Raw genomic sequence first — 46,275 nt, 5'->3', positions numbered from 1 at the left:
GCGTCCTTCAGCGCCGAGCGGTCGATCCTGCCCTGCTTGGCGAGCTCGGTGAGCACCGCCAGGACGACCGACTGCGCGTCGATGTGGAAGAAGCGGTAGCCCGCCCGCCGTTCCGACGGCACCAGGGCCGGCAGCGCGGCCGTCCAGAGCCGGCTCACGTCCTCCGGCCCGGGCCGGCCGGCCTCCTCGCCCGCGAGCAGCACCTGGCCCGCCGCCACCGCGGTGAGCAGTTCCGCGGCGGTCCGCCGGTCCACCCCAGGGCACAGCTCCCCGGCGTCCGCGGCGCGGTCCAGCAGCCGGTGGACGACGGCGGCGAGGCCGCGCCAGGCGACCTCGGGGGCCACCGGAGCAGACCCGCCCGCCCCCTCCCGGAGGCCGCCCCGGCTCGCGCCCGAGCGGCCCAGCCGGACGCCGGCCCGCACCACCACGTCCTCGCGCAGCAGCCGGGCCAGCTCGTGCGAGAAGTCGATCAGGCCCTGGAGCGCCGGGCCGTCGGCCCGCAGCGCGCGCAGCGCGGCCGAGCCGACCTCCCGCCCGGAGGCGCGCCGCACCCCGTCGGCGAGCGCCTGCTTGGAGACGAAGTGGAAGTACAGGGCGCCCTTGCTCACCCCGGCCCGGCGGCTGATGTCGACCAGGCTGGCGGCCTCGAAGCCCACCCGCGCGAAGGTCTCGGCGGCGGCGAGCAGTACGGCCTGCCGGGTCCGCCCAGCCCGTTCCTGCTTGACCACTGGCCCCCTCCGGACTCGACCGGGCGCGATCCCCGCCCCGCCCGGCAGCTGTCGGCGCGGCCCCTTCGGGAGCGGCGCTCGCATGCGGACGGCATCTTCCGAAACCGCATGGTTGGTATCTAATCTAGCGCCTGCAACGCGCTCGCCGTCCCCGCCGTCCAGCGGGTACGGGCCCCCACCGATGGTCCGAGACCCTCCGAACGGGCATTCCCCCAGTCCACGGGGCGGGTAGCGTGATCAGGCCGGCGAGTGCGGCCCGGGCACCCCCAGTCGCCGAACACAAACCGGGTGGTATGTATGTTTTGCTCGGACGGCCGTAGCGGCCGCTCCGACCGACACCCTGAAGCGGGGGCCCGTCATGCCATCGATCGTAGAGCCGGACCCGCTCGGCCCGTGCGCCCACCCCGGCCCGGGCAGCGGCGGCGGCTTCGACCTCTTCCACGACGGCCCCGCGACCGGCTACGACTTCCACGACCGGACCGTCTCCCGGCACCTGGTGCACCGCGCCTCGGTGTCCGAGGTCTTCCTCACCGGCTGGCAGGCCACCGGCCCGTACGACTTCCTGCTCGGCGCCCAGTGGCCCCGGCTGCACGGCTTCTACCGGCTGCCCGGGGACCGCTACCACGACCCGGTGCTGCTGGCCGAAACGATCCGCCAGGCGGGGCTGCTGGTCGGCCACGCCGGGTTCGGGGTGCCGCGCGGCCACCACTTCGTGCTGGAGGACCTCTCCTACGCGCTCGACGGGCCCGGGCTGCCGGGCCTGGCCGTCGGCGCCGGCCCCGCCTCGCTGATGCTGGCCGTCGGCTGCGAGGACGTCCGGATCCGGCACGGCGAACTGGCCTCGCTGCGGGTGTGCGTCGACGCCACCCGGGACGGCCGGCCGGTCGGCCACGGCAGCGGTCGGCTGCGGGTGCTCTCCCCCGCCTCGTACGCCCGGCTGCGCGGCCCTGAGCGGCGCGCCGCCCCGCCGCGGCCGCCGGCGCCGGCCGCACCCCAGCTGGTCGGCCGCGCGCAGCCCGCGGACGTGGTGCTCAGCCCGACCCTCGCCCCGGACACCTGGCTGCTGCGGGCCGACGCCACCCACCCGGTGCTGTTCGACCAGGAGCTGGACCACGTGCCCGGGATGCTGGTGCTGGAGGCCGCCCGGCAGGCCGCCCAGCGGCTGCGCCACCCCGAGCCGGTGGTGCCGGTCGAGCTGGTGACCTCCTTCGAGCACCACATCGAACTGGACCGGCCCTGCTTCGTCCGGGCGGTCCCCGAGCCGGCCTCCGGGGCGGGCGGACGGCTGCCGGTTCGGGTCCTGCTGGTCCAGGACGGCCGGACGGCGGCCGAGTGCGTGCTGCTCACCGCGCCGTTGGACGGGCCGGTCGAGAGCCCGACGGCGCCGGCCCGGCGGGACGCCTGCGAGGGCCGCCCCGCCGCTCCGGACCTCGACGGCACCCGGCTGCCGCTCGCGAGCTGACCCCCGTCAGGCGGCCATCAGGGCGGCCGGCCGGCCCGCGTGCATCACGCTGAGGTTGGTCGCCAGCCGGGCCGGGTCCTGGGCCAGCCAGAGCCGCAGCGCCGCGCCCAGGGCGGCACTCGCGGACTCGATCCGGACGTCGGTGATCTGGGCGATCCGGGCCGCGCCGGGCACCAGCAGGTCGGCCAGCGGGGCCGGCAGCCAGACCGTCAGGGCGCACGGCGCGGGCACCACCAGCGCCCCCAGCAGCCGGTAGGCGTCCCCCGGCGCGCTGAGCGCGGGGATGATGTCCAGCAGCGCGTCGGACACCACCTCGGACACGTCGCTCCGGTGTCCCTGGGCGAGCCTGCGGAGCAGCATGCGCTCGGCGGCGGTGATTCGGACGGTCAGCATGACCTCGTCGCACTCCATTGCGCGATTTCCTCCTCAATTCCCTCTCGCGCCGGCCGGCGGCCGGCACGCACTACCCCTGTCGCACCTCGGCCCGGCTACCTGTGGGAGAGCCGGGCCGGTGGGTGATCGTGTGCCCCGGTCAGATCCCCGCGTAGGAGTGCTTTCCGGTGACGAAGATGTTCACGCCGTAGTAGTTGAAGAGCCAGCAGGCGAACGCCGCCAGCGCCAGGTAGGCGGCCTTGCGGCCCTTCCAGCCGGCCGTCGCACGGGCGTGCAGGTAGCAGGCGTAGGCGACCCAGGTGATGAACGACCAGGTCTCCTTCGGGTCCCACTCCCAGTACTTGCCCCAGGCCGCCTCGGCCCAGATCGCGCCCGCGATGATGGTGAAGGTCCACAGCGGGAAGACCAGGGCGTTGATCCGGTAGGACAGCTTGTCGAAGGTGGACGCGGCGGGCAGCCGGCGCCAGATCGAGGCCGAGGTGCCCAGCGGACCGGTGGTGAGGCCGGCCGCCATGCGCTTGTCGAAGGAGTCCTTGCCGAGGTACAGCAGCGTCGCGATGAACGCCGCGTAGAAGGCGCCGCCGCAGAAGATCGCGGTGGAGACGTGGATCGCCAGCCACGGCGAGTGCAGTGCAGGGACGAGCTGCTCGGAGTCCGTGTACAGCACCGTGGTGGCGATGCCGAGGGTCAGCAGCCCAGCGAGGACGACCGGCAGGCCGAGCCAGCGGACGTTCTTCTTCGCGGCCAGCAGCACCAGGTACGCCGCCGTCATGGCGAAGGCGAACGCGCACGAGAACTCGTACATGTTGCCCCACGGCCAGCGGGAGACCGACAGGCCGCGGGTGACGATCCCACCCACGTGCAGCAGGGCCGCGAGCACGGTGAGCGAGATGGCGATCCGGCCGGCCAGGTCGGCCTTCTCGTTGGTGCCGGCCGCGCCCGGGCCGTCCACCTCGTCGGCGCCGCGCCCGCTGGTGACCACCGTCGCGCCCTCGCCCGCGACCGCGGTGCGGGTGAGCGTGGTGGTGCCGCCGCCGGCTCCCGCCACGGTGACCGTGACCTTCTTCGCGGCCTTGTCCGCGGCCTGCTGCCCGGCCGCGGCGACGGTCTCGGCGAGGCTGCCCGCCTGTTCCTTCGAGCGGACGGCGACGCCGCCCCTGCTGCCGAAGGTCCACTCGATCATGTGGGCGAACATGGCGAGGGTGTACACCACCATCGCCGAATAGATCAGCTTGTTGGAGAGGTCGGCCAACTGTGGGTCGACCGCCGAGGCGAGTTGCACCGTCTACTCCTTGGAGTTCTGGTCGGCAGGGGCTGCGGGGGCCGGGGACGCCTTCGGGGCGGTGGGGTCCCCGGGCTCCTCGGGTACGTCCGTTTCGGTGGCGTCGTCCTCGTCCTCGTCCTCGGAGGCCGGGGCGTCGTCCTGGAGGTCGACCGCGAGCTCCGCCAGCTCCTCGGCGATCTTCGCCGACTCGCTGCGGGCCAGGCCGGCCAGCTCCACCTGGGTGCCGCCGCCGGGCAGGGCGACCGCCCGCACCCAGATCCGGCGGCGCTGGATGAACAGCGAGCCGATCAGGCCGAGGATCGCGAGCACTCCGCCGGCCAGGGCGATCTCGTTGCCCGGGCGGTGCGTGATGTTGAAGCTGGCCCACTGCTTGTAGCCCTCGAAGGTCACCGAGCCGTAGCCGTCCGGCAGGGTCCAGCCCTGGCCGGGCTTGAGCCTGGCCTTGGCCGGCTGGCCGTCCTGGGTCAGCTGGGTGAGCTTGCGGGTGTTGAGCTGGTAGACGTTCTGCGGCAGGCCGGAGTCGGTGCCGAGGTCGCCCGCGAAGGCGTTCAGCACCAGCTCGGGGGCGGCGTCGCCGGGGAACAGCGAGACCGGGCCGGTGCCCTCGAAGCTCAGCGGGGCGGTCGGCAGGAAGAAGCCGGAGAAGCCCATCTGGGTCTTGTTGCCGTCGGGGCCCGCGCCGTAGTCGGAGACCTTCACGACGCCGGTGGAGGTCAGGTTGCCGTCCTGCGGCAGGAACGGGACGGCGCCCTGGTAGACGACCTCGCCCTTGCCGTTCCTGACGGTGACGAACGGGGCGTAGCCGTGGCCGATCAGGTAGACCTTGCTGCCGCCGACCTCCAGCGGGTGGTTGACCTCGATGGTCGACTTCTTCAGCTTCGACTCGTCGCTGCCCTCGTAGTACTCGACGTTCGCGGTGAACTGCCGGGCGGCGCCGATCTGGTCGCCCTTCTCCTGGAAGCGCGAGGTGAAGCCGTTCAGCTTCAGGTAGAAGGGGTCGAGGTCCTGGCTGCCGTAGAAGCGGGTGCCGGTGAAGTCGTCGAGCTGGGTGATGGTGTTCGAGTAGCCCTCGCCCTCGATCATCAGCTTGCCGCCGGTACCGGCGGCCAGGCTGGACCAGGCGAAGCCGCCGAGCAGCGCGAACAGCGACAGGTGGAACAGCAGGTTGCCGACCTCGCGCAGGTACCCCTTCTCGGCGGACACCGCGCCGCCGGACAGGTGGGCGCGGAAGCCGCGCTTGCGCAGCAGCCGGTGCGCGGCGGCGTTCACCTTCTCGGCGTCCGCCGAGGTGCGCCAGGCCGCGTGCACCGGCATCCGGGTCAGGTTGCGCGGGGCGGCCGGCGGCTGGGCGCGCAGCACGCCGACGAACTGCCAGGTGCGCGGGACGATGCAGCCGGCCAGCGAGACGAACAGCAGGATGTAGATCGCGGAGAACCAGACCGAGCTGTAGACGTCGAACAGCTGGAGCTTCTCGTAGATCGGCGCGACCGTGGTGTGCTGCGCCTTCCAGGTCTGCACCTTGAACTGGTTCTGCCCGTTCTGCGGGATCAGCGAGCCGGGGATGGCGGCCAGCGACAGCAGGAAGAGCAGGATCAGGGCGACCCGCATCGAGGTCAGCTGGCGCCACATCCAGCGCGCCCAGCCGAACGCCCCTATGCCGGTCGGGCCCTCGGACTCGACCGGTGCGGTGCTGAGCCGCTCGGCGGCGCTGTCGTCCGGCGCCGGGGGCTGCTCGGTCTCGGTCGTGGTGTTGCTCACGGTCAGATTCCGATCTGGAAGTCGGCGGTCCAGGACTGCAGCTGGCTCATCATCGAGTCCCAGATCCCGGTGACGAGCAGCAGACCGACCGCGACGAGCATGCCGCCGCCGATCCTCATGACGAGCGGGTAGTGCCGCTTGACCCAGCCGAAGGCGCCCAGCGCCCGGCGGAACGCCACGGCGGCCAGGATGAACGGTACGCCGAGGCCCAGGCAGTAGAAGGTGGTCAGCAGCGCGCCACGCTGGGCGTCGGCCTGGTTGAGGGCCAGGTTCTGGACGGCGGTCAGGGTCGGGCCCATGCACGGGGTCCAGCCGACGCCGAAGACCACCCCGAGCATCGGGGCGCCCAGCAGGCCGACGGCCGGACGGCGGTGCGAGCGGACCTCGCGCATGCTCAGCCCGGGCACCAGGCCCATGAACGCCAGGCCCATCACCACGGTGAGCGAGCCCAACACGATGCTGATGATCCGCTTGTAGTCCTGGAGCTCCTGGCCGAAGTAGCCGAACAGGGCGCCGGTGGAGACGAACACCGCGGTGAAGCCGAGGATGAACAGCACGACGCCGAGCAGCATCCGGCCGCGACGCGAGCCGCGGGCGTCCGCGAGGTCGGCGGCGGAGAAACCGGTCACGTACGACAGGTAGCCCGGGACCAGCGGCAGCACGCACGGCGAGAAGAACGACGCCAGCCCCGCCACCAGCGCGACCGGGGCGGCGGCCAGCAGCGCGCCGCTCTGGACGGTCGAGGTGGCGTCGGCGAGGTGCAGCGGCGGCAGGCTCACTGCTTCTGCTCCGCGACCACCGGCTGGAGGATCGACTCCAGCGCGTCCTCGGTGGTGCCGCCGACGGCGCGGGCGGCCAGCTTGCCGTCCCGGTCGACGACCAGGGTGGTCGGGATGGACTGGGGGTTGAGGCTGCCCTTGGGGAACTTGAGCAGCTGGGTGCCGGCCGGGTCGAACAGGCTCGGGTAGGTGACGCCCTGCTCCTGCTCGAAGCGGAGGGCGTTCTGCTTCTCGGTGTCCCGGGTGTTGATGCCGAGGAACTGGACGCCCTGGTCCTTGTACTTCTCCGAGACGGCCTGGAGGCTCTTGGCCTCGGCCCGGCACGGGCCGCACCAGGAGCCCCAGACGTTCAGCACGACGACCTTGCCCCGGTAGTCGGAGAGCTTGGCCGCGGTGCCCTCCAGGGTCTCCCCCGTGATGTCCGGCGCGTCCCCGCGCTTGCCCGCCTCCGCCTTCGACAGGTTGGTGCCCTTGACCGTGACGAAGCCGACCTGGCCCTCGCCGCTGCCCGACGAGCCCGAGGAGGCACAGCCGGTGAGGGCGAGCGCAGCGGCGGCGACGGTGGCGGCGGCTGCTGCGGCGACACGGGGACGGGGGCGCGTCATGGCAGACATGTGAAAAGTTTCGCATGGAGTTCCGGGCGGGTTCGCCGGGGTCCTGCCTTGCGCGTCGCACCCCCTCTGACCTGCGACGAAATCGGGTCACCCGGCGTTCGCCAGGTGACCCGAAGTCATACTTACACGCCGCTTACGGAGGCTAGGCGCCGAAGCTCTTGCCCACCGGCTTGTCGCCCTTGCGGCCCTTGCCCACCAGGTGCGCGGGCAGCAGGTCGCGGGCCGGCTCGCGGTAGCCGACCGAGACGATCCTGTCGCCCTCGAAGGTGAAGCTGGTCAGCGAGGCCAGCGAGCACTGCCGGTTGCGCGGGTCGTGCCACAGCCGGCGGCGCTCGACGAAGGAGCGCAGGATCCAGATCGGCAGCTGGTGGCTGACGCAGACCGCCTCGTGCCCGCGGGCGGCGTCCCGGGCGGCGCCGAGCGCACCCATCATCCGCACCACCTGGTCGAGGTACGGCTCGCCCCAGGAGGGCTTGAACGGGTTGGTGAGGTACTTCCAGTAGCCCGGGTTCCGCAGCGAACCGTCGCCGACCCCGAAGGTCTTGCCCTCGAAGACGTTCTCCGCCTCGATCAGCCGCTCGTCCACCGCGACGGCCAGGCCGTGCGCCTCGGCGATCGGCGCGGCGGTCTCCTGGGCCCGCTCCAGCGGGGAGGCCACCACGTGGGTGACGTCCCGGTCGGCCAGGTCCTCGGCGACCCGCTCGGCCATCTTCCGGCCCAGCTCGGACAGGTGGTAGTCCGGCAGGCGCCCGTACAGGACGCCCTCCGGGTTGTGCACCTCGCCGTGCCGCATCACGTGGACGACGGTGATCTCTTTGGCGCTCACTTCTCGACTACTCCTGGGAATCGGGTTAGGGCCGCGGCGGTCAGGCCGTGGCGGCGGCAGCGGCGCGCGCGGCGGCCGGCAGGGCGGCGGCGATCCGCTCGATCGCCCGCTCGTCGTGGGACGCCGAGACGAACCAGGACTCGAAGGCGGACGGCGGCAGGTAGACGCCCTCGGCCAGCATGGCGTGGAAGAAGGCGGTGAAACGGTACGCCTCCTGGGTCTTCGCCTCGTCGTAGTCGGTGACGGCGGCCTCGGTGAAGAACACCGAGAACATGTTCCCGGCGGTCTGCAGCCGGTGCGCCACGCCCTCCTTGGTGAGCGCGTCGGCGACCAGGCCGGAGACCTCGGCGGCGACCTTGTCCACCGTCGCGTACACCTCGTCGGTGCAGCCGCGCAGCTGGGCCAGGCCGGCCGCGGTGGCGATCGGGTTCCCGGACAGGGTGCCCGCCTGGTAGACCGGGCCGGCCGGGGCCAGGTGCGCCATCACGTCCGCGCGGCCGCCGAAGGCCGCGGCCGGGAAGCCGCCGCCCATGACCTTGCCGAAGGTCAGCAGGTCCGGCGCCCAGCCCTCGTTCGCCGCCTCCAGGCCGTACCAGCCGGCCCTGGAGACGCGGAAGCCGGTCATCACCTCGTCGGAGATGAACAGCGCGCCGTTCTCCCGGCAGAGCCGGGCCAGGCCGCCGTTGAAGCCGGGCAGCGGCGGGACGACGCCCATGTTGCCGGGCGAGGCCTCGGTGATCACACAGGCGATCTCGCCCGGGTGGGCGGCGAAGGCCCGCTCGACGGCGGCGAGGTCGTTGTAGGGCAGCACGATGGTGTCGCCGGCCTGGGCGCCGGTGACGCCCGGGGTGTCCGGCAGGCCGAAGGTGGCGACGCCGGAACCGGCGGCGGCCAGCAGCGCGTCCACGTGGCCGTGGTAGCAGCCGGCGAACTTGACCACCTTCGCCCGGCCGGTGAAGCCGCGGGCCAGCCGGATCGCGGACATGGTGGCCTCGGTGCCGGAGGAGACCAGCCGGACCTGCTCGACCGGGGCGACCCGGGCGACGATCTCCTCGGCCAGCTCGACCTCGCCCTGGCCGGGGGTGCCGAAGGAGGTGCCCTTGGAGACGGCCCGCTGGACGGCGTCGACCACCGCGGGGTGCGCGTGGCCGAGGATCATCGGACCCCACGAGCACACCAGGTCGACGTACTCGCGGCCGTCGGCGTCGGTGAGGTAGGGGCCGGTACCGGACACCATGAAGCGCGGCGTGCCGCCGACCGCGCGGAAGGCGCGCACCGGGGAGTTGACGCCGCCGGGCGTCACGACGGAGGCGCGGTCGAACAGCGACTGGGACTGGGGGGCTTCGTAGGGGTAGCTCACAAAAGACATGGTCTCAAATCGTGTCCTCGCGCTCTGCATGTCCGACCCGATCATCTGGAACGATGATCCGGGCACCGTTGTCTGTACGGTTGTCCGTACAGCAGGGGCCGCTGACTGCACCGGACCGGGGACCAGTCAGACTGTGTACACAGAGTGCGCAGGGGCTCCGGTTTGTGTGCAGGGGTGTGGAGAGGACTGCCGCGTACCGCGAATGGGTACGGCGGCGCATGACGGGTAAGGAGCACGTCCGGTGGGCGCCGGATGTGCGGGGGTCTGTCGATTCCGGCGAATTCCGGTGAGGATGGTCCGAGTGTCCGAGGCGCAGGACGGCTACGACGAGGCCGCGGGGGGCTCCCGACGGCCCGCCGAGGCCGCACGCGGGGGTACGGGAGCGGGTACGGGTCGCGGTCGGCGCGGGGGTGAGAGGCGGAGCGAGGGACGCGTGGGGGTGACCTACAAGTACTTCGGAGCCCCGGACCGCGCGACCGCCGCCAGGGTTCCCACCGCCCTCGGCCCGGGCGGGCTCGGCCTGGACGCCGGCGAACTCGGCGCGCTGGGGCGGCTCGGCGACCTGATGGAGACCAGCGGCTCCCCCACCGGCCACCTCTCCACCAAGATCAAGCCGGAGACGATGAGCGCCATGGTGCTCACCGGTATCCAGGGCGTCCCGCTGCACCAGGTGCCGCCGCTGGAGCTGGTCGTGCTGCACCCCGACTACGCCGTCGTCCAGCTCCCCCACAACGTCGTCGAACCGCTGCGCAAGGCCGACGAGACCGAACTCGGCGCCGCCGCCTTCATCTGGTCCACCGTGCCGGACCGGCGCGGGCCGCGGGACGCCTTCGTGATCTACAGCATGCTGCACGAGTGGCAGGACTTCGCCAACCGGCTGCACGAGGCCGGGCACCAGCTGTACTGCCTGGTCTGGCCGTGACGCCCCGTCTCGATCCGCCGCTCGAACACGGGTCGCGGCCGGGCGAGTTGACCGATCGCCAGTTCTGACGCCCGGAAGGCGCCGCCCGGGGGCCTACCCCCGGGCGCGGCGGGCGCGGCGGACGGTGCGCTCGACCTCGACCGGCTCCGCGAGGTGGCCGTCCACCAGGTGGGCCAGGGCCGAGACGAACACCTCGCGCTCGGACTCCGGCAGCGACTCCAGCAGCTCGCGGTGCACCCGGTCGGCGATCGCGGTGCCCCGCGCCACGGCCCGCTCGCCCGCCTCGGTGACGGACACGATCCGGGCCCGCCGGTCGGTCGCGGACGGGCGGCGCTCGGCCAGGCCCGCCTTCTCCAGCTCGTCGACGGTGACCACCATGGTCGTCTTGTCCAGGTCCGCCAGCTCGGCCAGCTGGATCTGGGTGCGCTCGGCCTCCCGCGCGTGGAACAGCACGCAGTAGGCGCGCGGGGTGATCCCGAGCTCGGTGAAGGCGGCCGCCATCCGGGTGGCCAGCACGTGGCTCGCGTGGTCCATCAGCCCGGAGATGTCGCGGATCTGGCGCACGGGCGGCGGGGTCGTCGTCATGCGTCCGAGGTTAGCAACGGCCCGTCTGCTGCCGGATGATCCCGTTGCCAACCAACGCCGGGTCTACGGGATGCCCAACTCGAACAGCGCATACCCGGCGTACCAGCCCGCCGCGAGGACCGGCATCGCGAGCAGCCCGGCCAGCGAGGAGGTCCGCACCCGGCGCAGCGCCACCGCCAGGCCGATGCAGAGCGGGAAGGCGGGCAGCAGGTAGCGGGAGATGTTGCCGAAGATCTGGTTGCTGCTCAGCGCGGTGGCGATGGTGAGCGCGGTGTAGACCCACAGCACCAGCGGCGGCCGGGTGCGCCAGAGCAGCACCAGCAGTCCGGGCAGGGCCATCAGCAGGGCGATCGCGATCAGGTCCGGGACGGGGTTGGACTGCCAGAAGGTCCAGTGGCCGGTGATCACGTCCATGATCGTGCGCAGGGTGGAGGCACCGCCGTCGAAGTAGCGGTTCCAGGCGCCCTGCTGGAGCTTGAAGTAGCCGCCCCAGTCGCCCATCCGCCAGCCGACCCAGGCGATGTAGCCGATCAGGCCCCAGGGGGTGATCAGCATCGCGGTCAGCGGGCGGGCCACCCCGTCGGTGCGGCGGACCAGCGCGACCAGCGCGGCGATCGAGACGGCGGCGATCAGCGCGGCGGCGGTCGGCCGGTTGAGGCCCGCCGCCAGCGCCAGCAGGCCGGCCGCGAGCCAGCGGCGGGTCATCACGCAGTAGCAGGCCCAGGCGGACAGCGCCACGAACAGCGAGTCCGAGTAGACCGCCCACTCCACGCCGGAGCCCGGGAACAGGCCCCAGAGCACCGCGGCGATCACGCCCGCCCGGCGGCCGCCGAGCCGCTCGGCGACCGCGAAGATCCCGGCCGCGGCCACCAGTGAGGCGAGCACCGAGACCACGATCCCGGAGCCGTACGGGCCGAGCCCGGTGACGGCTCCGACCAGCCGCATCAGCCAGGGGTAGAGCGGGAAGAAGGCGGCGGAGTTCTCGTAGTAGGTGGCCAGCGGGAAGCCGTGCAGCGGGATCAGCTGCGGGTCGTACCCGTTCTCGGCGATCCGCTGGTACCAGACGCCGTCCCAGGTGCCCAGGACGTCCCAGGCGTTGGCGCCGCCGCCGCGGCCCGGCTGCTTCTTCAGGTAGTCGCCGGTGTGCGAGAGCAGCAGCATGAAGACGGTCAGGCCGATGGCCTTGACCACCGCGTACGCGCCCAGCGCGGGCGCGAAGCGGTCCACCAGTGCCCCGAACCGCCCGGGCGCCCGGCCCGCGCGCTCCTCGGAGGCCTCCGCGCGCGCCGTCTCGGACGCCGTCTCGGGCACGTCGGGCTGGGTGCTGGACGACTCGGTGCTCGATGCCGTGCTCATCTGGTCTGGGTACTCCCCGCCCCGCTCGTGGTCCGCGCGGCTCCGGCGCAACGATTTTCCCGTGAGCCTACGGCACGCCTCCGAACCGGGAACCCCCTGGCGCCCCGGACCCGGGCGGGAACGAGGCCGCCGCCGCCCCGGGCGGGGACGGCGGCGGCCCGAAGGATCCCCGGTTGGATCAGCCGTGGACGTAGACGATGCCGAGCTTGGTGAGCTGCCAGAGCTGGCCGGCGGCGCCGGTGTCGGTGGCGAGCTCGACGTAGGGGTTGCCCTTGGCGTCGAGGGTGCTGCCGACGGCCAGGACCTTGCTCTGGTCCTGGGAGTCGGCGATCTTGTAGCGGCCGTCGCCGGCCGGCTTGAACACCCAGCGCTGGTTGCCGCCACCGTTGCAGCTCCACTGCTGGATCCGGGTGCCGGGGGCGGTGGAGGCGGCGTTGGCGTCCAGGCACATGTCGCGGTTGCCGCTGAAGTCGACCTCGTAGCTGCCGCCGGCCTTGGCCTCCAGGACGAAGGACTGGTTGAGCCCGCCGGTGGCCGGGTAGCTGATCGCGGCCCGCCCGTTGGTGGAGTCGCCGTAGCTGCCGCCGCCGGTGAGGTCGAGCGCGTTGCCGGTGGCCGCGTTGGTCAGCTGGTACCAGGAGCCGTCCTCGGGAACGTCGCCGAACGGCCGGCCCGGACTGAGCGGCTGGATCGAGGTGGCGTTCTGCTGGTTGAGCGTGCAGTACGCCTGCGCCAGCTCGGGCCGGGAGTAGAACTGGCCGAGGCAGACGCCCTCACCGCGGTAGCCGGCCACCCGCAGGTGGTACGACTGGCGGACCATGTTCATGCACAGCCCGGGGATGCCGATCTGCGAGTCGCAGCCGTTGCGCACCCACTCGGAGAGGTTGATGACGTCCCCGTTGGTGTACTCGTACGGGGAGCTCGTCCACTCCGCGCAGACCTCGTGCCCGAAGGCGACCCGCCGCTGGTCCAGGTAGCGGACGCCGGGCACCTGCTCGGCCGCGCCACGCAGCGCGTCGCTGAGGGTCGGCACCACCCAGTTGTGGCCCCAGGCGAGGTCCTCGGGGAAGGCCGGGCAGCCGTCGGCGACTTTGCCGACGTAGTCGTTGCGCCGGATGTCCGGGGTGATCGGGTTGAAGTACGACTGGTAGACCAGCTGGTACGAGGAGTCGGCGTAGCCGGCCCTGCGCATGGTCTGACGGATGTTCTGGAGCGCCGCGACCACCTTGGGCTGGACGCCCTTGGCGCGACGGCGGATCTCGTCACTGCCGATGGTGTCCCGGCAGCCCTGGTCCTTGGGGATCGGGAAGTACCGCGCCAGGCAGTGCATCATGATGCCGCTGAAGTCGAAGTCGTCGTTGGCGCCGATGGTGACGACGACCATCTTGACGTCGTACTTCGCCGCCGTGTCGGCCAGCTTGACGTCCTGCTTGGGCTCGCCGAAGTCGCCGCTGCCGGGGCCGGTGATCTTCGCCAGCTCCGGGTCGCTCACCAGGTCGCCGGTCTGGGCGCCGGAGCAGGCGAGGTCGATCGGGGTGACCCCGGGGATGTCGGTGACGAAGATCTCCGACTTGGGGTGGCGGTGGCAGTAGTTGGTGGGGCTGTCCGTCTCCGGGAAGTAGCCGTCGTTGGTGTCGGTGCCGGCGCCCTCTCCGGAGATGGCGCTGTCGCCGAGGGCGACGATCGCGGCCGGACGGGTGGCCGCGGGCGCGGCCGGGGCGGGGTCGGCCAGGGCGGCGGGGGCGCCGGCCAGGCCGAGGGTGGCGAGGAGGGCTCCGGTGGCGAGCAGCGCGGCGCACCGGGACGCGCCCGTGCGCGTTCGCCGCGCCGCCGACAGTGGGGACCTGGTCACACGCGACTCCTTGCGGGGTGGGGGGACCGCCCTGGCGGGGAGCCGAGCGGTGCGGAGCAAGAGAGGAGCAGGAAAGGTGAGCAGGTCTCGCATTCTAGGAACTGACAAGTAACACAACAAGACTCGTGACATCGCCGGGAACTGACGGAGCGCCGGATTCCCGGCAAGCGAAGAGCCGCCGTCCCGCGCCCCAGGAGGGAAGCACGGAACGGCGGCTCGCACCGGCCGAACCGGGTGTGCGGGATCAGCCCACGTTCGCGCACTTGTTGCCGAACGCCGGGTTCAGCAGGCCGACGATGTCGATGGTGTTGCCGCAGACGTTCACCGGGAGGTGCACCGGGACCTGGATCTGGTTGCCCGAAACGACACCGGGGGAACCGGCGGCGACGCCCTGGGCGCCGGAGCTGGCCATCGCGGTGCCGGCGCCGGTGGCCACGATGCCCACCACGGCCGCGCCGACGGCGGCGGTCTTCTTGATGCTCATACGAGCCTCCTGACTGTTCGACAGATATGCACGGGGAGTGCGACATCTAGAACGAGACCCCACGGGACCGGTTGCGACGGGCCCCGCACTGTCACCCATCCGGAGCAATCGCGTCGCCGGCAGCGGCATTCGGGTGATGGACGGATCGGACCGTTTCCCCTCGGGCGGCGCCTCGTTCTCCCTGACGGAACCCGGTCTCCACCGGCCCCCACGCGGCGGGCCTCCCAAACCCGGCGTCCGGCAACCCGTGCCGGAACGCCCGACCGGAATTCCATCTGGTCGCGTCTTTCTCCGAACCTTTCCCGGCCGTGCGGGAATCGTTTCGAGAGGCAATGCGACCGCGCAGCCGCGGCCGCGCCCGAGCCATGGGCGAAACACGCCGACGTGCGCCGACCGAGTGACAATCACGGCAATCCCTGAAGCCTTCGGGTGAGTATTCGTGCTCGCCCGGCTCCCGACATTCCCCTTCCGTCGGGCCGAAATCGGAGGAATACATGCGCAACATCAAGAAGGCCGCGGCCCTGTCCCTGGCCGCCAGTGGCCTGGTGGTCGGTGCCGCCGGTGGCGCGTTCGCCAGCGCGGGCGCCGAGGGCGTCGCCGCCGGCTCCCCGGGCGTGCTCTCGGGCAACCAGATCCAGGTGCCGATCCACCTGCCGATCAACCTGTGCGGCAACACCATCGACATCATCGCCCTGCTGAACCCGGCGTTCGGCAACGAGTGCGCCAACATCGGCTGAGCCCGCGGTCGCCGCACCGGCGACCGCCGATTCACCCGAGCCCGTGCCGCGCCCCGCAGCGCCGGGGCGCGGCACGCTCCCCCCGCGTGTGATCGAGGAGATCAACCCCCATGCAGAACATGAAGAAGGCCGCCGTCCTCTCCGCCGCCGCTGCCGGCCTGGTGCTCGGCGTGGCCGGCTCCGCCGCCGCCAACTCGACCGCCGAGGGCGTCGCCGCCGGCTCCCCCGGTGTCATCTCCGGCAACCAGATCCAGGTGCCGCTCGACGTCCCGATCAACCTGTGCGGCAACAGCATCGACATCGTCGGCCTGCTGAACCCGGCCTTCGGCAACGCCTGCGCCAACGTGGAGCTGCCGCCGCCCGCGGACGACTGCTGATCCCCGACCGGTACGCGTTCCGGCCGTCCTGCCCCCCGACCGATCGGCCGGGGGGCAGCTCGGCGTCCCCGGACAGCCGTCCGGGCTCCCCGATCCACCGAAGGGTGATCACGATGGTTTCGAAGAAGAGCGCGGCCGCCCTGGCCGCCGCCGCGGGAGCCGCGGTGCTGCTCGGCGCCGGCACGGCGCAGGCCGCCACCGCGCCCGACCAGGCGGCCCCCGGCCAGGCCACGCTGACCAAGACCGACGTCGGCCAGGCCCTGAACGGGACGACCACCGGCCTCGGCTACGGCATCGCGCCGATCAAGAGCCTGCGGCTGGACCCGTGGGCGAACTCCGCGGCCGACTTCCTCAACAACGGCGCGGCCCTCCAGCCGGACCAGGGCCTGCCCGAGATCGGCACCGGGACGCTGACCGGCCCGCTGAGCGCCGGCGGCGGCGTCAAGGACCTCCCGCTGGTCGGCGGGCTGACCGGCCTCCTCCCGGGCTGAGCCCCCTCCGGGCGTACGAGAGCCCGGCGTCCCGCCGCGCGGTCGGGGTGCCGGGCTCTCGTACGCCCGCGGGCCGGTCAGGACTCGGCGAGGTCGGTCAGGCCGGTCTGCTCCACCACGCCTCCGGTCATCACGGTGGCGGTCCCGGCCAGGGCGCCCGCCGTGTCGGTGAGGGAGAGCCGGCTGTCCTCGCCGCCCAGGCTGGCCTTGGCCCCGGGGACCACCTGTACCGCGCCGGAGATCAGGCGGGGGTCGATCTCGTCCAGCTTCAGCCGGCCGTCGGCGAGCTGGCCGGCGCCGTCCTGGGCGAGGGCGAGCGGCTGGCCGAGGGTGAGCCCGGGGGTCTTGGCGTGCAGCGGCGCGGCCGGAGCGTCCAGCAGCACCTTGCCGAGGTCGGCGCCCTGGTCGACCAGCGGGAGCGGCAGCTCGGCGTTGGCGCTCGGGCCGACCTTGCCGGTGCTCAGCTGGGGGACGATCTGCTCCGGAAGCAGCGCGCCGCCGGTGCTGGTGGTCGGCCCGGGCACCGGCGGCATCAGCAGCGAGGTCGGGATGCCGGCCGTGAGGTGGCTGCCCAGCGGGGCGAGCGGGACGTCGGCCGGGACCTGCTGGGTGGCCAGCGCGTCCTCCAGCGCGCCGACCTGGTCGAGACCGGCGGGGGCGGCGGAAGCCGCTCCCTGGGAGGCGAGCACACCGGCACCGACCGCCAGCAGCATCGCGCCGGCCCGCTTGGAGAACTTCATGCTTTTCACCGTTCTGCTGTCCGTACTGGAGATCACTGGAAGGGCTGCGGGAGTCGCAGCCGGAAATCGATCTGCTCAACGAGTGAGCGGGAGCACGGATTGCACCGGTTAACCGGTTCGGGTTAATAATCCGACCGGATTCCCGTCACCGCCGCGCCTCCGGGACTCTTTTCAAGAATCCCCGTAACCTTCCGTGCCGTCGTTCTTTGATCTGGACGTCAGTGACTGCAGACCGGGTCTGAGCGTTCTCAGCGTTGTACGCACGGAATCCAAAGAGCATTTCAGAGAGGGATCTCGCCATGATCCAGAAGTCCTTCGCCGCCGCCGGCCTGGCCGTCGCCGCGCTGGCCGGTGCCGCCGCGCCGGCCTACGCCATCGGTGACGCGGACGGCGCCGCCGCCTCGATCGAGGGCAACGGCGGCACCAACTTCACCGGCACGGTCGGGAACAACAGCCCGAACTTCCACTTCCTGGACAACCCGAACATCTGCCTGCCGGAGATCCACAACATCGCGGTCGCCGTGGCCGGTCTGGCCGTCCCGGTCGAGGTCCCGGTCGCCAACACCGGTGGCAAGCAGTACTGCACCATCGGCCAGGGCACCCAGAGCCAGGGCGACGGCGGCGTGTCCCACCTGATCGGCTGACGGCTCCCCGCTCTGCTCTCCCTGTACCACCCCTCTGATCCACCCCACGAATCGCTCCCCGATTCACCTCGAGAGGAAAACCGGAAATGATCAAGAAGACCCTCACCGCGGCCGGCCTGGCCGCCGCCGCGCTCGCGATGTCCGCGGGCTCGGCCTCCGCCATCGTCGACTCGGACGGCTCCGCCACCTCCGTCCAGGGCAACGGCGGCACCAACCACACCGGCACCATGGGCAACGGCAGCCCGAACAACCACGTTCTGGACAACCCGAACATCTGCCTGCCGGAGATCCACAACGTGGCCGTCGCCGCCCTCGTCGGCGTCGCGGTGCCGATCGAGGTCCCGATCCTGAACAACCAGCCGAAGCAGATCTGCGACGTCGGCCAGAACACCCAGTCCTCGGGCGACGGCGGTGTCTCGCACCTGATCGGCTGATCAAGGGGCACAGCACGGTCGGAGGGCCCGGGGAGGAACACCTCCCCGGGCCCTCCGGGCTGTGCGGACGAGGTGTCCGGCCGGCCGCGCGGCAGCGCGGTCCGGACGGGTGAGCGCGGTCCGGTCCGGCGCGTAGATCGCCGATCAGGACCGCCGGTTGTGATCACGTGTCAGAGCGCCCGCGGGGCGCTTCGAGAGAGAGGGCAGTTCCATGAAGAGCAAGCTGGCCAAGGCCGCCCTGACCGCCGCCGCCGCTCTGGCGCTCGCGGGTGCCGCCACCCCGGCCTTCGCCCACGTCGGCGTCGCCGGCGGCGGCGAGTTCGTCGCCTCCGCCGACCAGCCGTTCCTGGCCGGAGAGGCCTTCGGCCTCGCCCACGCCGGGGACACCGCCGCCGGGGGCTTCGGTGGCGGCGCCGCCACCGCGACCGACCTGGTCGGCGGCGGCGTCGGCTTCGCGCACGCCGGAGACGTCGGCATCTAGGCGACGCCGGCATCCGGCCGGAGACCCGGAAGGCCGGGCCGCTCCCCCACGGGGGCGGCCCGGCCTTCCGTCGTACGCGGTCCGCTACTTCAGCATCGCGGCGGCTTCGAGGGCCCAGTAGGTGAGGATCTGCTCGGCGCCCGCGCGGCGGATCGAGGTGAGCGTCTCCATGATCATCCGATCCCGGTCGATCCAGCCGTTCGCGGCGGCCGCCTCGACCATCGCGTACTCGCCGGACACCTGGTACGCGGAGACCGGCACCGGGGAGGCGTCGGCGATCTGGCGCACGATGTCCAGGTAGGACATGGCCGGCTTGACCATCACCATGTCCGCGCCCTCGGCGATGTCCTGCGCCAGCTCGCGCAGCGACTCGCGGGCGTTGGCCGGGTCCTGCTGGTAGGCCTTGCGGTCGCCCTTGAGCGAGGAGCCGACGGCCTCACGGAACGGGCCGAAGAAGGCCGAGGCGTACTTGGCGGTGTAGGCGAGGACGCCCACGTCCTGGTGCCCGGCCTCGTCCAGCGCCCGCCGGATCACGCCGATCTGGCCGTCCATCATGCCGGACGGGCCGACCAGGTGGACGCCGGCGTCGGCCTGCACCCGGGCCATCTCGGCGTAGCGCTCCAGGGTGGCGTCGTTGTCGACGCTGCCGTCGGCGGCCAGCACGCCGCAGTGGCCGTGGTCGGTGTACTCGTCCAGGCAGAGGTCCGACATGATCACCAGGGAGTCGCCGACCTCGGAGACCACGTCCCGGATCGCCTGCTGGAGGATGCCGTCCGGGTTGGTGCCCTCGCTGCCGATCGCGTCCTGCACCTCGGGGACGCCGAACAGCATGAGGCCGCCCAGGCCCGCCTCGGCCGCCTCCACCGCGGCCTTGCGCAGGGTGTCGCGGGTGTGCTGGACCACGCCCGGCATCGAGGTCACCGGGACGGGCTCGCTGACGCCCTCGCGGACGAAGAGCGGCAGGATCAGCTCCGCCGGGTGCAGCCGGGTCTCGGCCACCAGGCGGCGCATCGCCGGGCTCTGTCGCAGCCGGCGCGGGCGTACGTACGGGAATTCAGCGGACACGGCTTCTCTCTCCGAACGGTTGTGCAGTACCGGGGGCGACGGTCGGCCGCCCCCGGTTGTGAGGGATGTCAGCGGGCCTTGCGGCGGGAGCCGGGACGGCGCTCGCTGGGCCGGTAGACCGGCTCACCGGCGGCCGTCGCGGTGTCGCGCCGCTTGGCCCCGAAGTCTGCCAGCGCCTGGGCCAGCGCGGCCGCCGACGGCGCCGGGGCCATCACGTCGACCCGCAGGCCGTGCTCCTCGGCGGTCTTGGCGGTGGCCGGGCCGATGCAGGCGATGACGGTGACGTTGTGCGGCTTGCCCGCGATGCCGACCAGGTTCCGGACGGTCGAGGACGAGGTGAACAGCACCGCGTCGAAGCCGCCGCCCTTGATCGCCTCGCGGGTCTCGGCCGGCGGCGGCGAGGCGCGCACCGTCCGGTACGCCGTCACGTCGTCGACCTCCCAGCCCAGCTCGACCAGGCCGGCCACCAGGGTCTCGGTGGCGATGTCGGCGCGCGGCAGCAGCACCCGGTCGATCGGGTCGAAGACCGGGTCGTACGGCGGCCAGTCCTCCAGCAGACCGGCCGCGGACTGCTCGCCGGAGGGCACCAGGTCCGGCTTCACGCCGAAGTCCACCAGCGCCTGCGCGGTGGTCTCGCCGACCGCCGCGACCTTGATCCCGGCGAACGCGCGGGCGTCCAGGCCGTACTCCTCGAACTTCTCCCGGACGGCGCGCACCGCGTTCACCGAGGTGAAGGCGATCCACTCGTAGCGGCCGGTGACCAGGCCCTTGATGGCCCGCTCCATCTGCTGCGGGGTGCGCGGCGGCTCGACCGCGATGGTCGGCACCTCCTGCGGCACCGCGCCGTACGAGCGCAGCTGCTCCGACAGGCCGGTGGCCTGCTCCTTGGTGCGCGGCACGAGGACGTTCCAGCCGAACAGCGGCTTGGTCTCGAACCACGAGTGCGAGGCCCGGTGGGCGACCTGCTCGCCCACCACGGCTATCACCGAGGTGGCCGGGTCGACCGGGGCGGAGACCGGCGAGGGCAGCACCCGGGCGGCCTTCAGGTCGGCCGCGATGCCGGACAGCGTGGAGGTGAAGGTCCGCTGGCGGGTGGTGGTGCCGGAGAGCGTGGCGCTCAGCGCCGACTCCGGCTTGCGGCCGCCCGCGACCAGGGCCGCGGCGGTGGCGGGCAGCTGGCCCAGGGTGGTGCGGACCACCAGGGTGGTCTCCGGCACCCCCAGGTCCACCGGGCCGCCGGCCAGCAGCGCGGCGCCGTCCACGAAGCGCACGTCGGTGCCGGAGCCGGCCCGCAGCGGGACGCCCGCGTACGCCGGGACGCCGACCGACTGGGCGACGCCCGGGATCACCTCGAACGGGATCCCGTCGCCCGCGCAGCTGAGCATCTCCTCGGCGGCGCAGCCGTCCAGACCGGGGTCGCCGTCGACGGTGCGGACCACGTGCTTGCCGGAGCGGACGGCCTCGGCGACCAGCTTGGCCAGGTCGAAGTCGGCGCCCTCGGCGACCGGGGTGTGCACCAGCACGCCGGCCGGACAGTGGCTGCGCACGGCGGCGGCGGTCAGCGGGTCCGCGACCAGCACGTCGGCGGTGGACAGCACCTCGACCGCGCGCAGGGTCAGCAGGCCCGGGTCCCCGGGGCCCGCGCCCAGGAAGGTGCACCGTCCGGTGGCGGGCTGTCCCGCCGGGAACAGGGCGTCGGTGGCGGCGGTGGGGCTCATCGGGCTCGCTCCCCCATCAGGGCGGCCGCGCCCGCGGCGAGCAGCCGGTCAGCCAGCGCGCGGCCGAGGGCCGCCGCCTGCTGCTCGGCGTTCTCGTCGAGGACGATCGGACCGTTGGCGGACATCTTCAGCAGGGCGGTTCCGTCGGGGTCGCCGACCACGCCGTCCAGCCGCAGTTCGTTCTCCCGGCCCCAGGTGGCCAGCGCGGCCACCGGTGCCGAGCAGCCGGCCTCCAGGGTGGCCAGCAGGGCGCGCTCGGCGGCCACGGCGACCCGGGTGGGGGCGTGGTCCAGCGCCGCGAGCGCGGCGGTCAGCGCGGTGTCGGCGGCGGTGCACTCGATCGCGAGCGCGCCCTGGCCGGGAGCCGGGATCATCACCTCGGTGTCGAGGTGCTGGGATATCTCGGCGCTGCGGCCGAGCCGGTTCAGGCCGGCCGTGGCCAGCACCACCGCGTCCAGCTCGCCGTTGGTCACGAAGCCGATCCGGGTGTCCACGTTGCCGCGGATCGCGACGGTCTCCAGCTGGACGCCGCGGGCGGCGGCCCAGGCGTTCAGCTGCGCCATCCGGCGGGGCGAGCCGGTGCCGATCCGGGCCGGACGGCCGGCGCCGGCCAGCTTCTCCACCAGCTCGTCCAGTGCCAGGCCCTCGACCGCGACCAGGGCGTCCCGGACGTCCTCCCGCTCGGGGACGGCGGCCAGCGCCAGGCCCTCGGGGGCGGCGGTGGGCAGGTCCTTGAGCGAGTGCACGGCGAAGTCGATCCGGCCCTCCAGCAGCGCGTCGCGCAGCGCGGAGACGAACACCCCGGTGCCGCCGATCTGCGCCAGCGACTCCCGGGAGGTGTCGCCGTAGGTGGTGATCTCGACCAGCTCGACGGGGCGCCCGGTGACCCTGGTCACCTCGCGGGCCACCATGCCCGACTGCGCCATGGCGAGGGCGCTGCGCCGGGTGCCGAGCCGCAGGGCCGCGGTGGCCGAGGGCTGCTCCGTGATCGGTTGACCATTCATGAGGTGATCGTCCCGGTGGTACTCGTGGGATGGCTGACGGTTCATCTGGTGCCCCCGGCCGAGGGCTGGGGCGCGCCGCCGACGGGCGTGCCCGACACGGCGTGCACGGCCGCCGGGTCGAGGTCGAACAGTTCCCGCAGCGCCTCCGCGTAGGAGGCGCCGCCGGGCTCGGCGGCCAGCTGCTTCACCCGGACGGTCGGGGCGTGCAGCAGCTTGTCGACGACGCGGCGGACGGTCTGGGTGATCTCGGCGCGCGAGCGCTCGTCCAGGTCGGGCAGCCGGGAGTCCAGCCGGCCCAGCTCGGCGGCGACCACGTCGGAGGCCATCGAGCGCAGCGCGACCACGGTCGGCGCGATCCGGGCGGCCCGCTGGGCGGCGCCGAAGGCGGTCACCTCGTCGGAGACGATCCGGGTGACCTGGTCGACGTCGCCGGCGCCGGGGCTGGCGGCGTGTGCGTGGGAGAGGCTCTCCAGGTCGACCAGCAGGGCGCCGGGCAGCTCGTGCACGGTGTGGTCGACGTCGCGCGGCATGGCCAGGTCGAGCAGGGCGAGCGGCTCGGGCGAGCGGCGGGAGGCGACCGCGGCGGCCACGTCCTCGGCCCTGATCACCACGCCGGCCGCGCCGGTGCAGGAGATCACCAGGTCCACGTCGGCGAGCGCCTCCGGCACCTTGGCGAGGTCCAGGACCCGGGCCACGTCCGGGCCGAGGATCTCGACCAGCCGCTCGGCGCGGGCCGGGGTCCGGTTGGCGATCAGCAGGTCGGTCACGCCGGAGCGGACCAGGGTGGCGGCGGCCAGCGAACTCATCGATCCGGCGCCGACCACCAGCGCGCGCTTGCCGGCGATCTCGCCCGCGCCAGCCGCGACCTGCTCCAGGCCGAAGGTGACCAGCGACTGGCCGGCCTTGTCGATACCGGTCTCGCTGTGCGCCCGCTTGCCGACCCGCAGCGCCTGCTGGAACAGCTCGTTCAGGCCGCGCCCGGCGGTGTGCTCCTCCTGGGCCTTGGCCAGCGCGTCGCGCAGCTGGCCGAGGATCTGGCCCTCGCCGACCACCATGGAGTCCAGACCGCAGGCCACCGAGAACAGGTGGTGGACGGCGCGGTCCTCGTAGTGGACGTACAGGTGGGAGGTCAGCTCCTCCAGGTCCACCCCGCTGTGGTGGGCCAGCAGCAGTGACAGCTCGGCGACGCCGGCGTGGAACTTGTCCACGTCCGCGTACAGCTCGATCCGGTTGCAGGTGTTCAGCAGCGCGGCCTCGCCCACCGTCGCGGTGGCGGCCGCGTCGTGCAGCAGCCGGGTCGGTACGTCACCCGTCAGCGCGGCGCGCTCCAGCACCCCGACCGGGGCCGTGCGATGGCTCAGCCCTACGACGAGAAGGCTCATGCCCGCCCCCCACAGCTCTCGGTGTTCATGCGGGCATCACCGCGGAGAGATCCCCGTCGCCGCCCTTGGCGGACTTTCCCTTGGCCTGCTCGGCCTGGTCCTTGGCCGTCGACTCGACGGCGCCCCGGGCCTTGCCGCTGCCGCCGGCCGCACGGCGCAGCTTGGCGGCGGCCGCCCGGACCGGACCGGGGGCGCGGTCCAGCACCGACTCGGCGCGGTCGTCCGGCTCCTCGCCGGCCTTGCGCTGCTCGTGGAAGGCGAGGATCTGGAGCTCGATGGAGAGGTCCACCTTGCGCACGTCCACGCCGTCCGGAACGGTCAGCACGGTCGGGGCGAAGTTCAGGATGCTGGTGACGCCGGCCTCCACCAGCCGGTCGCACACCTGCTGGGCGGCGCCGGGCGGGGTGGTGATCACGCCGATGGAGACGTGCTGGCTCTCGACGATCGACTCCAGCTCGTCCATGTGCCGCACCGGAAGTCCGGCCGCGGTGGAACCGACCACGTGGGGATCGGCGTCCAACAGGGCGGCCACCCGGAAACCGCGGGAGGCGAACCCGCCGTAGTTGGCGAGCGCGTGGCCGAGGTTCCCGATGCCGACGATGACGACCGGCCAGTCCTGGGTCAGGCCCAGCTCGCGGGAGATCTGGTAGACGAGGTACTCGACGTCGTAGCCGACGCCGCGGGTGCCGTAGGAGCCGAGGTAGGAGAAGTCCTTGCGCAGCTTGGCCGAGTTCACACCGGCCGCGGCGGCCAGCTCCTCGGAGGAGACGGTCGGCACCGAGCGCTCGGAGAGCGCGGTGAGGGCCCGCAGATAGAGGGGCAGGCGGGCGACCGTCGCCTCCGGGATGCCCCGGGCACGCGAGGGTCGGCGCGCGGCGCCCTGGTCGGGCGTCTGCGAACTGCTCTGTGGTGATCGGCCGATTGCCACGGTGCTCCTGTGGGTGAAGCTGGGCTTTGGCAGCCAGGCTATGCGTTTGTGAACGTGTGCACAAAGATGGTGTCCGTTTTGTCCCCGCACAGTGATGCGCATCACGCCATCGAACCCATAGCACCGGAGTGGGTCAGCAGCACCTCCGGGGCCTCGGAATCCGGCAGCCAGGGGCCGTACGGAGCCTCCCGGCGCAGCAGCGGGACGGCGGCCGCGGACGGGCGGGAGCGGGCCCGTCCCAGCCGGGGCCAGGGCACCCGGGCGGCCTCGCGCAGCGGGCCGGTCCAGTCGTCCGGCGGGCAGGACGGCGCGTCCAGGCAGTGCAGCAGCAGCTCGGCGGTCACCCGGGCGTCGCCCAGCGCGGTGTGCGCCGGGTACCAGCCGAGGCCGGCCGCCTCCGCGCAGGCCGCCAGGCCGTGGCCGCGGGCCTGGGGCAGGTGGGCGCGGGCCAGCCGCATCGTGCACAGCAGCGGGACGGGCGGCAGCGGCACCCCGATCCGGGCGAACTCGCGATCGAGGAAGGCGTGGTCACAGCTGACGTGGTGGCCGACCAGCACCCGGCCGGCCAGCAGCTCCAGCAGCCGCGGGGCGATCTCGCGGAAGCGCGGGGCGCCCTCGACGTCGCACTGCCGTATCCGGTGCACATGGGTCGGGCCGACCGGGCCCAGCGGATCCAGCAGGGTGGCGAACTCCCCCTCGGGGCGCAGCCGCTCGTCGAGCAGCACCACCGCGACCTCGACCACCCGGTGCCGCCACGGGCTGCGGCCGGTCGCCTCCACGTCCACCACGGCGAAGCCCCGGGGGCTCCCGGACGGGACTCCGGGCGTGCCTGGGACAGGGCCGGGAAGCATGGCGCACTCCTCGTGTGCTCAGCCCCCCACGGGCGCAAACGCGTTCGATCGTAAGCCGACCAACCCGCCCCACCCCAGGCCGGAACGGCGTGTCTTCGGCAACGATTCGGCGAACCGACCCCGCCGTTCGGCGGGGTCGGTGTACGGACGAACGCCGGGTCAGAAGCCGCTCAGCCGCCCAGCGCGCTGCGCAGCCGGCGCTCGTCGACCCGCCAGAAGTCGTGCTGGCGGCCGTCGATCAGGGTGACCGGAATCTGCTCCCAGTAGCGGCGGAACAGCTCCTCGTCCTGGGTGATGTCCCGCTCCTCGAAGGACGCGCCCAGCTCCCCCGTCACCCGGAGGATCACCTCGCGCGCCTCGTCGCACAGGTGGCAGCCGGGCTTGCCGACCAGGGTCACGGTCCGGTCCGCGGGCCGGGGGCTCTTACGTCGCAGCAGTGGGCTCACCGCCCCATTCTCCGCCATCGCGCCCACCCTCTCCGGGCGCCGGCACCCGGGGGAGCTGTTCACCTCGCGGGCACGGCTCCGTCACGGCCGCCAGGCGGCCGGCTGGCTATCCTCGATGACATGGCCGTGCTCAGAAGGCTCACCCAGGCAAGGCGTTCCAGCAGCGAGCGGAGCGCCCTGGCCGGCGAAGCCGCGGCCGAGGCGGCCGAGGCCGCGCTGCGGGCCGAGCCCGGGCCGGCACCCGCCCCGGGGCCGGAGGGCGACGCCGGAACGGACGGCGCCGGGACAAAAGCGCCGGCCGCGGGCAAGTCCGGCAAGGCCCCCAAGGCCCCGGCCGGGAACCACACCCCGGACCAGGACGACCCCCACGCCGCCGCCTTCTTCGACTGCGACAACACCATCCTGCGCGGCGCCGCGATCTTCTACCTCGGCGTCGGCCTCTACCGCCGCGGCTTCCTCACCCGCCGCGACGTCGCCCGCTTCGCCTGGCAGCAGGCCTGGTTCCGGCTGCACGGCGCCGAGGACCCGGAGCACATCTCGGACGCCAAGCAGTCCGCCCTCGGCATCGTGGCCGGCAAGCCCACCGCCGACCTGGAGGCGATCTGCGAGGAGATCTTCGAGGACGTCGTGGCGGACAAGATCTGGCCCGGCACCCGCGCCCTGGTCCAGATGCACCTGGACGCCGGCCAGCGGGTCTGGCTGGTCACCGCCGCCCCGCTGGAGGTGGCCCGGATCATCGCCCGGCGGCTCGGCATGACCGGCGCGCTGGGCACCGTCGCCGAGGCCACGGACGGCCACTACACCGGCCGGCTGGTCGGCGACCTGCTGCACGGTCCGGCCAAGGCCGCCGCCGTCCGCGCGCTGGCCCGGCGCGAGCGCCTCGACCTCGACCGCTGCGCCGCCTACAGCGACTCGGCCAACGACATCCCGATGCTCTCGCTGGTCGGCCACCCGTACGTGGTGAACCCGGACGGCGCGCTGCGGCGCCACGCCCGCGCCCAGGGGTGGCGGGTGCGGGACTTCCGGACCGGGCGCAAGGCGGCCCGGGTGGGGCTGCCGGCGGCGGCCGCGCTCGGGGTGCTGGCCGGCGCGACGGCGGCCGGGGTGGCGCTGAACCGACGGCGACGGCGCGGCTGAGACCGCCCGAAGGCCGCCTGGGGGCCGCCCGGGGGCCGCCCGGGCGGGCTCGCCCTGACGAGTGAGCGGGCGTCAACACGGCCTCTGACCTGGCCCCTCTTACGGGCGAACTCCCCCGCACCGCACGGCAGTCCGGGCCGCCTGCGCGAATCTGTCGCCGGGAGACCGGTTCTGATCGTTCGCCAGTCCGGGAAAGTCGGGGATTGCCGAGCCCCAAGGCTGGGAAACCGCCCCCCAGGCCGCCGAATTGGTCACCCTGGGCGCCCGTTCGATCACGTTGAGCCGGATGAACGATGACAGCTCCGGTCGGTATCAGCCGAATATGCACAACAAATGGATCCCAAACGACCACTTCGACCACACGGTGTAGCTGTCATTGCACAAAGCGTTATTCTCTCCTGGATGCACGCCACCACGCGTCCCGCTCGAACGGACGCCGCGGGGGTGCTCTCCGCGCAGGCGGAGGTGATCCGTCCACAGTTCTGCCTCTGGGAGTCCCGTGTACCCACCCGTCCGGAACGACGCGCCTGCACCCTCCCGCCCGTCGTCCGCGCCCCTGCGCCCCCGCATCGGCCTGCGCGGCCGGCCGACCGTCGAGCGGCAGATCTCCACCGGCCTGGACCTGTTGCGCACCCTGCTCCGCACCCAGCTCCCCACCTCGCCCCAACCGGCGCTCGCCGGCGGATCGTTCGGCCAGCCCGCGACATCCGGCCCGGCGCTGCGCACCACTGCCGCCGGCTCGGCCGGCACCGGCTCACGCGGCCGCACCGGCAGCGCGGGCACCGGCCGGGGCCGCACCCGGACCGCGCCCAGCCCCGGCTACGAGACCGAGCACAACCCGATCATGGAGCTGGTCGAGCGGGCCCAGGCCGGTGAGAGCGAGGCCTTCGGCCGGCTCTACGACCACTACGCGGACACCGTCTACCGGTACATCTACTACCGGGTCGGCAGCCGGGCCACCGCCGAGGACCTCACCAGCGAGACCTTCCTGCGCGCCCTGCGCCGGATCGGCACCTTCACCTGGCAGGGCCGGGACTTCGGCGCCTGGCTGGTCACCATCGCCCGCAACCTGGTCGCCGACCACTTCAAGTCCAGCCGCTTCCGGCTGGAGGTCACCACCGGCGAGATGCTCGACTCCAACGAGTGCGAGCGCAGCCCGGAGGAGTCGGTGCTGGAGTCGCTCTCCAACGCCGCCCTGCTGGACGCGGTGCGCCGGCTCAACCCGCAGCAGCAGGAGTGCGTCACCCTGCGCTTCCTGCAGGGGCTCTCGGTGGCCGAGACGGCCCGGATCATGGGCAAGAACGAGGGCGCCATCAAGACCCTCCAGTACCGCGCCGTCCGCACCCTGGCCCGGTTGCTCCCGCCCGACGCGCGATGAGCCGCGCCGCGGACGGCACCGGCGCCATACGCCCTACCGGGCCGTCATCGTTCGCGCCCGGCCGACACGTCAGGGTGAACGGTCGATCCGATGATCAGCCGTGCGTAACCGACCGCCCGCACCGCTCGTTTTCCAGCGTGCAAGCCCCCACCAGGCGTACGGTCAAGTCGAATTGCGGCCTATCACCCGATGGAGTGGCTTTGGCCAGCCGGGGCAACCGTCCGGCAGGCCGGGGTGTCGACAACGACGAAGGGAGGTGTGGCCCGTGACGGCAAACGTGCTTGAGCACCGGCGGGCGAAGGCCTTCGCCGAGGCGCTGGAGGCCCACCAGGCGGAGCAACGCGCTGCGGCCAACACCGAATCGGACAGCGCCGCTGTCACCGGCGCCGGTCCGGTCGCGATGGCCGAACTGGTCGGTCTGACCGATGCGCTGGGGGCGCTGCCCGGGCCGGTGCTGGACCGGGAGGTCCGCACGGTCCAACGCGCCCAGCTGATGGCCGCGTTCGAGCAGGCCTTCGCCGGCGGGACGGGCACCGCGGTGCCCCGCCAGCGCCGCCACCGGGCGATCCGGACGGCGCCGCGCGGCCGCTGGAGCCGACGGTTCGCGATCGGCGGGCTGGTCGCCGGGCTCGCCGTCGGCAGCCTGGCCGGCGCCGCCGCGGCCAGCTCCAACGCCCTCCCCGGGGACACGCTGTACGGCCTCAAACGCGGGCTGGAAGGGCTCCGGCTCGACCTCGCGGGCTCCGACTCCGAACGCGGCGAACTGCTGCTCGACAACGCGGCCACCCGGCTCGGCGAGGCCAAGACGCTGGTCGGCCGCGCCGGCCCGGCCGGCGCCCTCAGCCCGGCCACCGTCGAACAGGTCCGCCGCGCCCTGGACGACATGCACGCCGACGCCCTCAAGGGCCGCGAACTGCTGCGCTCGGTCTACCGCAGCAACGGCTCCCTCGACCCGATGCGGGCCCTGGCCGGCTTCGCCCACGACGAGGACGGCCGGTGGAGCGAGCTGCAGGGCAAGCTGCCCGTCCAGCTCACCCGGCAGGCCGACCTGGTGAACCGGCTCTTCGACGACATAAGCGAGGACGTCGCGCCCCTGCGCCTGGTCCTGCCCCCCGCCCAGGGCGGCGGCGCGACCGGCACCGGAGCGGGCGACGGCTCGGCCCACTCGACCGGCGGTTCCCCGGCCGGCTCCCCGGCGGCCGGTTCCGGCACCACGGCCGGCGCCGGAGCCCCGGGCTCCGGCGCCGCCGGCAACCGCCCCGGCGCCACCGAGCACCCCCCGGCCTACCCCGGCTCCGGCGCCTCCGGCAACGGCGGCAAGGGCGGCGTCCTGCCGGACACCCTGCCCAGCAGCGCCCCGGACGCCGTCAACGGCCTGGTCGGCGGCCTCACCAACGGCCTCACCGGCACCAGGCCCTCACCGAGCGCCGACGCGGCCCCGCCGCAGGCGCCGCAGCAGGCCGCGCCCAGCGCCCCGAACGCCGCCCAGCCGCAGGGCGTCGAGGTGCCGCCGCTGCTCCCCGACCTGCTGCCCGGTCTACGGATCCTGGGCGGCTGACAGCAGGGCGGTGGGGGCCCGGCGGAGTGCGATATCCGCCGGGCCCTCGCCGTGTCCGGGGCCGGTCCGGGCGGCGCCGCTCGGCGGGCGTCCGTCATCGGCGGGGGTCCGTCAGAAGAACACCGAGCGCCGCTGCACCAGCAGCTGGTAGAGGCTGTGCTGGATGGTCTCGCGCACCTCGTCGGCCAGGTCGAAGACCAGCATCGGGTCGTCCGCCGCCTCCGCCGGGTAGGCGTCGGTGGCGATCGGCTCGCCGAAGCGGATCGTCCACTTGGTCGGCAGCGGCAGCATCCCGAGCGGGCCCAGCCAGGGGAAGGTCGGGGTGATCGGCACGTACGGCAGGCCCAGCAGCCGGGCCAGCGTCTTCACGTTGCCGATCATCGGGTAGGTCTCCTCGGCGCCGACGATCGAGCAGGGCACGATCGGCACCCGCGCCCGCAGCGCGGAGGCGACGAAACCGCCGCGGCCGAACCTCTGGAGCTTGTAGCGCTCGGAGAACGGCTTGCCGATCCCCTTGAAGCCCTCCGGCCAGACCCCGACCACCTCGCCGCGCTCCAGCAGGGCCTGGGCGTCCTCGTTGCAGGCCAGCGTGTGGCCGGCCTTGCGGGCCAGCTCGTTGATGCCGGGCAGTACGAAGACCAGATCGGCGGCGAGCATCCGCAGGTGCCGCCGGGCGGGGTGGTGGTCGTGGATGACCACCTGGGTCATCAGGGCGTCCAGCGGGATCGTCCCGGAGTGGTTGGCGACGACCAGCGCACCGCCCTCGGCCGGGATGTTCTCCACGCCCTGGACGTCGATCCGGAAGTACTTCTCGGCCAGCGGACGCAGCAGCGAGAGCAGCACCTCCTCGGTGAGCTCCCGGTCGAAGCCGAACTCGTCCACCTCGTAGTCGCCGGTCACCCGGCGGCGCAGGAAGGCCAGCCCCTCGGCGGCGCGGCCCTCCCAGCCCTTGCCGAACAGCCGGGTGGCGGCCTGGCCGAGCGGCCCGGACAGCGCCCCGCCGACGGCCTCGGCGAGCCGGTCGGCCGGTTTCGGCCCCTCGGGTGAGGTCCAGCTGGGGGCGGACTCGATCGGGATGACCCTGGCCTCGCCCGGCGCGTTCTCGGCTGCGGCACTCATCGCGGGTTCAGCTCCTCGGTCGGCGGGGGCGGTTCGGCAGGGCGTCCGGTCCGGTGGCGGGCCCAGCGGCGCGCTCCGGGCCGAGCAGGGCGGTCAACCGGTCGGCGACGGCGGCCAGCCGCTCGGGCGGCAGCAGGCCCGGGCCGCGGGCGGCGGCGAAGTCGGCGAAGGCCTCCGGCGTGCTGAACGCCGGACGGTAGCCGAAGGTGTCGCGCAGCCGCGCGGTGTCCACCACCCGGCCGTGGGTGAGCAGCCGCAGCTGCTCGGGCGAGACGTCCACCAGCCGGCTCTGCCGGGCGAGCACGGCCATCCAGCTGACCGCGGGCAGCAGCAGCGGCAGGGTGGGCCGGCCGAGCCGGCGGGCGCACTGGGAGAGCAGCAGGACGCCCTCCCCCGCCACGTTGAAGGTCCCGGTGTTGACGGTGCCAGGCGCGGGCTCGTCGGCGGCCCGGCAGAGCACCGCGACGGCGTCGTCCTCGTGGACGAACTGCAGCCGCGGGTCGTAGCCGAGGACGGTCGGCAGCACGGGCAGGGCGAAGTACTCGCTGAGCGGGGTGTCCGCGTCGGGGCCGACGATGTTGGCGAAGCGCAGCACCGTCACCGCGACGTCCGGGCGGCGGCGGGCGAAGCCGCGCACGTAGCCCTCGACCTCCGACGCGTCCTTGGCGAAGCCGCCGCCGGGCGGGTCCTTGGGCTGCATCCGCTCGCTGAACACCGCCGGGTCGCGGGGCGCGGAGCCGTAGACCCCGGTGGTGGACTTCACCACCAGCCGGCGCACCCCGGGGGCCTTCTGGCAGGCGCCGAGCAGCTGCATGGTGCCGATCACGTTGGACTCCTTCACCGCGGAGCGGTTGGTGGAGCCCAGGCCGGTGGCGCTGACGCTGAGGTGCACCACGGTGTCCACCCGGTGCTCGGCCAGCACCCGGGAGAGCGCCGGACGGCGCAGGTCGAGCTGGTGGAAGCGGTACGGGGCGGCCGGGCCGGCCGGTTCCCCGGGCGGCAGCCGGGGCGGCTGCACGTCCACACCGACCACCAGGTCGACGCCAGGACGGCGGCGGACCTCGGCGGCGAAGCGGGCACCGAGATGGCGTGCCACGCCGGTGACGAGCACGACCATGCCCACGGTGATGCCCCCATTTCCCGGCCCCGGCGGCCTGCGTGCACCGTACCGCGCCGCCCCGCCGGGCCGTGAAACGACACCGCCCGCCCAGGCCGTGACGGGCTGGGCGGGCGGTGGAAGCGCTGGGCGCGCCAGGCGCGGCCGGGGGCGCTTACTTCTTGTTGCGACGCTGAACGCGAGTCCTCTTCAGAAGCTTGCGGTGCTTCTTCTTGGCCATACGCTTGCGACGCTTCTTGATGACAGAGCCCACGGAACAACCCTCGCTCACTGAGACTCTCGCCCGTGAGAGACGGAGTCCATACGACTGACGTGAGGGCCTAGCCTACCTTCCGGTTGCCCGGGGCTGTAAATCGCGCCCCCGGCAACCGGAGAACTCGGGGGAAATCCCCGGCGAACGGGTGCGGGGCCCACCGGTGTGGACCCCGCACCCGCGCGCCCGCGCTACGCGCTCTCGAGCCGCACGTAGGACTCCTTGAGGTACTCGTGCACCGCCTGCTGGGGCACCCGGAAGGACCGTCCGACCCGGATGGCCGGCAGCTCTCCGCTGTGCACCAACCGATACACCGTCATCTTGGACACCCGCATGACCGCGGCGACCTCCGCCACGGTCAGGAAGACGACTTCCTGAAGGGGGCGCTCGACGGAACTCATGACCATCACCCGACCCTTACCCGTGTGCAAGGCACCGGCTTCCCCTCCGGTGACTCCACCGGCACACGTGTATCCCCAGAGTAGTTATGGGTGGTACCAGTGGGAAGAGGGGAAGTGCAGTCCTCGTACGGTGAGAGATAGGACTGTTGCAGTACGTAGCCGACCGGCGGATGGCACCGCTCGGCGTACGCACGGCCCCGCCGGGACGCGGCCCGGGCGCGGCCGGGAAGGCGGATTCAGGCCAGCAGTCCGTGCAGCGGGAACACCGCTCGCCGGGTGGCGAGGATGGCCTGATCGAGCCGGTCGGCCGGATCGTAACCCGAGTCGAAGTCGCGCCAGACCGGGCGGGCGCCGTCGGTCATCCGCAGCGGGGCCGGGCGGCGGGTGCGGCGGTAGACCTCGGCGCGCCAGGACTCCGGGGTCTCGGTGGCCGGGTCGACGGGCCGGGCGGCGGCGGTGGCGACCAGGTGGGTCCAGGTGCGCGGGACGACGTCCACCACCGCGTAGCCGCCCCCGCCGGTGGCCACCCAGCGGCCGCCGGCGTACTGGTGGGCGAGGTCGTGCAGCGTCTCGGCGATCAGCCGCTGGGCGTCCACGGTGACGGCGAGGTGGGCGAGCGGGTCCTCCAGGTGGGTGTCGGCGCCGTGCTGGGTGACCAGGACCTGCGGCCGGAAGGCGTCGAGCAGTTCGGGCACCACGGCGTGGAAGGCGCGCAGCCAGCCGGCGTCGCCGGTGCCGGCGGGCAGCGGGAGGTTGGCGGCGGAGCCGGGGGCGTCCTCGCCGCCGGTCTCGATCGACCAGCCGGTCTGCGGGAAGAGCGTGGCGGGGTGTTCGTGCAGCGAGACGGTGAGCACCCGGGGGTCGTTCCAGAAGGCCGCCTGGACGCCGTCGCCGTGGTGCACGTCCACGTCCACGTAGGCGACCCGCTCGGCGCCGAGTTCCAGCAGCCGGGCGACGGCCAGCGCCGGGTCGTTGTAGACGCAGAAGCCGGAGGCCTTGCCGGGCATCGCGTGGTGCAGCCCGCCGGTGAAGTTGACGGCGTGCGGGGTCTCGCCGCGCCAGACCGCCTCGGCGGCGGCCACGGACTGGCCGGCGATCAGCGCGGAGGCCGAGTGGATCGCCGGGAAGGACCAGTTGTCGTCGGTGCCGAGTCCGTGCAGGGGGTCGGAGCGTTCGGGGTGGGCGGCGGCATTGCGGACCGCCTCGACGTACTCCCGGGTGTGCACCAGCCGGAGGGTGGACTCGCCGGCCGGCGGTGCGGCCCGGACGGTCACCCCGGGCCCGCTGCTCAGCCCGAGGTCCTCGACCAGGCGCATGGTGAGGGCCAGCCGGGTCGGGTCCATCGGGTGGCCGGGGCCGAAGTCGTAGGCGGTGACGGCCTCGTCCCAGAAGAGGTGCAGGCCGCAGGGGGTGTCACGCTCGGCTTCGGGCATGGCCTCCACCGTAGCGGGTGGCGGTGGCCGGACCGCTGCCAGGGCACGCCGGGCCGGTGCCCGGCGGCGGCCGAGCGGGGCGGGTGCGCGATGAGACCACGGACGTTGTGGGGCGGCTGTGGAGGCGGGTGTTGAGGCGGTACAGACAAAAGCTTTGAGACTCCATATCCTCTCCGCCATGAAGCCATTCAGCGTGCAACGCCTTGGGGTAATTCTCGCTGCAATACTGGGATTTGGCGTCTTCTTTGCCGCCCAGCCGGCCTCCGCCGCGGTCGCCGGCACCACCTTCGCGGTCGACAAGTCGGCGGCCAAGGCGGGAGACCAGCTGACCCTGACGCTGTCGCTCACCAACAGTGAGAACAGCCCCATCTACTTCGCCTACGAGTCCGTCCAGCCGACCTGGCCGGCCAACACCCAGGCCGGAGCGTTCACCATCACCGGCTGCACCGGCGACACCTCCGACTGCGTGACCAACGGGAACAGCGCCAACTTCCACTTCAACGCGCCGATCGCGCCCGGGGCGACGAAGAGCGTCACGCTCACCGTGAAGATCACCGACACCCCGGCGTGGGGCACCGCGCCGTACACGCTGAACTGGGCACCGTACGTCTACTACGAGTTCGGCCAGGTCGGCGGCACCACCACGGCCAAGGACCAGACCTGGACCTACGGGGTGCCCGAGCTCCAGACCGTGATCAGCTGACCCCACGTCCCGTCGACCGCCCCCGCCGTCACCCGACGGCGGGGGCCGGGGCGTGTCGGCGGCAGTCGAGGGCGATGTGAAGGCGTTGCAGACAAGTCCTTCACAGGTCCCTATCCTCTCCGCCATGAAGCCATTCAGCGTGCAACGCCTTGCGGTAATTCTCGCTGCGATACTGGGACTTGGCGTGGTCTTCGCCGCCCAGCCGGCCTCCGCCATCCCCCAGATCGGCGGCACCGCGTTCTCCGTCGACAAGAAGACGGCGGCGCCGGGCGATCAGCTGACCTTGACCCTGTCGCTCACCAACACCGAGCCCAACGCCATCTCCTTCGCCTACCTGTACGTCCAGCCGACCTGGCCGACCAACCAGCGGGCCGACGTGGTCACCACCACCGGCTGCGGCGGCGAGAGCGTCGACTGCTCGTACGGCGGCTTCAACAACGGCGCCGCCTTCCACCTCACGACGCCGATCCCGCCGGGCGCCACCCGCACCGTCACGGTCACCGCGCGGATCACCTCCACACCGACCTGGACCGGGTCGTACACGCTGAACTGGGCCCCGTACGTCTACGCCGAGTACGGCTCGGACGCCCCGGGCTTCAACAAGGACGGCCTCTGGGCAGGAGGACTGCCCGAACTGGAGACCGTGATCAGCTGACCCCACGTCCCGTCGACCGCCCCCGCCGTCACCCGACGGCGGGGGCCGGGGCCGGAACCGGCGCCGGGGCGAAGCGCTCGGCCAGCGGCAGGACGGCGAGCACCAGCAGCATCGGAGCGAGCAGCGCCCAGCGGTACGAGCTCGCGTCCGCGATCGCCCCGACCAGCGGCGAACCGAGCAGGAAGCCCACGTAGTTGAAGAGGTTGAGCCGGGCCACCGCGGCGTCCGAGTCGGCCGGGAAGAGCCGGCCGCCGGCCGCGAACACCTGCGGGATGATCGCGCAGATGCCGAAGCCCAGCACGGTGAAGGCGGCGACGCCCGCCCAGGCGGCGGGCGCGACCGCGGCCAGCCCGAAGCCGAGGGCCGCCAGCGCGGCGCCGGCGCGGACCACCGGGACGGCACCGAAACGCTGCACCGCGCGGTCGCCCAGGGCCCGGCCGAGCAGCATCGCGACCATGTAGCCCAGGTAGGAGAGCTTGGCGAGGTCCTCCCGGCTGCCCAGCCCGTCGGTCAGGTACTTGACGCTGTAGTTGGAGACCGAGGCGTCCGCGATGTACGCGAAGGCCATCGCCAGGCAGAGCGGCAGCAGCGGACGCCAGGGAACGGACCGCGCGGCGGCCTCGGCGGCCTCCCGGACGGCGTCGCCGAGTTCGGCCGGTCCCGCGAACCGCGTGCCGGTCAGCAGGGCGAGCGGGGCGATCACCGCGGCGGCCGTGCCGAACAGCACCGGCAGCCCCAGGTCGTAGTGCGAGCCGAGGCCCGCCAGGGCCGCGCCGAGGATGCCGCCGAGGCTGAACGCGGCGTGGAAGCCGATCATGATCGAGCGGCCGTAGCGGTGCTGGAGCCCCACCCCGAGCATGTTCATGCTGGCGTCCAGCGCACCCACCAGCAGCCCGAACGCGCCCAGCGCCAGCGCGAGTTGCCACAGCGTGCCGCCCAGCCCGGCGGCCGCCAGGCTGAGGCAGACGGCGGGCTGGACCACCCGCAGCACGGCCCGCGCGCCGGTGCGCCTCACCAGTTGCTCGGAGGCGATCGACCCGACTCCGGCGAGCACCGGCACGGCGGCCAGGAAGACCGGCAGCAGCCCGTCGCTCAGCCCGTACCGGTGCTGGATCTCCGGGATGCAGGTGACCAGCAGGGCGAAGACGGTGCCCTGGAGCAGGAAGCTGACGGCGAGTGCGGCCCGCCCGGCCCGCAGGCCGGGCGCCACGGGGGACGGGACGGGCCGTGCGGACGGTGCGGCACTCACGCGGACCTCCAGGCGGACTCCACACGGACCTCGCTGACGTCGCCGGCCCCACTACCGACCGGTAGGACGATGTTGGCGAGAGCGTAGGGGGTGCGCCGCGATTACGGGAGGGGTCGCGCAGCGGTCACTTTCCGCCCGAGGCCAGCTCCCGGGAGCGGTCCCTGGCCGCCTCCAGGGCACCGAGCAGTGCGGCCCGCACCCCGTGGTTCTCCAGCTCGCGGATCGCCGCGATGGTGGTGCCGGCCGGCGAGGTGACCGCCTCGCGCAGCTTCACCGGGTGCTCGCCGGAGTCGCGCAGCATCACCGAGGCGCCGATCGCGGACTGCACGATCAGGTCGTGCGCCACCTGCCGGGGCAGGCCGAGCAGGATGCCGGCGTCGGTCATCGCCTCGACCAGGAAGTAGAAGTAGGCCGGACCGGAGCCGGACAGCGCGGTGGCCGCGTCCTGCTGCGACTCGGGCAGCCGCAGCGCCTTGCCGACCGAGCTGAAGATCTCCTCGGCGCGCGCCAGGTGCTCCTCGCCCGCGTGCGAGCCGGCCGAGATGACGCTCATCCCCTCGTCCACCAGGACCGGGGTGTTGGGCATCACCCGGACCACCGGGGTGCCGGCCGCCAGCCGCTCCTCGAACCAGGCGGTGGGGACGCCGGCCGCGGCCGAGATCACCAGCCGGTCCGCACCGACGTGCGGGGCCAGCTCGTCCAGCAGGGTGCCCATGTCCTGCGGCTTGACCGCGAGGATCAGGGTGTCGGCGAGCTTGGCGGCCTCGGCGTTGGAGACGGCCACCACGCCGTAGCGGGCGGCGAGTTCGACCGCGCGCTCGGGGCGGCGGGCGGTCACCAGGACGTCGGCCGGGTCCTTGCCTGCCCGCAGCAGACCGGAGAGCAGGGCCTCGCCGATCTTGCCGGTGCCCAGGAAGGCGATCTTCTGTCCGTGTGTTGCGCTGCTGCCCATGGTCCGCTCCTTGCCTCGGTACTACGGCCTTGCCCCGGTGCTGCGGCCATCCTCGCACCGCCCGGCGGCGTACGCGGGGACCGTCCGTTCCGTGGTCGCCACGGACCGGAACGGCCTTGCCCCTAGGGAGGAAAGTCGGGGGTTTCCCCTATGGCCTCCGCGCTCCGGCAGGCGCACCGTGGAGCCATGGCACACGACGAAATGTCCCGACGTGAGAACCGGCAACTCGCCGTCGCCTCGGCGACCGTGGGCCCGTGGCGGACCGCCGCGGGGGTCGGTGCGGTGGTGGGGGCGACGGCCCTGGGGATCGAGGCGATCTCCGGGAACTGGTCGCTGAGCATGCTGGCCTCACCGGCCGGCTGGGGTCTGTTCTTCTTCTTCCTGGTCGGCACCGTCGGCGGCCGGCTGCGGCACGACACCACCGACCGGCGGCTGCGCCGCTGGGCGGACGAGCACCCGTGGCAGTCGGCGCTCCCGGCGGCCGGCGGACTGCTGGCCCTCAACACGCTCGCCCAGCTGTTCCTCGGCGACGAGGGGCTGTTCGGCGCCTTCTTCGTCTCGCTGCTGCCGGCCGGTCTGCTGCTGGCGATCGCCGGGGTGGTCGGCTCGGTCAAGCAGGCCCGCGGCAAGGGCTGAGCGGGACGGACCCGGGCGACGGACCGTCCCGGGCGGAGGCCCGGCCCCGGGCGACGAACGGCCCGGGCGGCGGCGGTTCCGGACGACGGACGGACCCGGGCGGCGGCGCGGTTCCGGACGAACCGGGGTGAACTGTCACCCGATCCGCACGAGTTCACCACGTGGTGTGCCCCCGATCGGCGCACCGTCACCCCCCGTCGTCATACTGGCGCGATGCCGATAGCCGAAGATCCGGAACCGCGCCCCTCCGGGGGCGACGAGCCGGGCGGGTCCGACCCGTCCGGGACGGGCGAGAAGGACCCGTTCGCCGACCTCGTCCTGGACGAGGAGTTCATCAGGGGCGCCGCCGTCAAGGAGCAGAGCGGGCGCACCCGCATGCTGTCCGCCCGGTGGAAGCACACCCCGCCCGTCGACCCGGGCGGCCGCCGCTCGGTCAACGACGGCCCGCAGGCGTCCAAGCGCCGGTTCGGCCGCAAGCCGAAGCCCGCCGCGCCCGACCCGTGGGGCAACCCGCGCCCGCGCCGCCGGCTGGAGTGGCGCGCGCCGCTGTTCGTCGCGCTGGCCGTCGCCGTGGTGCTCGCGGCGCTGAACGTCGACGCGCTGCGCGACTGGTACTCGTTCCGCTGGGGTGCGGGCGCCGCGGCCCAGCACTCGCCGGTGCCCACCGTCGCCCCGGAGACCGCCAAGCCGACGACCGCGCCGCCGAAGACCCGTGAGGAGCAGCCGACCGTGGACCACCCGTGGGCCGGCTCCCCGGCCGAGGGCTGGCCGAACGGCGCGGAGGCCTTCGTGCTCCCCGAGGCCAAGGCCACCGGCGTCTTCTCCGCCGACCAGGTCGCCGCCCAGCTGCAGCTGGTCAAGGACTACCTGACCGCCGCCGACCTCGACCCGAAGACGGTCGGGGGCGGCCGGCCGGACGCCGCGCTCGCGCTGCTGCTGCGGGAGGAGCGCGACGGAGCGGTGGCCGCTCTGGACAACCCGTCCGAGAAGAACGACCCGACCAGCTGGTTCAGCCGCTTCGACCCGCGCGACGCCATTCCGGTGGGCGACGTGGTCAAGGTGCAGGGCCGGATGACGTACGAGGGCGACGGCGACAAGGGCGTCCTCGTCCACACCGACTTCAGCTTCGTGTACGCGCTGCGCCCCGGTCCGGACGCCGCCAAGCGGGCCATGTCGCCCAAGCCGCCGACCGGCGCCCCGCAGCCGACGAAGCCGACCGCGCCCCAGGACGGCGCGGCCAAGCCGGCGGGCCTGCTCACGCCGAGCGGCGACGTGTCCGGGGACACCTGGACCACCCGCACCATCGTGCGCCGGGTGGAGACGTTCCGTTTCTACGACCCGGGCCGCTACCCCGTCGATCCGAGGAAGATCGCGTTCGGCGAGAGCCAGACGGACCCCGCCAACTCGGCCTGTGGCGTCTACGACGGCTACTTCCACCCGCAGTTCGACCAGTTCGCCGAGCTGCAGTCGGACGCTCCGGGCTCCCGGCCGACCGGTCCCGAGGTCGACCCGTACGACCGCAGCAAGGACATCCAGCCGGCCGACGAGTGCGGATCCGTCAGCCGGACCTGACGATCAGCCCTTGCGCTTCCCGCCGGGTCGGCCGCTGCGGCCGGCCCGGCGCTTCTCGTACTGCTCGACGGCCCGCTGGTGGGCGGCCCGCCGGACCGCCTCGCCCGGGGCCTCGACCAGGCTGCGGGCGAAGTAGGCGAGGAGCGAGCCGGCCCCGCCGATCATCCACACCGCGCCGAGCGACTTGTCCTCGGCCATCCAGCCGGTCAGCTTGTCCTTGCCCTCGGTGAGCACCTTCCAGGTGCGCCGCACGGCCATCATCGAACAGACCACGATGGCGGCGGTCAGCAGCCCGTTGAGGAAGCCGCCGTTGTCGGAGAGCGCGACGCCCTCGACGCCGAAGCGCAGCAGCAGCACCGCGGCGGCGGCCGCGACCAGGGAGCCGACCGACACGGCGACCCGGCGCAGCCAGTAGCCGTTGTCCCGGTTCAGCCAGGTGGTGCCGAACCAGCGGATGGGCTCCGGCTCGGGGGCGCCGGCGGGAGTGGGGGCGGGGGTGGGGGGCTGCTCGCTCACACCGTCGATTATCACCCGACCGCCGCACACGGCGGAGGAGCCGTCCCGGCCGGCGGGACGGCTCCTCCTCGTTCCGTACGAGGTGCCCCGTACGGGCCCGTACGGGCTCAGCCCAGCTTGGAGACGTCGCGGACGGCGCCCTTGTCGGCGGAGGTGGCCATCGCGGCGTAGGCGCGCAGGGCCTGGCTGACCTGGCGGTCGCGGTTCTTCGGCCGGTAGCCGCCTGAGGCCTCCAGGGCGCTGCGGCGCTCGGCCAGGACCTCGTCCGGGACCTCCAGGGAGATCCGGCGGCCCGGGATGTCGATGGCGATGGTGTCGCCGTCCTCGACCAGCGCGATGGTGCCGCCGGAGGCCGCTTCCGGGGAGGCGTGGCCGATGGACAGGCCAGAGGTGCCGCCGGAGAAGCGTCCGTCGGTGACCAGCGCGCAGGCCTTGCCCAGGCCCCGGCCCTTCAGGAAGGAGGTGGGGTAGAGCATCTCCTGCATGCCCGGGCCGCCCTTGGGGCCCTCGTAGCGGATGACGACGACGTCGCCCTCCTTGACCCGCTTGGCCAGGATCGCCTCGACCGCGTCCTCCTGGGACTCGACCACGACGGCCGGGCCGCTGAAGGTCCAGATCGACTCGTCCACGCCGGCGGTCTTCACGATGCAGCCGTCCTCGGCGAGGTTGCCGTACAGCACGGCCAGGCCGCCCTCGACCGAGTAGGCGTGCTCGACGCTGCGGATGCAGCCCCCGGCGGCGTCGGTGTCCAGCGACTCCCAGCGCTCGGACTGCGAGAAGGCCTCGGCGGAGCGGACGCAGCCGGGGGCGGCGTGCCACAGCTCGACGGCCTCGGCGGAGGGCGAACCGCCGCGCACGTCCCAGGTCTTGAGCCACTCGGCGAGCGAGTCGGCGTGCACGGTGTGGACGTCCTCGTTGAGCAGCCCGCCGCGGTACAGCTCGCCGAGGATGGCCGGGATGCCGCCGGCCCGGTGCACGTCCTCCATGTAGTACGAGCCGTTCGGCGCGACCTTGGACAGGCAGGGCACCTTGCGGGAGATGGCGTCGATCGCCCGCATGTCGAAGTCCAGTTCCGCCTCCTGGGCGGCGGCCAGCAGGTGCAGGATGGTGTTGGTCGAGCCGCCCATGGCGATGTCCAGGGCCATGGCGTTCTCGAAGGCGGCGCGGGTGGCGATCGCCCGGGGCAGGACGGAGGCGTCGTCCTGGCCGTAGTGGCGGTTCGCGATCTCGACCACCGTCCGCCCGGCCCGCTCGTACAGGTCCTTGCGGGCGGTGTGGGTGGCGAGCACCGAGCCGTTGCCGGGCAGCGAGAGGCCGATCGCCTCGGTCAGGCAGTTCATCGAGTTGGCGGTGAACATGCCGGAGCACGAGCCGCAGGTCGGGCAGGCGTTCTCCTCGATGATCGCGATGTCCTCGTCGGAGACGTTCTCGTTGACCGCCTGGGAGATCGCGTCGACCAGGTCGAGCTTGCGCACGGTGCCGTCGACCAGGGTGGCCTTGCCGGCCTCCATCGGGCCGCCGGAGACGAACACGGTCGGGATGTTCAGGCGCAGCGCGGCCATCAGCATGCCCGGGGTGATCTTGTCGCAGTTGGAGATGCAGATCAGGGCGTCCGCGCAGTGGGCGTTGACCATGTACTCGACCGAGTCGGCGATCAGGTCGCGCGAGGGCAGCGAGTAGAGCATGCCGCCGTGGCCCATCGCGATGCCGTCGTCCACGGCGATGGTGTTGAACTCGCGCGGGATGCCGCCCGCCCGCTTGATCGCCTCGGAGACGATCCGGCCGACCGGCTGGAGGTGGGTGTGGCCGGGGACGAACTCGGTGAAGGAGTTGGCGACCGCGATGATCGGCTTGCCGAAGTCCTCGCGGGCTACGCCGGCCGCCCGGAGAAGCGCCCGGGCGCCTGCCATGTTGCGACCGTGGGTGACCGTACGGGACCTCAGCTCGGGCACTGTGCTCCACTCCTTCGGGGCTCTCGCGGGCACCCCGCTGCTGGGAGGGTTCGGGGCCCGCTGTGGGTACCGAGCCTACGCCCGCCGTCCGGCCGGGTGGACGGTCCGTCCGCGATGCGGGCAGGCGGCAGGGCGGGCAGGCCGTGGGGTGGGCAGGCGGCAGGGCGGGCAGGCGGCGGGGCGGCGGCTCAGTGCCGCACGACGGCCACGGTGAGGTCGAGGACGTACGGCTCGACCACCTGTCCGTCCGGGAACTCGGCCAGCAGCGCCGCGCGCTCGCCGGCGAGCAGCGGCTCGCGCCGCTCCGGGGTCAGCGAGGCGAAGTAGGAGCGCGAGGTGAGGTTGTCGACCACCTGCTCGACGGACACCCGCCGTTGCCAGCGCAGCCGGGTGCGGCGGACCTCCAGCCCGGCGGCGGCGAAGGGGGCGGTCAGGTCGGCCACCCGGCCGTAGCCGTGGTAGCGGCCGGACAGCTCGACGGACAGCCGCTCGTCCCGGGCGCGCACCCACGGGACGGTCTCGTCGAAGAGGTTCCACCAGGTGGCGAGGGCCCCGCCGGGCCGCAGTACCCGGACCGCCTCGGGGACGGACCGCCCGGGGTTTGTCCAGTGGAAGGCCTGGGCGTAGGTGATCAGGTCCGCGCAGTGGTCGTGGAAGGGCAGGTCGTCACCGCCGCCGCGGACCAGCGGGAGCTGCGGGGAGACGGCCTGGAACTGCGCGGCCATCCCGGCGGACGGCTCGACGGCGACGACGTCCGCGCCACGGGCGGCCAGCAGGCGGGTGGCGATGCCGGTGCCGGCGCCGACGTCGAGGACCCTGGCCCCCTTGAGCCCCCGGCCCCAGAACCGCTCCAGCTCGTCGAACAGTTCCTCCGGGTAGCCGGGGCGGCCGCGGTCGTACTCGGCGGCCACCGCGCCGAAGCTCCCGGCCAGCTCGCGGAAGTTGCGGAGTCCACTGAACTCCCGGCTCTCCTTGCCATCTTGACTGTTCGTCACTTCTCTCCCTCAGCAGGGCGGTCGGCGGTTCGCACCCGCTCCGGCCGGACGGCTCAGCGCACGTGCGACGGGGTGGCCAGGTGCAGGCGGGTGAAGGCGAGGGCCTCGGCCAGGTCGGCCTCGCGTTCGGCGGGCGAGGCCGAGCGGCGGGTGTTGACCTCCAGCACCACGTGGCCGTCGAAGCCGGTGCGGGCGAGGTGCTCCAGCAGCTCGGCGCAGGGCTGCTTGCCGCGGCCGGGGATCAGGTGCTCGTCCTTGCCGGAGCCACTGCCGTCGGCCAGGTGGACGTGGGCGAGCCGGTCGCCCATCCGCTCGACCATGGCGAAGGTGTCGATCCGGGAGGTGGCGGCGTGCGAGAGGTCGATCGTGAAGTGCCGGTACTCCTCGTCGGTGACGTCCCAGCCGGGGGCGTACGCGAGCATCTCGCGGTCGCGGTAGCGCCACGGGTACATGTTCTCGACGGCGAAGCGGACGTCGGTCTCGCCCGCCATCCGGTTGATGCCCTCGACGAACTCCCGGGCGTACTGGCGCTGCCAGCGGAACGGCGGGTGGACGACCACGGCGCTCGCGCCGAGCTTCTCGGCGGCCGCCCGGGCCCGGACCAGCTTGGTCCACGGGTCGGTGCTCCACACCCGCTGGGTGATCAGCAGGCAGGGCGCGTGCACGGCCAGGATGGGCAGTCGGTGGGCGTCGGAGAGCCGGCGCAGGGCGTCGATGTCCTGACTGACCGGGTCGTTCCAGACCATCACCTCGACCCCGTCGTAGCCGAGCTTGGCGGCCAGCTCGAAGGCGACGGCGGTACTCGCCGGGTACACGGAGGCGGTGGACAGCACCACCTTGGTGTCGGGGATGTGCAGGGCCGGATGCCGGGGCAGCACCAGCCGGTCGGTGGTGCGCAGCAGCGGCGGGCGGGCGGCGTCGCGCTTGGCGGCCTTGACCGAGCGGACGGACTGGACGGCGGCCTTGGCGGCGCCGGCGGCCCGGGCGGTGCGGGTCTCCTTCGGGGCGGACTGCTGCGCGGCGGGGGTCCCGGCGGTGGGCTGGTGCCCGGGGGCCGGCTTCGACCTCTTCGCGGCGTTCGCCGTCTTGGCCGTCTTGGCCGTCTTCGCCGTCTTCGCCGTCTTGGCTGCGGCGGTCGTGGCGGCGGTCGTCTTCGCCGCTGCGGTCTTCGCGGTGCGCTGGGCGGCCTTGACGGCCTTCGCGGCCTGCTTGGCGGCCTGGGCGGCGGTGGCGCCCGTGACCGCCTTGCCGAGTCGGCGGCGCGGACCGTCCGGCCGCGACTGCCCGTTCCCGGGAGTGCGGCCCTCCTGCGTTCCGTCCTCGTCCGCTGGTTGCACCACGGGAGACAGCGTAAGCGGAGCACGCGGCGAACGGGACGGGATGACCGGCACAGTGACCATCGGCACGTTGTCCCGGGCCCGGGCGGTCGGCGGTCCTCCGGGGCGCCCCCGGCTCCGGGGCGGGGCGGACGGGGGCCGGGCGGCCGCCTGGCGCGGCCGGGGCGCGGACTACGGGCCGCGCGCCCGGCTTACGAGGTGAGCGCCGGGCGGCGGCGGTCGGCCGAGCCGTCCATCGCGTCCAGGCGGCGCAGGATGATGCCCTCGCGCAGCGCCCACGGGCAGACGTCCAGCTCCTCCAGCCCGAACAGGTCCATCGCGGCGTCGGCGACCAACGCGCCGGCCAGCAGCTGCTTGGCCCGCCCCTCGGAGACGCCGGGGATCCGGGCGCGCTCGGCGACGGTCATCGCGGACAGCCGGGGCAGCCAGGAGGCCAGCCCGCTGCGGGTGAGCCGGCGGTCGGTGTACGGACCGGCGTCGGCGGGGGCGGCGCCGGTCATCCGGGCCAGCTGCTTGAAGGTCTTGGAGGTGGCGACGGCGTGCCGCGGCGGGCCGAGCCGGGTGATCTCGCCGATCACCGTGGCGAGCTCGGCCCGGATGTGGCGTCTCAGCTCGCGCAGCCCGTCCGGGTCGGCGACGTCCCCGGGCAGCCAGCGGGCGGTCAGCCGGCCGGCGCCCAGCGGCAGCGAGCAGGCGACGTCCGGCTGCTCGTCCAGACCGCAGGCGATCTCCAGCGAGCCGCCGCCGATGTCCAGGTTGAGCAGCCGGCCCGAGGACCAGCCGAACCAGCGGCGGACGGCCAGGAAGGTGAGCCGGGCCTCGTCCTGCCCGGAGAGCACGCGCAGCTCGACACCGGTCTCGGCGGTCACCCGGCGCAACACCTCCTCACCGTTGGCGGCCTCGCGCACGGCGGAGGTGGCGAACGGGAGGATGTCGACGACGCCCTTGTCCTCGGCGACCCGCAGCGAGGAGGCGACGTGGCCCACCAGCCGCTCGATGCCGGCCTCCGTTATCGCGCCGTCCGCGTCCAGCAGCTCGGCCAGGCGCAGCTCGGCCTTGTGCGAGTACGCGGGCAGCGGAGCAGCGCCCGGGTGGGCGTCCACCACGAGGAAGTGGACCGTGTTGGAACCTACGTCGAGCACACCGAGTCGCATAACTCTCCACGCTACGCGATCCGGGAGCCGCCGAGCGGGGGTGTGACGGTAGTCGCGCTGGTCCGGGACCGGTCGGCGGGCGGCGGAGCGGGGGGCCGCCGGCCCCGGGCGCCCCTCACAGCGGGCCGTCCCTCACAGTCCGTCCCTCACAGCAGTCCGTCCCACAGCTGCTCCACGATGACGGCCCACCAGTTCTCCGGGTCCGCGAAGACCGTGCCGTCCACCGCCGCCAGCGCCAGCTGCAGGGCGTCCACCGCCCCGCCGGCGGCCACCGGGTCGAGCCCGCGCAGAGCGGGCCACCAGCCGGCGAACACCTCCAGGCAGCGGACGAAGGCGCGCAGGTCGGCGTTGCAGTGGCGGGCGGTCGCGTAGTCCGGGTCCACCGCCCGGACGGCTCCGGCCACCGGGTCGAGGGCCAGCAGCGCCCAGCCGTCCGTCCCCAGCAGC

General features: G+C 73.3%; 48 protein-coding genes (1 of these 48 cut by a window edge). 15 read left to right on the top strand and 33 right to left on the bottom strand.

What is annotated here, in order from left to right; all coding sequences use genetic code 11:
- The coding region (locus tag ACWDBB_RS21010) for a ScbR family autoregulator-binding transcription factor (protein ID WP_449791046.1) at positions 1-728 on the bottom strand (728 nt) is incomplete at its 3' end.
- A gap of 358 nt (positions 729-1,086) precedes the next feature.
- Between ACWDBB_RS21010 and ACWDBB_RS21005 the strand changes: the two genes are divergently transcribed.
- Positions 1,087-2,190, top strand: a complete 1,104-nt coding sequence (locus ACWDBB_RS21005) for a ScbA/BarX family gamma-butyrolactone biosynthesis protein (RefSeq protein ID WP_449791045.1) — start codon at positions 1,087-1,089, stop codon at positions 2,188-2,190.
- Positions 2,191-2,196: 6 nt separating this feature from the next.
- On the opposite strand, the gene ACWDBB_RS21000 is transcribed toward ACWDBB_RS21005, so the two are convergent.
- The 7 genes from ACWDBB_RS21000 to hemL all read right to left on the bottom strand — a co-directional run bounded on the left by ACWDBB_RS21000 (position 2,197) and on the right by hemL (position 9,214).
- Positions 2,197-2,601 (bottom strand): hypothetical protein, encoded by a 405-nt coding sequence (locus ACWDBB_RS21000; RefSeq protein ID WP_449791044.1) that lies wholly within the window; start codon positions 2,599-2,601, stop codon positions 2,197-2,199.
- A 121-nt stretch (positions 2,602-2,722) separates the two neighbouring features.
- Entirely contained in the window at positions 2,723-3,865 is a 1,143-nt protein-coding gene (gene ccsB, locus ACWDBB_RS20995) for a c-type cytochrome biogenesis protein CcsB (protein ID WP_449791043.1), read from the bottom strand.
- A gap of 3 nt (positions 3,866-3,868) precedes the next feature.
- Complete coding sequence (gene resB, locus ACWDBB_RS20990) at positions 3,869-5,626, bottom strand: cytochrome c biogenesis protein ResB (RefSeq protein WP_449791042.1); 1,758 nt, start codon at positions 5,624-5,626, stop codon at positions 3,869-3,871.
- A 2-nt stretch (positions 5,627-5,628) separates the two neighbouring features.
- The gene (locus tag ACWDBB_RS20985) at positions 5,629-6,399 is read right to left on the bottom strand and encodes a cytochrome c biogenesis CcdA family protein (protein WP_359902907.1); all 771 of its coding nucleotides are present in this window, start codon (positions 6,397-6,399) and stop codon (positions 5,629-5,631) included.
- A 2-nt stretch (positions 6,400-6,401) separates the two neighbouring features.
- The gene (locus tag ACWDBB_RS20980; protein WP_449791041.1) at positions 6,402-7,019 is read right to left on the bottom strand and encodes a TlpA family protein disulfide reductase; all 618 of its coding nucleotides are present in this window, start codon (positions 7,017-7,019) and stop codon (positions 6,402-6,404) included.
- A 142-nt stretch (positions 7,020-7,161) separates the two neighbouring features.
- Positions 7,162-7,812 carry a histidine phosphatase family protein gene (locus ACWDBB_RS20975; protein ID WP_449791050.1) on the bottom strand — a complete coding sequence of 217 codons (651 nt, stop codon included), beginning with the start codon at positions 7,810-7,812 and terminating at the stop codon, positions 7,162-7,164.
- Between the two features lie 73 nt (positions 7,813-7,885).
- The gene (hemL, locus tag ACWDBB_RS20970) at positions 7,886-9,214 is read right to left on the bottom strand and encodes a glutamate-1-semialdehyde 2,1-aminomutase (protein WP_449791040.1); all 1,329 of its coding nucleotides are present in this window, start codon (positions 9,212-9,214) and stop codon (positions 7,886-7,888) included.
- A 439-nt stretch (positions 9,215-9,653) separates the two neighbouring features.
- Here hemL and ACWDBB_RS20965 point away from each other — a divergent pair, with 439 nt between their 5' ends.
- Complete coding sequence (locus ACWDBB_RS20965) at positions 9,654-10,136, top strand: hypothetical protein (protein ID WP_374119985.1); 483 nt, start codon at positions 9,654-9,656, stop codon at positions 10,134-10,136.
- A gap of 93 nt (positions 10,137-10,229) precedes the next feature.
- Here the strand turns inward: ACWDBB_RS20965 and ACWDBB_RS20960 are convergent, their stop codons facing one another.
- The 4 genes from ACWDBB_RS20960 to ACWDBB_RS20945 all read right to left on the bottom strand — a co-directional run bounded on the left by ACWDBB_RS20960 (position 10,230) and on the right by ACWDBB_RS20945 (position 14,413).
- Positions 10,230-10,721, bottom strand: a complete 492-nt coding sequence (locus tag ACWDBB_RS20960) for a MarR family winged helix-turn-helix transcriptional regulator (protein ID WP_449791039.1) — start codon at positions 10,719-10,721, stop codon at positions 10,230-10,232.
- 63 nt (positions 10,722-10,784) lie between these two features.
- Positions 10,785-12,077, bottom strand: coding sequence for a glycosyltransferase family 39 protein (locus ACWDBB_RS20955; RefSeq protein WP_449791038.1), 1,293 nt, complete (start codon positions 12,075-12,077; stop codon positions 10,785-10,787).
- A 178-nt stretch (positions 12,078-12,255) separates the two neighbouring features.
- On the bottom strand, positions 12,256-13,929 hold the full coding sequence (locus ACWDBB_RS20950; RefSeq protein WP_449791037.1) for an RICIN domain-containing protein: 1,674 nt from the start codon (positions 13,927-13,929) through the stop codon (positions 12,256-12,258).
- Between the two features lie 244 nt (positions 13,930-14,173).
- A complete protein-coding gene (locus tag ACWDBB_RS20945; protein WP_449791036.1) occupies positions 14,174-14,413 on the bottom strand; it encodes a chaplin in 240 nt (79 codons plus the stop codon).
- A gap of 494 nt (positions 14,414-14,907) precedes the next feature.
- On the opposite strand from ACWDBB_RS20945, the gene ACWDBB_RS20940 reads away from it, so the two are divergent.
- From ACWDBB_RS20940 to ACWDBB_RS20930, 3 genes are all read left to right on the top strand, one after another.
- On the top strand, positions 14,908-15,150 hold the full coding sequence (locus ACWDBB_RS20940; RefSeq protein ID WP_449791035.1) for a chaplin: 243 nt from the start codon (positions 14,908-14,910) through the stop codon (positions 15,148-15,150).
- Between the two features lie 110 nt (positions 15,151-15,260).
- The gene (locus ACWDBB_RS20935; RefSeq protein ID WP_449791034.1) at positions 15,261-15,527 is read left to right on the top strand and encodes a chaplin; all 267 of its coding nucleotides are present in this window, start codon (positions 15,261-15,263) and stop codon (positions 15,525-15,527) included.
- 104 nt (positions 15,528-15,631) lie between these two features.
- The gene (locus ACWDBB_RS20930) at positions 15,632-16,018 is read left to right on the top strand and encodes a hypothetical protein (protein ID WP_449791033.1); all 387 of its coding nucleotides are present in this window, start codon (positions 15,632-15,634) and stop codon (positions 16,016-16,018) included.
- Between the two features lie 77 nt (positions 16,019-16,095).
- Here ACWDBB_RS20930 and ACWDBB_RS20925 read toward each other — a convergent pair whose 3' ends face one another.
- On the bottom strand, positions 16,096-16,758 hold the full coding sequence (locus tag ACWDBB_RS20925) for a hypothetical protein (RefSeq protein WP_449791032.1): 663 nt from the start codon (positions 16,756-16,758) through the stop codon (positions 16,096-16,098).
- Positions 16,759-17,057: 299 nt separating this feature from the next.
- Here ACWDBB_RS20925 and ACWDBB_RS20920 point away from each other — a divergent pair, with 299 nt between their 5' ends.
- The 3 genes from ACWDBB_RS20920 (at position 17,058) to ACWDBB_RS20910 (ending at position 18,317) form a co-directional block, all read left to right on the top strand.
- Positions 17,058-17,402 (top strand): rodlet layer protein, encoded by a 345-nt coding sequence (locus ACWDBB_RS20920; RefSeq protein ID WP_449791031.1) that lies wholly within the window; start codon positions 17,058-17,060, stop codon positions 17,400-17,402.
- 86 nt (positions 17,403-17,488) lie between these two features.
- A complete protein-coding gene (locus tag ACWDBB_RS20915; RefSeq protein WP_449791030.1) occupies positions 17,489-17,836 on the top strand; it encodes a rodlet layer protein in 348 nt (115 codons plus the stop codon).
- Between the two features lie 211 nt (positions 17,837-18,047).
- Complete coding sequence (locus tag ACWDBB_RS20910) at positions 18,048-18,317, top strand: hypothetical protein (RefSeq protein WP_449791029.1); 270 nt, start codon at positions 18,048-18,050, stop codon at positions 18,315-18,317.
- Positions 18,318-18,401: 84 nt separating this feature from the next.
- Here ACWDBB_RS20910 and hemB read toward each other — a convergent pair whose 3' ends face one another.
- The 7 genes from hemB to ACWDBB_RS20875 form a co-directional block, all read right to left on the bottom strand.
- Positions 18,402-19,382 carry a porphobilinogen synthase gene (gene hemB / locus ACWDBB_RS20905; protein WP_449791028.1) on the bottom strand — a complete coding sequence of 327 codons (981 nt, stop codon included), beginning with the start codon at positions 19,380-19,382 and terminating at the stop codon, positions 18,402-18,404.
- Between the two features lie 68 nt (positions 19,383-19,450).
- The gene (locus ACWDBB_RS20900; RefSeq protein ID WP_449791027.1) at positions 19,451-21,100 is read right to left on the bottom strand and encodes a uroporphyrinogen-III synthase; all 1,650 of its coding nucleotides are present in this window, start codon (positions 21,098-21,100) and stop codon (positions 19,451-19,453) included.
- The gene (gene hemC, locus ACWDBB_RS20895; protein ID WP_392867700.1) at positions 21,097-22,104 is read right to left on the bottom strand and encodes a hydroxymethylbilane synthase; all 1,008 of its coding nucleotides are present in this window, start codon (positions 22,102-22,104) and stop codon (positions 21,097-21,099) included. The genes ACWDBB_RS20900 and hemC overlap by 4 nt, the downstream gene beginning before the upstream one ends.
- Positions 22,105-22,145: 41 nt before the next feature.
- The gene (locus tag ACWDBB_RS20890) at positions 22,146-23,486 is read right to left on the bottom strand and encodes a glutamyl-tRNA reductase (protein WP_449791026.1); all 1,341 of its coding nucleotides are present in this window, start codon (positions 23,484-23,486) and stop codon (positions 22,146-22,148) included.
- 25 nt (positions 23,487-23,511) lie between these two features.
- A complete protein-coding gene (locus ACWDBB_RS20885; protein ID WP_449791025.1) occupies positions 23,512-24,414 on the bottom strand; it encodes a redox-sensing transcriptional repressor Rex in 903 nt (300 codons plus the stop codon).
- Between the two features lie 101 nt (positions 24,415-24,515).
- Positions 24,516-25,265, bottom strand: coding sequence for a 3'-5' exonuclease (locus tag ACWDBB_RS20880; protein ID WP_392867706.1), 750 nt, complete (start codon positions 25,263-25,265; stop codon positions 24,516-24,518).
- A gap of 170 nt (positions 25,266-25,435) precedes the next feature.
- Positions 25,436-25,729, bottom strand: a complete 294-nt coding sequence (locus ACWDBB_RS20875; protein WP_449791024.1) for a glutaredoxin family protein — start codon at positions 25,727-25,729, stop codon at positions 25,436-25,438.
- Positions 25,730-25,831: 102 nt separating this feature from the next.
- Here ACWDBB_RS20875 and ACWDBB_RS20870 point away from each other — a divergent pair, with 102 nt between their 5' ends.
- The 3 genes from ACWDBB_RS20870 (at position 25,832) to ACWDBB_RS20860 (ending at position 29,784) form a co-directional block, all read left to right on the top strand.
- Positions 25,832-26,848 carry an HAD family hydrolase gene (locus tag ACWDBB_RS20870; protein WP_449791023.1) on the top strand — a complete coding sequence of 339 codons (1,017 nt, stop codon included), beginning with the start codon at positions 25,832-25,834 and terminating at the stop codon, positions 26,846-26,848.
- Between the two features lie 556 nt (positions 26,849-27,404).
- Positions 27,405-28,226 (top strand): ECF subfamily RNA polymerase sigma factor, BldN family, encoded by an 822-nt coding sequence (locus ACWDBB_RS20865; protein ID WP_449791049.1) that lies wholly within the window; start codon positions 27,405-27,407, stop codon positions 28,224-28,226.
- 265 nt (positions 28,227-28,491) lie between these two features.
- Complete coding sequence (locus tag ACWDBB_RS20860) at positions 28,492-29,784, top strand: DUF5667 domain-containing protein (RefSeq protein WP_449791022.1); 1,293 nt, start codon at positions 28,492-28,494, stop codon at positions 29,782-29,784.
- A 111-nt stretch (positions 29,785-29,895) separates the two neighbouring features.
- Here ACWDBB_RS20860 and ACWDBB_RS20855 read toward each other — a convergent pair whose 3' ends face one another.
- From ACWDBB_RS20855 to ACWDBB_RS20835, 5 genes are all read right to left on the bottom strand, one after another.
- Positions 29,896-30,903 (bottom strand): lysophospholipid acyltransferase family protein, encoded by a 1,008-nt coding sequence (locus ACWDBB_RS20855; protein WP_449791021.1) that lies wholly within the window; start codon positions 30,901-30,903, stop codon positions 29,896-29,898.
- 7 nt (positions 30,904-30,910) lie between these two features.
- Positions 30,911-32,026: an NAD-dependent epimerase/dehydratase family protein gene (locus ACWDBB_RS20850; RefSeq protein ID WP_449791020.1), complete on the bottom strand. Its 1,116-nt coding sequence runs from the start codon at positions 32,024-32,026 to the stop codon at positions 30,911-30,913.
- A 148-nt stretch (positions 32,027-32,174) separates the two neighbouring features.
- Positions 32,175-32,273: a 30S ribosomal protein bS22 gene (locus ACWDBB_RS20845; RefSeq protein WP_003948845.1), complete on the bottom strand. Its 99-nt coding sequence runs from the start codon at positions 32,271-32,273 to the stop codon at positions 32,175-32,177.
- Positions 32,274-32,464: 191 nt separating this feature from the next.
- Positions 32,465-32,674 (bottom strand): helix-turn-helix domain-containing protein, encoded by a 210-nt coding sequence (locus tag ACWDBB_RS20840; RefSeq protein ID WP_045699258.1) that lies wholly within the window; start codon positions 32,672-32,674, stop codon positions 32,465-32,467.
- Positions 32,675-32,910: 236 nt separating this feature from the next.
- Positions 32,911-34,107 carry an acetoin utilization protein AcuC gene (locus ACWDBB_RS20835; protein ID WP_449791019.1) on the bottom strand — a complete coding sequence of 399 codons (1,197 nt, stop codon included), beginning with the start codon at positions 34,105-34,107 and terminating at the stop codon, positions 32,911-32,913.
- Positions 34,108-34,285: 178 nt separating this feature from the next.
- Here ACWDBB_RS20835 and ACWDBB_RS20830 point away from each other — a divergent pair, with 178 nt between their 5' ends.
- Both ACWDBB_RS20830 and ACWDBB_RS20825 read left to right on the top strand, forming a co-directional pair.
- Entirely contained in the window at positions 34,286-34,810 is a 525-nt protein-coding gene (locus ACWDBB_RS20830) for a hypothetical protein (RefSeq protein WP_449791018.1), read from the top strand.
- A 124-nt stretch (positions 34,811-34,934) separates the two neighbouring features.
- On the top strand, positions 34,935-35,465 hold the full coding sequence (locus tag ACWDBB_RS20825) for a hypothetical protein (RefSeq protein WP_449791017.1): 531 nt from the start codon (positions 34,935-34,937) through the stop codon (positions 35,463-35,465).
- 28 nt (positions 35,466-35,493) lie between these two features.
- Here the strand turns inward: ACWDBB_RS20825 and ACWDBB_RS20820 are convergent, their stop codons facing one another.
- Both ACWDBB_RS20820 and proC read right to left on the bottom strand, forming a co-directional pair.
- Positions 35,494-36,714, bottom strand: a complete 1,221-nt coding sequence (locus ACWDBB_RS20820; RefSeq protein ID WP_449791016.1) for an MFS transporter — start codon at positions 36,712-36,714, stop codon at positions 35,494-35,496.
- A gap of 124 nt (positions 36,715-36,838) precedes the next feature.
- Positions 36,839-37,666, bottom strand: a complete 828-nt coding sequence (gene proC, locus ACWDBB_RS20815) for a pyrroline-5-carboxylate reductase (RefSeq protein ID WP_449791015.1) — start codon at positions 37,664-37,666, stop codon at positions 36,839-36,841.
- 186 nt (positions 37,667-37,852) lie between these two features.
- Here proC and ACWDBB_RS20810 point away from each other — a divergent pair, with 186 nt between their 5' ends.
- On the top strand, positions 37,853-38,302 hold the full coding sequence (locus ACWDBB_RS20810; RefSeq protein ID WP_402405827.1) for a hypothetical protein: 450 nt from the start codon (positions 37,853-37,855) through the stop codon (positions 38,300-38,302).
- Between the two features lie 213 nt (positions 38,303-38,515).
- A complete protein-coding gene (locus ACWDBB_RS20805; protein ID WP_449791014.1) occupies positions 38,516-39,874 on the top strand; it encodes an SCO2583/SCO2584 N-terminal domain-containing protein in 1,359 nt (452 codons plus the stop codon).
- A 3-nt stretch (positions 39,875-39,877) separates the two neighbouring features.
- On the opposite strand, the gene ACWDBB_RS20800 is transcribed toward ACWDBB_RS20805, so the two are convergent.
- From ACWDBB_RS20800 to ACWDBB_RS20775, 6 genes are all read right to left on the bottom strand, one after another.
- Positions 39,878-40,390, bottom strand: a complete 513-nt coding sequence (locus ACWDBB_RS20800; RefSeq protein WP_449791013.1) for a hypothetical protein — start codon at positions 40,388-40,390, stop codon at positions 39,878-39,880.
- 107 nt (positions 40,391-40,497) lie between these two features.
- Positions 40,498-42,342: a dihydroxy-acid dehydratase gene (gene ilvD / locus ACWDBB_RS20795; protein ID WP_449791012.1), complete on the bottom strand. Its 1,845-nt coding sequence runs from the start codon at positions 42,340-42,342 to the stop codon at positions 40,498-40,500.
- 188 nt (positions 42,343-42,530) lie between these two features.
- Positions 42,531-43,337: a class I SAM-dependent methyltransferase gene (locus tag ACWDBB_RS20790; protein ID WP_449791011.1), complete on the bottom strand. Its 807-nt coding sequence runs from the start codon at positions 43,335-43,337 to the stop codon at positions 42,531-42,533.
- 53 nt (positions 43,338-43,390) lie between these two features.
- Positions 43,391-44,194: a sugar phosphate isomerase/epimerase family protein gene (locus tag ACWDBB_RS20785; protein ID WP_449791048.1), complete on the bottom strand. Its 804-nt coding sequence runs from the start codon at positions 44,192-44,194 to the stop codon at positions 43,391-43,393.
- Between the two features lie 671 nt (positions 44,195-44,865).
- The gene (locus ACWDBB_RS20780; protein WP_449791010.1) at positions 44,866-45,828 is read right to left on the bottom strand and encodes a Ppx/GppA phosphatase family protein; all 963 of its coding nucleotides are present in this window, start codon (positions 45,826-45,828) and stop codon (positions 44,866-44,868) included.
- Positions 45,829-45,974: 146 nt separating this feature from the next.
- Positions 45,975-46,275: the 3' portion of an SUKH-4 family immunity protein gene (locus ACWDBB_RS20775; protein WP_449791009.1), read on the bottom strand. 992 nt of this gene lie beyond the right edge of the window; only the last 301 of its 1,293 coding nucleotides appear in the window; its start codon lies off the right edge, out of view; its stop codon occupies positions 45,975-45,977.

It is taken from the genome of Kitasatospora sp. NPDC001095 (assembly GCF_053598615.1).
This window is presented reverse-complemented; position numbering and strand designations above follow the sequence as displayed.

Coding starts and splice junctions, on each gene's coding strand:
- ACWDBB_RS21005 (WP_449791045.1), top strand. CDS start 1,087: ATGCCATCGATCGTAGAGCCGGACCCGCTCGGCCCGTGCGCCCACCCC.
- ACWDBB_RS21000 (WP_449791044.1), bottom strand. CDS start 2,601: ATGGAGTGCGACGAGGTCATGCTGACCGTCCGAATCACCGCCGCCGAG.
- ACWDBB_RS20980 (WP_449791041.1), bottom strand. CDS start 7,019: ATGTCTGCCATGACGCGCCCCCGTCCCCGTGTCGCCGCAGCAGCCGCC.
- ACWDBB_RS20975 (WP_449791050.1), bottom strand. CDS start 7,812: ATGCGGCACGGCGAGGTGCACAACCCGGAGGGCGTCCTGTACGGGCGC.
- hemL (WP_449791040.1), bottom strand. CDS start 9,214: ATGTCTTTTGTGAGCTACCCCTACGAAGCCCCCCAGTCCCAGTCGCTG.
- ACWDBB_RS20960 (WP_449791039.1), bottom strand. CDS start 10,721: ATGACGACGACCCCGCCGCCCGTGCGCCAGATCCGCGACATCTCCGGG.
- ACWDBB_RS20955 (WP_449791038.1), bottom strand. CDS start 12,077: ATGAGCACGGCATCGAGCACCGAGTCGTCCAGCACCCAGCCCGACGTG.
- ACWDBB_RS20945 (WP_449791036.1), bottom strand. CDS start 14,413: ATGAGCATCAAGAAGACCGCCGCCGTCGGCGCGGCCGTGGTGGGCATC.
- ACWDBB_RS20940 (WP_449791035.1), top strand. CDS start 14,908: ATGCGCAACATCAAGAAGGCCGCGGCCCTGTCCCTGGCCGCCAGTGGC.
- ACWDBB_RS20935 (WP_449791034.1), top strand. CDS start 15,261: ATGCAGAACATGAAGAAGGCCGCCGTCCTCTCCGCCGCCGCTGCCGGC.
- ACWDBB_RS20925 (WP_449791032.1), bottom strand. CDS start 16,758: ATGAAGTTCTCCAAGCGGGCCGGCGCGATGCTGCTGGCGGTCGGTGCC.
- ACWDBB_RS20920 (WP_449791031.1), top strand. CDS start 17,058: ATGATCCAGAAGTCCTTCGCCGCCGCCGGCCTGGCCGTCGCCGCGCTG.
- ACWDBB_RS20915 (WP_449791030.1), top strand. CDS start 17,489: ATGATCAAGAAGACCCTCACCGCGGCCGGCCTGGCCGCCGCCGCGCTC.
- ACWDBB_RS20910 (WP_449791029.1), top strand. CDS start 18,048: ATGAAGAGCAAGCTGGCCAAGGCCGCCCTGACCGCCGCCGCCGCTCTG.
- ACWDBB_RS20900 (WP_449791027.1), bottom strand. CDS start 21,100: ATGAGCCCCACCGCCGCCACCGACGCCCTGTTCCCGGCGGGACAGCCC.
- hemC (WP_392867700.1), bottom strand. CDS start 22,104: ATGAATGGTCAACCGATCACGGAGCAGCCCTCGGCCACCGCGGCCCTG.
- ACWDBB_RS20890 (WP_449791026.1), bottom strand. CDS start 23,486: ATGAGCCTTCTCGTCGTAGGGCTGAGCCATCGCACGGCCCCGGTCGGG.
- ACWDBB_RS20880 (WP_392867706.1), bottom strand. CDS start 25,265: ATGCTTCCCGGCCCTGTCCCAGGCACGCCCGGAGTCCCGTCCGGGAGC.
- ACWDBB_RS20875 (WP_449791024.1), bottom strand. CDS start 25,729: ATGGCGGAGAATGGGGCGGTGAGCCCACTGCTGCGACGTAAGAGCCCC.
- ACWDBB_RS20870 (WP_449791023.1), top strand. CDS start 25,832: ATGGCCGTGCTCAGAAGGCTCACCCAGGCAAGGCGTTCCAGCAGCGAG.
- ACWDBB_RS20855 (WP_449791021.1), bottom strand. CDS start 30,903: ATGAGTGCCGCAGCCGAGAACGCGCCGGGCGAGGCCAGGGTCATCCCG.
- ACWDBB_RS20840 (WP_045699258.1), bottom strand. CDS start 32,674: ATGAGTTCCGTCGAGCGCCCCCTTCAGGAAGTCGTCTTCCTGACCGTG.
- ACWDBB_RS20835 (WP_449791019.1), bottom strand. CDS start 34,107: ATGCCCGAAGCCGAGCGTGACACCCCCTGCGGCCTGCACCTCTTCTGG.
- ACWDBB_RS20830 (WP_449791018.1), top strand. CDS start 34,286: ATGAAGCCATTCAGCGTGCAACGCCTTGGGGTAATTCTCGCTGCAATA.
- ACWDBB_RS20825 (WP_449791017.1), top strand. CDS start 34,935: ATGAAGCCATTCAGCGTGCAACGCCTTGCGGTAATTCTCGCTGCGATA.
- proC (WP_449791015.1), bottom strand. CDS start 37,666: ATGGGCAGCAGCGCAACACACGGACAGAAGATCGCCTTCCTGGGCACC.
- ACWDBB_RS20810 (WP_402405827.1), top strand. CDS start 37,853: ATGGCACACGACGAAATGTCCCGACGTGAGAACCGGCAACTCGCCGTC.
- ACWDBB_RS20805 (WP_449791014.1), top strand. CDS start 38,516: ATGCCGATAGCCGAAGATCCGGAACCGCGCCCCTCCGGGGGCGACGAG.
- ACWDBB_RS20780 (WP_449791010.1), bottom strand. CDS start 45,828: ATGCGACTCGGTGTGCTCGACGTAGGTTCCAACACGGTCCACTTCCTC.